Source organism: Providencia sp. PROV141 (assembly GCF_028481645.1).
Lineage (GTDB): Bacteria > Pseudomonadota > Gammaproteobacteria > Enterobacterales > Enterobacteriaceae > Providencia > Providencia rettgeri.
Genome location: NZ_JAMPPR010000004.1, coordinates 115,344 through 173,014 on the forward strand (window position 1 = coordinate 115,344; position 57,671 = coordinate 173,014).

At 39.6% G+C, this 57,671-nt stretch carries 54 protein-coding genes, 3 pseudogenes and 1 riboswitch (2 of these 58 cut by a window edge); of the genes and pseudogenes, 22 read left to right on the forward strand and 35 right to left on the reverse strand.

Translation table 11 applies throughout. From position 1 onward, the window contains the following. Positions 1-139: the beginning of a carbohydrate-binding family 9-like protein gene (locus PSF09_RS03265; protein WP_210836107.1), read on the reverse strand. Its footprint begins 557 nt before the window's first position; 139 of the gene's 696 nt are visible here — the first part of the coding sequence; it begins with the start codon at positions 137-139; its stop codon lies beyond the left edge, outside the window. A gap of 368 nt (positions 140-507) precedes the next feature. Here PSF09_RS03265 and sanA point away from each other — a divergent pair, with 368 nt between their 5' ends. After that, a complete protein-coding gene (gene sanA, locus PSF09_RS03270; RefSeq protein WP_272665383.1) occupies positions 508-1,212 on the forward strand; it encodes an outer membrane permeability protein SanA in 705 nt (234 codons plus the stop codon). Positions 1,213-1,232: 20 nt separating this feature from the next. Here the strand turns inward: sanA and yeiB are convergent, their stop codons facing one another. Next, positions 1,233-2,378 (reverse strand): DUF418 domain-containing protein YeiB, encoded by a 1,146-nt coding sequence (gene yeiB, locus PSF09_RS03275; protein ID WP_272683485.1) that lies wholly within the window; start codon positions 2,376-2,378, stop codon positions 1,233-1,235. Between the two features lie 3 nt (positions 2,379-2,381). Next, on the reverse strand, positions 2,382-3,041 hold the full coding sequence (gene folE, locus PSF09_RS03280) for a GTP cyclohydrolase I FolE (protein WP_004256561.1): 660 nt from the start codon (positions 3,039-3,041) through the stop codon (positions 2,382-2,384). A 446-nt stretch (positions 3,042-3,487) separates the two neighbouring features. Here folE and moeA point away from each other — a divergent pair, with 446 nt between their 5' ends. The 3 genes from moeA to PSF09_RS03295 all read left to right on the forward strand — a co-directional run bounded on the left by moeA (position 3,488) and on the right by PSF09_RS03295 (position 6,032). Continuing rightward, on the forward strand, positions 3,488-4,729 hold the full coding sequence (moeA, locus tag PSF09_RS03285; RefSeq protein WP_272665385.1) for a molybdopterin molybdotransferase MoeA: 1,242 nt from the start codon (positions 3,488-3,490) through the stop codon (positions 4,727-4,729). Positions 4,730-4,734: 5 nt separating this feature from the next. After that, entirely contained in the window at positions 4,735-5,487 is a 753-nt protein-coding gene (gene moeB, locus PSF09_RS03290; protein ID WP_272683486.1) for a molybdopterin-synthase adenylyltransferase MoeB, read from the forward strand. Between the two features lie 209 nt (positions 5,488-5,696). Beyond that, entirely contained in the window at positions 5,697-6,032 is a 336-nt protein-coding gene (locus PSF09_RS03295; RefSeq protein WP_004909208.1) for a zinc ribbon domain-containing protein YjdM, read from the forward strand. Between the two features lie 69 nt (positions 6,033-6,101). Here PSF09_RS03295 and PSF09_RS03300 read toward each other — a convergent pair whose 3' ends face one another. From PSF09_RS03300 to PSF09_RS03310, 3 genes are all read right to left on the reverse strand, one after another. Next, positions 6,102-7,700 carry an ABC-F family ATPase gene (locus PSF09_RS03300; RefSeq protein WP_272665387.1) on the reverse strand — a complete coding sequence of 533 codons (1,599 nt, stop codon included), beginning with the start codon at positions 7,698-7,700 and terminating at the stop codon, positions 6,102-6,104. 235 nt (positions 7,701-7,935) lie between these two features. Then, complete coding sequence (locus PSF09_RS03305; protein WP_272683487.1) at positions 7,936-8,394, reverse strand: GNAT family N-acetyltransferase; 459 nt, start codon at positions 8,392-8,394, stop codon at positions 7,936-7,938. Positions 8,395-8,424: 30 nt separating this feature from the next. Next, the gene (locus PSF09_RS03310; protein WP_210836088.1) at positions 8,425-9,000 is read right to left on the reverse strand and encodes a TIGR00730 family Rossman fold protein; all 576 of its coding nucleotides are present in this window, start codon (positions 8,998-9,000) and stop codon (positions 8,425-8,427) included. A gap of 319 nt (positions 9,001-9,319) precedes the next feature. On the opposite strand from PSF09_RS03310, the gene rhtA reads away from it, so the two are divergent. Together rhtA and dps are read left to right on the forward strand one after the other, a co-directional pair. Then, positions 9,320-10,207, forward strand: a complete 888-nt coding sequence (rhtA, locus tag PSF09_RS03315) for a threonine/homoserine exporter RhtA (RefSeq protein ID WP_210836081.1) — start codon at positions 9,320-9,322, stop codon at positions 10,205-10,207. Positions 10,208-10,533: 326 nt separating this feature from the next. Beyond that, entirely contained in the window at positions 10,534-11,037 is a 504-nt protein-coding gene (dps, locus tag PSF09_RS03320) for a DNA starvation/stationary phase protection protein Dps (RefSeq protein ID WP_210836079.1), read from the forward strand. Between the two features lie 132 nt (positions 11,038-11,169). On the opposite strand, the gene dinG is transcribed toward dps, so the two are convergent. Beyond that, positions 11,170-13,281 (reverse strand): ATP-dependent DNA helicase DinG, encoded by a 2,112-nt coding sequence (dinG, locus tag PSF09_RS03325; protein WP_272665389.1) that lies wholly within the window; start codon positions 13,279-13,281, stop codon positions 11,170-11,172. A gap of 257 nt (positions 13,282-13,538) precedes the next feature. On the opposite strand from dinG, the gene PSF09_RS03330 reads away from it, so the two are divergent. Then, positions 13,539-13,700 (forward strand): hypothetical protein, encoded by a 162-nt coding sequence (locus tag PSF09_RS03330; RefSeq protein ID WP_004256593.1) that lies wholly within the window; start codon positions 13,539-13,541, stop codon positions 13,698-13,700. 38 nt (positions 13,701-13,738) lie between these two features. Next, positions 13,739-14,578: a 3-mercaptopyruvate sulfurtransferase gene (gene sseA / locus PSF09_RS03335; RefSeq protein WP_272665390.1), complete on the forward strand. Its 840-nt coding sequence runs from the start codon at positions 13,739-13,741 to the stop codon at positions 14,576-14,578. A 77-nt stretch (positions 14,579-14,655) separates the two neighbouring features. Here sseA and PSF09_RS03340 read toward each other — a convergent pair whose 3' ends face one another. Further along, the gene (locus PSF09_RS03340; RefSeq protein ID WP_004256598.1) at positions 14,656-14,904 is read right to left on the reverse strand and encodes a GlsB/YeaQ/YmgE family stress response membrane protein; all 249 of its coding nucleotides are present in this window, start codon (positions 14,902-14,904) and stop codon (positions 14,656-14,658) included. A gap of 159 nt (positions 14,905-15,063) precedes the next feature. Next, positions 15,064-15,726: pseudogene (locus tag PSF09_RS03345) on the reverse strand (tRNA-dihydrouridine synthase); the annotation flags it as partial. A 19-nt stretch (positions 15,727-15,745) separates the two neighbouring features. Between PSF09_RS03345 and PSF09_RS20415 the strand changes: the two are divergent. Continuing rightward, positions 15,746-16,156: pseudogene (locus PSF09_RS20415) on the forward strand (DUF3732 domain-containing protein); the annotation flags it as partial. Between the two features lie 591 nt (positions 16,157-16,747). Then, entirely contained in the window at positions 16,748-17,062 is a 315-nt protein-coding gene (locus tag PSF09_RS03350; RefSeq protein WP_272665391.1) for a hypothetical protein, read from the forward strand. Positions 17,063-17,146: 84 nt separating this feature from the next. Here the strand turns inward: PSF09_RS03350 and PSF09_RS03355 are convergent, their stop codons facing one another. From PSF09_RS03355 to rhlE, 6 genes and pseudogenes are all read right to left on the reverse strand, one after another. After that, positions 17,147-18,130 (reverse strand): primase-helicase family protein, encoded by a 984-nt coding sequence (locus tag PSF09_RS03355; RefSeq protein ID WP_272683488.1) that lies wholly within the window; start codon positions 18,128-18,130, stop codon positions 17,147-17,149. A 180-nt stretch (positions 18,131-18,310) separates the two neighbouring features. Next, a complete protein-coding gene (locus tag PSF09_RS03360; RefSeq protein WP_272683489.1) occupies positions 18,311-18,598 on the reverse strand; it encodes a hypothetical protein in 288 nt (95 codons plus the stop codon). 225 nt (positions 18,599-18,823) lie between these two features. Continuing rightward, a complete protein-coding gene (gene dusC, locus PSF09_RS03365; protein ID WP_272665394.1) occupies positions 18,824-19,756 on the reverse strand; it encodes a tRNA dihydrouridine(16) synthase DusC in 933 nt (310 codons plus the stop codon). 543 nt (positions 19,757-20,299) lie between these two features. After that, entirely contained in the window at positions 20,300-21,196 is an 897-nt protein-coding gene (locus PSF09_RS03370) for a T6SS immunity protein Tli4 family protein (RefSeq protein WP_272683490.1), read from the reverse strand. Positions 21,197-21,236: 40 nt separating this feature from the next. Further along, positions 21,237-21,524: pseudogene (locus PSF09_RS03375) on the reverse strand (tRNA-dihydrouridine synthase); the annotation flags it as partial. 168 nt (positions 21,525-21,692) lie between these two features. Next, positions 21,693-23,030 (reverse strand): ATP-dependent RNA helicase RhlE, encoded by a 1,338-nt coding sequence (gene rhlE, locus PSF09_RS03380; RefSeq protein WP_272683491.1) that lies wholly within the window; start codon positions 23,028-23,030, stop codon positions 21,693-21,695. A gap of 285 nt (positions 23,031-23,315) precedes the next feature. On the opposite strand from rhlE, the gene cecR reads away from it, so the two are divergent. The 5 genes from cecR (at position 23,316) to PSF09_RS03405 (ending at position 29,164) form a co-directional block, all read left to right on the forward strand. Continuing rightward, the gene (gene cecR / locus PSF09_RS03385) at positions 23,316-24,014 is read left to right on the forward strand and encodes a transcriptional regulator CecR (RefSeq protein ID WP_272683492.1); all 699 of its coding nucleotides are present in this window, start codon (positions 23,316-23,318) and stop codon (positions 24,012-24,014) included. 153 nt (positions 24,015-24,167) lie between these two features. Continuing rightward, positions 24,168-25,163: a secretion protein HlyD gene (gene hlyD, locus PSF09_RS03390; protein ID WP_272665398.1), complete on the forward strand. Its 996-nt coding sequence runs from the start codon at positions 24,168-24,170 to the stop codon at positions 25,161-25,163. 9 nt (positions 25,164-25,172) lie between these two features. Next, positions 25,173-26,912 carry an ATP-binding cassette domain-containing protein gene (locus PSF09_RS03395; RefSeq protein ID WP_272665399.1) on the forward strand — a complete coding sequence of 580 codons (1,740 nt, stop codon included), beginning with the start codon at positions 25,173-25,175 and terminating at the stop codon, positions 26,910-26,912. Further along, positions 26,909-28,048 (forward strand): ABC transporter permease, encoded by a 1,140-nt coding sequence (locus tag PSF09_RS03400; protein WP_272683493.1) that lies wholly within the window; start codon positions 26,909-26,911, stop codon positions 28,046-28,048. Before PSF09_RS03395 ends, PSF09_RS03400 begins: the two co-directional genes overlap by 4 nt. A 9-nt stretch (positions 28,049-28,057) precedes the next feature. Beyond that, the gene (locus tag PSF09_RS03405) at positions 28,058-29,164 is read left to right on the forward strand and encodes an ABC transporter permease (protein ID WP_272665401.1); all 1,107 of its coding nucleotides are present in this window, start codon (positions 28,058-28,060) and stop codon (positions 29,162-29,164) included. A 212-nt stretch (positions 29,165-29,376) separates the two neighbouring features. On the opposite strand, the gene PSF09_RS03410 is transcribed toward PSF09_RS03405, so the two are convergent. The 8 genes from PSF09_RS03410 to PSF09_RS03445 form a co-directional block, all read right to left on the reverse strand. Beyond that, positions 29,377-30,084 (reverse strand): Bax inhibitor-1/YccA family protein, encoded by a 708-nt coding sequence (locus PSF09_RS03410; protein ID WP_210836063.1) that lies wholly within the window; start codon positions 30,082-30,084, stop codon positions 29,377-29,379. A 133-nt stretch (positions 30,085-30,217) separates the two neighbouring features. Next, the gene (moaE, locus tag PSF09_RS03415) at positions 30,218-30,670 is read right to left on the reverse strand and encodes a molybdopterin synthase catalytic subunit MoaE (RefSeq protein WP_004909169.1); all 453 of its coding nucleotides are present in this window, start codon (positions 30,668-30,670) and stop codon (positions 30,218-30,220) included. A gap of 1 nt (position 30,671) precedes the next feature. Next, complete coding sequence (gene moaD / locus PSF09_RS03420; RefSeq protein ID WP_004909166.1) at positions 30,672-30,917, reverse strand: molybdopterin synthase sulfur carrier subunit; 246 nt, start codon at positions 30,915-30,917, stop codon at positions 30,672-30,674. Continuing rightward, positions 30,917-31,393, reverse strand: coding sequence for a cyclic pyranopterin monophosphate synthase MoaC (moaC, locus tag PSF09_RS03425; protein WP_109910974.1), 477 nt, complete (start codon positions 31,391-31,393; stop codon positions 30,917-30,919). Before moaC ends, moaD begins: the two co-directional genes overlap by 1 nt. A gap of 24 nt (positions 31,394-31,417) precedes the next feature. Beyond that, positions 31,418-32,398, reverse strand: a complete 981-nt coding sequence (moaA, locus tag PSF09_RS03430) for a GTP 3',8-cyclase MoaA (protein ID WP_272665402.1) — start codon at positions 32,396-32,398, stop codon at positions 31,418-31,420. Beyond that, positions 32,388-32,527, reverse strand: a riboswitch (molybdenum cofactor riboswitch). Its footprint overlaps the gene before it by 11 nt. A gap of 430 nt (positions 32,528-32,957) precedes the next feature. Next, positions 32,958-35,624: a TonB-dependent receptor gene (locus PSF09_RS03435; protein ID WP_272683494.1), complete on the reverse strand. Its 2,667-nt coding sequence runs from the start codon at positions 35,622-35,624 to the stop codon at positions 32,958-32,960. A 134-nt stretch (positions 35,625-35,758) separates the two neighbouring features. Next, a complete protein-coding gene (locus PSF09_RS03440) occupies positions 35,759-36,700 on the reverse strand; it encodes a FecR family protein (protein ID WP_272665404.1) in 942 nt (313 codons plus the stop codon). Positions 36,701-36,702: 2 nt separating this feature from the next. Beyond that, complete coding sequence (locus tag PSF09_RS03445; protein WP_210836057.1) at positions 36,703-37,200, reverse strand: RNA polymerase sigma factor; 498 nt, start codon at positions 37,198-37,200, stop codon at positions 36,703-36,705. A gap of 291 nt (positions 37,201-37,491) precedes the next feature. Here PSF09_RS03445 and PSF09_RS03450 point away from each other — a divergent pair, with 291 nt between their 5' ends. Further along, on the forward strand, positions 37,492-38,400 hold the full coding sequence (locus tag PSF09_RS03450; RefSeq protein ID WP_004909155.1) for a gluconeogenesis factor YvcK family protein: 909 nt from the start codon (positions 37,492-37,494) through the stop codon (positions 38,398-38,400). A 212-nt stretch (positions 38,401-38,612) separates the two neighbouring features. Here PSF09_RS03450 and uvrB read toward each other — a convergent pair whose 3' ends face one another. The 5 genes from uvrB to bioB all read right to left on the reverse strand — a co-directional run bounded on the left by uvrB (position 38,613) and on the right by bioB (position 44,886). Then, positions 38,613-40,631 (reverse strand): excinuclease ABC subunit UvrB, encoded by a 2,019-nt coding sequence (gene uvrB / locus PSF09_RS03455; RefSeq protein ID WP_115167709.1) that lies wholly within the window; start codon positions 40,629-40,631, stop codon positions 38,613-38,615. Positions 40,632-41,258: 627 nt separating this feature from the next. Then, positions 41,259-41,936 (reverse strand): dethiobiotin synthase, encoded by a 678-nt coding sequence (gene bioD, locus PSF09_RS03460; RefSeq protein WP_272683495.1) that lies wholly within the window; start codon positions 41,934-41,936, stop codon positions 41,259-41,261. Then, a complete protein-coding gene (gene bioC, locus PSF09_RS03465; RefSeq protein ID WP_272665407.1) occupies positions 41,929-42,714 on the reverse strand; it encodes a malonyl-ACP O-methyltransferase BioC in 786 nt (261 codons plus the stop codon). Before bioC ends, bioD begins: the two co-directional genes overlap by 8 nt. Further along, complete coding sequence (gene bioF / locus PSF09_RS03470; protein ID WP_272665408.1) at positions 42,692-43,849, reverse strand: 8-amino-7-oxononanoate synthase; 1,158 nt, start codon at positions 43,847-43,849, stop codon at positions 42,692-42,694. The genes bioC and bioF overlap by 23 nt, the downstream gene beginning before the upstream one ends. Next, positions 43,849-44,886, reverse strand: a complete 1,038-nt coding sequence (gene bioB / locus PSF09_RS03475) for a biotin synthase BioB (protein WP_248445337.1) — start codon at positions 44,884-44,886, stop codon at positions 43,849-43,851. The genes bioF and bioB overlap by 1 nt, the downstream gene beginning before the upstream one ends. Positions 44,887-44,979: 93 nt before the next feature. Between bioB and bioA the strand changes: the two genes are divergently transcribed. Beyond that, entirely contained in the window at positions 44,980-46,248 is a 1,269-nt protein-coding gene (bioA, locus tag PSF09_RS03480; protein WP_272665409.1) for an adenosylmethionine--8-amino-7-oxononanoate transaminase, read from the forward strand. A 240-nt stretch (positions 46,249-46,488) separates the two neighbouring features. Here the strand turns inward: bioA and pgl are convergent, their stop codons facing one another. Both pgl and PSF09_RS03490 read right to left on the reverse strand, forming a co-directional pair. After that, positions 46,489-47,469: a 6-phosphogluconolactonase gene (gene pgl, locus PSF09_RS03485; RefSeq protein WP_272665410.1), complete on the reverse strand. Its 981-nt coding sequence runs from the start codon at positions 47,467-47,469 to the stop codon at positions 46,489-46,491. Positions 47,470-47,585: 116 nt separating this feature from the next. Further along, a complete protein-coding gene (locus PSF09_RS03490) occupies positions 47,586-48,380 on the reverse strand; it encodes an inositol monophosphatase family protein (protein ID WP_272683496.1) in 795 nt (264 codons plus the stop codon). A 387-nt stretch (positions 48,381-48,767) separates the two neighbouring features. Here PSF09_RS03490 and PSF09_RS03495 point away from each other — a divergent pair, with 387 nt between their 5' ends. Continuing rightward, a complete protein-coding gene (locus PSF09_RS03495; RefSeq protein ID WP_272665411.1) occupies positions 48,768-49,586 on the forward strand; it encodes a pyridoxal phosphatase in 819 nt (272 codons plus the stop codon). 84 nt (positions 49,587-49,670) lie between these two features. Here the strand turns inward: PSF09_RS03495 and modC are convergent, their stop codons facing one another. From modC to modA, 3 genes are read right to left on the reverse strand one after another with little or no spacing between them, the layout of a single operon-like run. Then, positions 49,671-50,738 (reverse strand): molybdenum ABC transporter ATP-binding protein ModC, encoded by a 1,068-nt coding sequence (modC, locus tag PSF09_RS03500; protein ID WP_272665412.1) that lies wholly within the window; start codon positions 50,736-50,738, stop codon positions 49,671-49,673. 1 nt (position 50,739) lies between these two features. Further along, positions 50,740-51,429, reverse strand: coding sequence for a molybdate ABC transporter permease subunit (modB, locus tag PSF09_RS03505; protein ID WP_094962413.1), 690 nt, complete (start codon positions 51,427-51,429; stop codon positions 50,740-50,742). A 25-nt stretch (positions 51,430-51,454) separates the two neighbouring features. Next, positions 51,455-52,231, reverse strand: a complete 777-nt coding sequence (modA, locus tag PSF09_RS03510) for a molybdate ABC transporter substrate-binding protein (RefSeq protein WP_371031488.1) — start codon at positions 52,229-52,231, stop codon at positions 51,455-51,457. Positions 52,232-52,508: 277 nt separating this feature from the next. On the opposite strand from modA, the gene PSF09_RS03515 reads away from it, so the two are divergent. After that, a complete protein-coding gene (locus tag PSF09_RS03515; RefSeq protein WP_272683497.1) occupies positions 52,509-53,558 on the forward strand; it encodes an ElaD/SseL family deubiquitinase in 1,050 nt (349 codons plus the stop codon). Between the two features lie 85 nt (positions 53,559-53,643). Here the strand turns inward: PSF09_RS03515 and PSF09_RS03520 are convergent, their stop codons facing one another. Continuing rightward, positions 53,644-53,796, reverse strand: coding sequence for an AcrZ family multidrug efflux pump-associated protein (locus PSF09_RS03520; protein WP_004909125.1), 153 nt, complete (start codon positions 53,794-53,796; stop codon positions 53,644-53,646). Positions 53,797-54,014: 218 nt separating this feature from the next. On the opposite strand from PSF09_RS03520, the gene modE reads away from it, so the two are divergent. The 3 genes from modE (at position 54,015) to PSF09_RS03535 (ending at position 57,444) form a co-directional block, all read left to right on the forward strand. Next, on the forward strand, positions 54,015-54,803 hold the full coding sequence (modE, locus tag PSF09_RS03525) for a molybdenum-dependent transcriptional regulator (RefSeq protein ID WP_004909124.1): 789 nt from the start codon (positions 54,015-54,017) through the stop codon (positions 54,801-54,803). Positions 54,804-54,942: 139 nt separating this feature from the next. Further along, positions 54,943-56,412, forward strand: a complete 1,470-nt coding sequence (gene modF, locus PSF09_RS03530; RefSeq protein WP_272665415.1) for a molybdate ABC transporter ATP-binding protein ModF — start codon at positions 54,943-54,945, stop codon at positions 56,410-56,412. A 204-nt stretch (positions 56,413-56,616) separates the two neighbouring features. Continuing rightward, positions 56,617-57,444 carry a CPBP family intramembrane glutamic endopeptidase gene (locus PSF09_RS03535; RefSeq protein ID WP_272683498.1) on the forward strand — a complete coding sequence of 276 codons (828 nt, stop codon included), beginning with the start codon at positions 56,617-56,619 and terminating at the stop codon, positions 57,442-57,444. Between the two features lie 120 nt (positions 57,445-57,564). Here PSF09_RS03535 and PSF09_RS03540 read toward each other — a convergent pair whose 3' ends face one another. Next, on the reverse strand, positions 57,565-57,671 hold the end of the coding sequence (locus tag PSF09_RS03540; RefSeq protein WP_272683499.1) for a metallophosphoesterase family protein. 2,011 nt of this gene lie beyond the right edge of the window; only the last 107 of its 2,118 coding nucleotides appear in the window; its start codon lies off the right edge, out of view; its stop codon occupies positions 57,565-57,567.

The window sequence follows — 57,671 nt, forward strand, 5'->3', positions numbered from 1 at the left end:
CTTGTTCCCAGACTTCCGTACTTTTCGTCGCATCATTGAGTGATTTTAACTGATTGGTGTGATTGATTTGGTACTCTTTCGCTGCCACACTCGCTGTAACAAGTACGGCACTTGTGGCTAGTAATGTCGTTAGCTTCATACTTTCCTCACCTATCTGATTAAAAATCTGTTATTCACAAAAAACCATTAAAGAAATAATATTTCACCGCAAATATAAAATATAGAATTAAAATTTCATAATATATAGCTTCATTCTATAAAAACTATCATGATGTGAAGCTGCTCACTCTTTAATAAGAATGTGATTTATCTTTTTCATCCAATTTCTGATTAATTTTGATTCAATTATTAGGCTTAATATTAGTCAACCCCGATTGTAATGTAGACATTGACATGATTTTACGTTACGCGACTTGCGTCACTAATTTAAGTCAAGTAGCCTAGAGACACTGGCCTATTGAGGCCAACAATTTCAAAATTATGACTCTTTATTATCAAGGCTAGGACATGAGGAAACGTCTGTTTTTTGGTCTTATTATTCTTGCAGGGATCGCATTTACGACCATAATGTTGCTTGATCGCTGGATAAGCTGGGATACCGCCCCCTATATCTATGAAGATGTAGAAAAATTGCCTGCGCGCGATGTCGGCATGGTACTTGGCACATCCAAATATTATGCCTCTGGTGTTAATAACCTCTACTATACCTATCGCATTAAAGGCGCAGCTGAGGCATACCACAGTGGAAAAGTTAAATATTTACTTCTCAGTGGTGATAATGGCGCACATAATTACAATGAGCCAATCAACATGCGCAAAGATTTAATTAAAGAAGGGGTTCCAGCCTCTAAAATTGTGCTCGATTTCGCTGGCTTTAGGACATTAGACTCAGTGGTACGTACTAAAAAAGTGTTTGATACCGATAATTTTACGATTATTACCCAGCGTTTTCATTGTGAACGAGCGGTCTTTATCGCCAAACATAAAGGTATTGATGCACAGTGTTTAGCGGTTCCGACACCTTCTGGAATGTATAAAGTGAGAGTACGCGAAGTGTTTGCACGGCTAGGAGCTTTGGCGGATTTATATATTTTAAAACGCGAACCTAAATTTTTAGGTGAGCAAGAATCTATCCCTGCTCCTATTAAAATGCCTGAAGGAATTAAAGGCTATCCAGCGGTTTCACCGGATGAAGTCAATAAATTGAATTAGATCTATAAGTAGATGAACCTTCATCTACTTATTAATTTTCCGGTCAATTTACGCCAACACCATTCAAACGGCCCCTGCCTAAAAAACATTAACCAATAATAAGAAAACAATAAATTTGCCCCCCAAATAATGGGAACCAAAACAAGTAATTCAACCCGTGTAAATTGCCCAAAATAGCCTAAGTGGTAAAACAATGCGGTACAAATTAGCGTTTGCAAAATATAATTACTCAACGCCATACGGCCCACATATTGCAGCCCATGGATTACTTTATTGTTTACCACTATTCCCCAAAAGCCATACACCAGAGCTATGTATCCTATAGATTGAAATGGAATAACTAGCTCATTAATAATATAACCAATGATTGAAGTTGAAAAATAACTCCAATTGAATTGGCTTTGCATGTATAGCGAAACTATTTGAATCAATAAGGATGGCAAGATAAATATGCAGGCTATTTTGCGGTAATGTTGAGCACTAAATTGCCCTCGTAACCAACCATTTTTCATTAACAATGCGCCAATAATCATCAACGCAGATAATTGCCAGCCATATTGGATAACCAGCATTTCAACCATCTTGAGCATCTCTGATGCTCGATAATACACACCATCCATTCCCCCCGAGGTATGTATAGTATATTCAAATGCCAATTGCTTATCCGAGGTTTGCCAAAAACCAGAGGGATCTACACCGCTTCCCAACACGAGCAAGATGACTAGCCCAATCAAATATAGTGACAATGCTATTTTCAATAAAAAACCATCATCATATTGATTAAGCAAATAGGCTACCAACAAGCCCGTTAATGCATAGGCCAAAAGAATATCACCGTCCCAAAAGCCAACCCCATGAATCACCCCGAATAGGGCTAAAACAAATAAACGGCACCGGTTCCAACCAAGAGAACGAGGCTGTAGCAATACAAGTGTTGCCCCAAATAGGATGGAAAAAATAGCGAGAACTTTACCTTGAAAAAGGACATTGAAAACACCCCAGAGGTAAGCCTCTGACTCGGGTGTTGTATTGGTGTAATAAGGGTTTAAATACGCCGCTTGTGGTAAAGCAAAAGCAAAGATATTCATTAAAAGAATACCTAAAATCGCTATACCACGGACGGCGTCAAGTGCGTCAATACGACTTGACGGTGTCGTTGTTGTCATAAATTATAAATGGCGAACTGCACGTAAAAATTCTTGTCGTGTGTTTTGGCTTGATTTAAACAACCCGCCTAATGACGTTGTTGTTGTTGCACTTGTCGCGTCACGAATACCACGTGCTTTCACGCAATAATGCACTGCATCTATGCAAACAGCCACATTCGTTGTTCCCAGTAATGTTTGCAAAGCAACCAAAATTTGCTGTGTTAAACGTTCTTGCACTTGTGGGCGTTGTGAGAAAAATTGCACAATTCGGTTAATTTTCGATAAACCAATGACTTTATCTTTTGGAATATAGGCAACTGTCGCTTTGCCATCGATCGTAACAAAGTGGTGTTCGCAGGTGCTTGTTAGCGTAATATCACGCACAGTGACCATTTCATCCACTTTCATTTTATTTTCAATCAGAGTGATTTTTGGAAAGTTTGCGTAATCTAGCCCTGAAAAAATTTCATCAACATACATTTTTGCGATGCGACGAGGGGTATCAGCTAAACTGTCATCGGTTAAATCCAAATTCAGCAGCGTCATGATCTCTGTCATGTGCCCTTCAATCAGTTTCTTGCGTTCGTCGCCTGATTTTGGCTGGATACGCAAAGGCGTTTCTAAGCCTCTTGCCTCCAGTGCGGCATGAACTAACTCGGCCTCTTTACTCAGAGATGACATGTGATCCTCCACAAATGGTATAACTATTTTTATAAAATGCAGGTGTGCGGTACTCTAAAACAGCAGGTACAGATAATCCAGCATAACATGGATAATTACCGTGAAATATTTGCACTTATTCATGCAATTCATTCACCCTGTTAATCTATCCTTTAAAAGGTTTTACACCTTACATACGGTGATTAATAGCACATTTTTTATTGATACATTAATTTTAAAAGATAAATATAGAGTGCCTAACTATTTAACATGATTATAGCAACAACCGTTTTGTTATTTTGTGCATAATTTTCTCTGTGCTAATGCCAGCTAATTGTCTAAATCTCACTAAAAGCTATCTGTAATCAATTTCTATTCATTCACCCACTAATGGATTTCTGCCATAATATGCATTACGAACACATTTTAAGCCTCAAGGCAGATAACAATAATGAGGGTCATTATTTATGGATCAGTGTCATACTAACGATTTGATTTCTCTAGATGTTGCATTGGAAAAATTACTATCTCAAACGAAAACCGTCACAGATACCGAAATCATTCCACTGACCTCCTCTGCACAGCGCATCATTGCGACAGACCTGATTTCCCCTATCAATGTCCCACCATTCGATAATTCTGCTATGGATGGCTATGGCTTGCGTTTTGCCGATTGGGATGGAAAAACACCAATGCCAGTGGCTGGTAAATCATTTGCCGGCAATCCTATGGAAGGCGAATTAAAAGCAGGTTGCTGCGTGCGTATTATGACCGGTGCCCCAATTCCACAAGGCGTGGATACGGTTGTGATGCAAGAATCTACAGAGCAAACGAGCCAAGGCATTGTATTTACCCAACCTATCAAACAAGGTAGTAACGTTCGTAAAGCAGGGGAAGATATTGCCCAAGGCAATGCTGTGTTCCCTGCAGGAACGTTACTCACAACAGCCCAACTGCCGTTAATTGCTTCACTGGGGATTGCAGATGTCACCGTTTATCGTCGCCTTAAAGTTGCCGTTTTTTCAACAGGTGATGAACTACAAGCCGTCGGCCTTCCTTTAGCAGATGGGCAAATTTATGATACTAACCGTTTCACCGTTCGCCTGATGCTTGAAAAACTTAACTGCGAAGTACTTGATCTAGGTGTGATACCGGACTCGCCAGAAAAACTCAAACAAACCTTTATCGAAGCTAACCAACACGCTGATTTAGTTATCAGTAGTGGCGGTGTTTCCGTGGGTGAAGCTGACTATACCAAACAAATTTTGGATGAATTAGGCACGATTGGTTTTTGGAAGTTGGCCATTAAACCAGGAAAACCCTTTGCATTTGGTAAGTTAAGTGATGCTTGGTTTTGTGGACTACCGGGGAACCCTGTTTCTGCTGCACTCACCTTTTACCAATTAGTTCAACCACTGATTGCGCGCCTTTCAGGGCACAGCCAATGGCGTGCCCCGCTACGCTTCAAAGTTCCAGTTACCACCGCGTTGAAGAAAAGCCCGGGTCGTTTAGATTTTCAGCGAGGAATTCTAAGCACCAATGAACAAGGACAATTACAAGTCTCCACAACGGGTCACCAAGGCTCACACGTGTTTAGTTCATTTAGTTTAGCTAACTGCTTTATTGTCCTTGAAAGAGAACGTGGCCGTGTTGAAGCGGGTGAAATGGTTGAAGTCGAAATGTTTAACTATTTATTAAAAAGTGAATAATAACTGTGCAAGAGCTTAGCGATCCGGAAATGTTGCGGTACAACCGCCAAATTATCCTCCGTGGGTTTGATTTCGATGGGCAAGAAAAGCTTAAAGCTGGCAAAGTGTTGGTTATTGGCCTTGGTGGTTTAGGCTGCGCTGCCACTCAATACCTTGCCGCAGCAGGTGTCGGTCACCTGACATTGGTGGATTTCGACACCGTGTCATTATCTAACTTACAACGGCAAGTGTTGCATCGTGATGCAACCATTGATATGCCAAAAGTTGATTCCGCGAAAACACAGCTTGCAGCCATTAACCCACATATCCAAATTGATACCGTCAATGCACAGCTAGATGATGCACAACTTGATGAATTAATCACACATCATGATGTGATCTTAGATTGCACTGATAACGTCGCCATTCGTGAACAGCTCAACCTGTTGTGTTTACCGCATAAAAAGCCATTGGTTTCAGGTGCAGCTATTCGCATGGAAGGACAATTATCTGTTTTCACTTATGAAGAAAATACCCCTTGCTATCACTGTTTAAGCCGTTTATTTGGTGACAATAACTTAACTTGCGTTGAAGCCGGAGTCATGTCTCCTTTAGTCGGGACCATTGGTACGCTAGAGGCGATGGAAGCAATTAAATTATTAGCTAATTATGGGAAGGTTAATTCAGGAAAAGTATTGCTATTTGATGCAATGACCATGGACTTCCGCCAATTTAAACTTAGCAAAGACCCGCATTGTGAAGTCTGTGCTAAAGGCTAACGGCTAAATTTTCGAGCAAGTTGACTTTTTTCATCATTCAGGCGAGGCTTTTCTCGCCTTTTTCCTATTTCAATCACACCAAAATTAAGAATAATCCGAAAAAATAATTTAATTGCCCTTTCACCTTATACTATCTCTCTTTTGTGGTGCTTGATGGTTTAAATATCACCACTGTTTATTCTTTTGATAAAGTTACTGAGAGTATGAATATGCAATTCCCTCCTTGCCCGAAATGCCAGTCTGAATACACCTATACTGATAACGATATGTATATCTGCCCTGAGTGCGCGCATGAATGGAATGATGCCGAGCCTGTAGCTGATATTGATGAATTAATTGTAAAAGATGCCAATGGTAACCTGCTAGCTGATGGCGATACCATCACCGTGATTAAAGATCTCAAAGTCAAAGGCAGCTCTTCAATGCTAAAAATCGGTACCCGCGTTAAAGGTATCCGTTTGGTCGAGGGCGACCACAATATCGACTGTAAGATTGATGGCTTCGGTCAAATGAAATTGAAATCTGAGTTTGTGAAGAAAAACTAAGTTTACTTCGCCCATTAAAAAGCCCTCAATCAAAATTGAGGGCTTTTTGTTTCTAATCCAAAACGATATTTAAAGCACTACACCTTGGCTTGTCAGGTATTCATCATAACTACCTTTGAAATCAATTACTTTATCTTCTTTGATTTCTAAAATACGGCTCGCTAACGAGCTAACAAACTCACGGTCATGAGAAACGAAAATTAACGTTCCTTTGTATAATTCGAGGGCTAAGTTTAATGACTCGATGGATTCCATATCCAAGTGGTTGGTTGGTTCATCCATAATCAAAATATTTGGCTGTTGCATCATTAACTTACCAAATAACATGCGCCCTTGTTCACCACCAGATAACACTTTAACTTTCTTTTTAATGTCATCTTGAGAAAACAGTAAACGGCCTAAAATACTGCGCACCGCTTGCTCGTCATCTCCTTCATTTTTCCACTGACTCATCCAGTCAAACACGGTTAAATCTGTTTCAAAATCTTCTGCATGGTCTTGAGCATAGTAACCAATGCTACTGTTTTCTGACCATTTAACCATTCCGCTAGTTGCAGGCTGTTCACCCACCAGCGTTTTTAAGAATGTCGTTTTACCGATACCATTAGCACCAATAACGGCCATTTTTTCGCCAACTTCTAGTAATAAATTGACATTTTTGAATAATGGCCCTTGGTCATAACCATTGGTTACTGCTTCTAACTCAAGTGCATTTCGGAACAGTTTTTTCTCTTGTTCAAAACGAATAAATGGGTTTTGACGGCTAGACGCTTTCACCTCATCCAATTGAATTTTATCAATTTGACGTGCACGAGAAGTCGCTTGTTTCGACTTAGAGGCATTCGCGCTGAAGCGGCTAACGAAAGACTGTAACTCAGCAATTTGCGCTTTTTTCTTCGCGTTATCCGATAATAAACGCTCACGTGCTTGGGTTGCCGCAATCATATATTCATCATAGTTACCTGTGAATAAACGCAATTCACCGTAATCTAGGTCAGCCATGTGCGTACATACGGTATTTAAAAAGTGCCTATCATGGGAAATAATGATCATGGTACAACTGCGGTCATTCAAAACTTGCTCTAACCAACGAATGGTATCGATATCCAAGTTGTTCGTCGGTTCATCAAGTAACAAGATATCTGGGTTAGAGAATAGTGCTTGTGCCAGAAGTACACGGAGTTTCCAGCCAGGTGCCACTTCACTCATTGGGCCATAATGCTGTTCGACAGGAATACCTACACCCAACAATAATTCACCGGCACGAGCTTCCGCACTATAGCCGTCCATTTCACCATAAGCGACCTCTAAATCAGCCACACGGTAGCCATCTTCTTCGCTCATTTCAGGTAAAGCGTAGATTCTATCGCGCTCTTGTTTTACATCCCACAGTTCGCTATGGCCCATAATCACGGTATCAAGTACCGTAAATTCTTCAAATGCGAACTGATCTTGGCGAAGTTTACCAATACGCTCATTTGGATCAGTCGTGCTCACATTTCCAGCTGTAGGGGTTAAATCTCCCCCTAAGATCTTCATAAATGTGGATTTACCTGCGCCATTTGCGCCGATCAAACCATAACGGTTGCCTGTGCCAAATTTAACTGAAATGTTTTCAAACAGTGGCTTACTGCCAAACTGCATAGTGATATTGTTCGTTGTTAACACTGCTATGCCTTAAATTAAACGGTGTAAAATAGCCTGCGATGATTAGGGGCCCATGACTGCAGCGTGCAAAATAACCCAAAATAATCATTTGAGCAGTAAAATGCATTCCATGCATGGTCATTAGAGTACGGCAGGTATAAATAGCGGCGCATTATGCCATATTACGCCGCTTAGATCTTGTGCTGTTTTCAGCAAATTGATTAACTCGAAAGGAAAGACCGATTATATTGCTAAACTAAAGAGTGATCCCCATAGTACGGCTGATTTCTGTATGCCCTTCTCGTTCATAAAACTTAATCGCTTGATGATTTTGCGCTAATACTGACAGCTCCAAGTGGCTCAGTTGTCGACTTTTCGCCCATGCTTTCATCGCAGTTAGTAATTTTTGCCCTGCTTTTTCTCCACGGAAATTAGGATCAACCACAAGGTCAAAAATATAACCAAAATTTCGAGGAACAATGCAGCTATAAGGGTCAGCGGCTTGCTGTTGTGCGATACAGAACCCTTTAATCTCACCGTTGAATTCAGCAACTAACACATAAAATTTATCGTCAATAATCGCATTTTCAATAAATTCTTTAGCCTGTTCCGCGGGTTGTAAGCGCTCAGGGTCAAGTAATGCCATTTCCGAAAACAAAATTTGGTAAAGTGATAGAATAGAGTCTATATCTCTTTTGATGGCTTCCCTTATCATGCATTCCTCTCTGTTATTTCAGTATTGATGCTAGTCGTAGGTTTTAATCGATGGGGCGATATAAGATTCAAAACTTTCTAATAACTCAGCAGGTGAATCATTCACAATCGCCATATGACGATATTTTTCATGTAGGAAACCTTCATCTGCCATTTTATTTGTCATATCAATCAATGGTTGCCAATAATTATTAATATTAAACAAGGCACATGGCTTAGCATGCAAACCAATTTGGCTCCAAGTAAATACTTCTGCGTACTCTTCAAGTGTGCCATACCCGCCAGGTAAAGCGACAAAGGCATCAGCAAGTTCGATCATTTTACTTTTACGCTGATGCATCGTTTCAACTTTATATAGTTCGGTTAAATTCTTATGAGAAATTTCACGTTCTTCTAGCAATGATGGGATAACTCCAATCGCTTTTCCCCCTAATGACAAAACGGTATCAGCAATTGTCCCCATAATTCCCACACTAGCACCGCCATAAACTAATGTAATGTCACGCTTAACCATTTCTTTGGCAAATTCAATGGCTTTTTGCTGATAGATCTCATTATTTCCCATACTGGAACCACAATACACTGCAATACTTTTAATCTTTCCCATCTGTTCCTCATTTTCCATTTTTATTGTGACTTTTTAGAGAATTGAATTATACGAGCCTAATACAGAAGCTCAAGCTTCGCCCTCTGTCATAATAAAATGAGACTAATTCATGTTTATAGCACTACAATTCACCTAAACCAACATATTGACAGCCAATAGAGCACATTTACCCCCTTATGAGCGATAGCTAAACCATAAAGAAATATAAAGCCGCGCAGTTTTATGAGATAATCTTTAAGAAATTATTTTTCATCACTAAATACTTATTTTCTAAATATTTATTATCAATTAAGTTACGTTTTCCGAGGTTTACTTATTTATGTCTGCCGACACTAAAAAGAGCGCATTTCCGCTATTACCTATAGGGTTATTATTGCTTGCAATGACCTCTATTCAAAGCGGGGCTTCTTTAGCTAAAACTTTATTTCCTGTTATCGGCGCTCCCGGTGTTACTGGTTTACGTTTATTGCTTGCTACGATTATATTATTTGTTATTTTTAAACCTTGGCGTTTAAAATTCAGAAGAAACTCGCTAGTTCCCCTACTGGCCTATGGTTTATCCCTAGGTACAATGAATTATTTATTTTACCTTTCCCTTGAACGCATTCCATTAGGAATAGCCGTTGCACTTGAGTTTACTGGCCCTTTAGCCGTCGCGATGTTTTCCTCTCGCCGCCCAATTGATTTTCTGTGGATAGCGCTGGTTATTGTTGGGTTATTATTTTTACTTCCTATTGGCGATAATATTGAATCCATTGATACCCTCGGTGCCATCTATGCTCTCGGAGCCGGTGTCTGTTGGGGATTGTATATTATATTCGGCCAACGCGCGGGAGCCGGTTATGGCGCAGCCACCGTGGCTATCGGTTCATTTATTTCTGCGATGATTTTCTTTCCTATCGGTTTAATGCAAACTGGGGTCGAGGTGATGTTTGACCCATCAATCTTACCTCTTGCGCTAGCTGTTGCGATTTTATCAACCGCATTCCCTTATACATTAGAAATGATCGCGCTAACCCGCTTGCCTGCTCGAACTTTTGGTACATTGATGAGCCTTGAACCTTGTATGGGCGCATTTTTGGGGATAGTTTTCCTACATGAACACTTAACAATGACTCAATGGTTAGCATTGTTGTGTATTGTCTGTGCTTCTATTGGTTCAACCTCAACAGCGGTACCAAAGTCAAAAATAGAAAAAGTGTCCTAGCCACAAAATCTAACTGTAAACAAAGACAATTAAGGTTAATAAATTCGATATGTTGATATTTATTAACCTTTTTTCGTGTAAAGATTTATTCATCAATTTGAAATAATCATTTTTTATTTTTATTTTATTATTTAATAAGCGTTATAGCACTTATTGCTAAAAACTATCGGTATTCAAGATCCACAATAAATTAACAGTTAATAAAACCTATCGAATAGGCCTATTAAACTAATCGTTTATTACATTATGACAAAGTCGTTTTATTATTTTATATTTATTGACAGATGAGGTTACTAAACAAATTCATATTTAAGAGAGGATGAATCATGAGTACAGCTAAATTATTTAAAGCATCTTCAAGTGAACTTTTATATACCCGCAATGATATGGAAGACAGCGTAAAATTGGAAACCATTGGAATACTTAATGTTATGGTAGTCCATTTTACCGATCTCTCTCTAATGACTAAACAAGCCCACTGGAATATGCGTGGTCGCAATTTTATCGCCGTACATGAAATGTTAGATGGCTTTAGAACCACGTTAGTTGAACACTTAGATGAATTCGCTGAACGTGCAGTTCAATTGGGAGGCGTTGCTATTGGTACAACCCAAGAGGTTAGCCGCTTCACTTCGTTAGAGGCTTACCCAATTAATATTCACAGTGTACAAGATCATTTGAAAGCATTAGCAGACCGTTATGCGGTTGTCGCGAATGATATTCGAAAAGCGATTGATGAAGTGGAAGACGAAGATACCGCAGATATGTTTACCGCGGCTTCCCGCGATATGGATAAATTCCTCTGGTTTTTAGAAGCTAATATTGAGTAATGTCGTAAATAGAGTCAATTCAAATTGACCAATGGCCACTGCAAAGTGGCCATTTCATTTATTAACAATTAGCTATATAAATCAAACTATTATTGACATTTAAATACCTTAAAACAAAATACGTTAACTTAATTATTTACTGTTTTTAGATATTTCAGGCTGTTCTATCGGAAATACCGGTAATGCATTTAATAACCTTTTGCCATAATTTTTAGTTAATAACCGTTTATCATAAATAATAATTTCACCATAACATTCATGACTGCGAATTAACCTGCCTGCTTGCTGTATCAAATTAAATGAAGCACTCGGTAAACTTTGAACTTCAAATGGGTATCGCTTCAACGACTTCAACCAATCACCTTCCGTGATAATTACAGGGTTTGTTACTGGTGGAAATGCGATTTTATGAATATGGACCTGAGTTAAATATTCCCCTTTTAGGTCTAACCCCTCTGCAAACGATTGTAAGCCAATTAAGGCACTAGATTGCCCTTGGTTAATTCTTTCACAATGTGTTTCGACTAACCGATAACGTGGTTGATCTCCTTGAACTAAAAGCTGCAAACGCAAATCTTTTACGTGCTCAAGAAAACCTTCCATTGCTCTTTGGCTACTAAATAAAACCAACACGCCACGGTGAGTATTTTTAATAAATTGCTCACGGAAAAATACCGCCATTTCCGCTAAGTGTTCCGCTTCATTGTTTATCGTTGGCTCGTATTCCATTTTAGGAATAATAATTTTTCCCTGCTCAACATGGTTAAAAGGGGAGGACAATGTCACAAAGCGATCATCACTTTTTTCAGATAGCCCAGTAAGTTCCATAAAACGTGAATAACTGTTCAACGACCTCAGCGTTGCTGAGGTAATCACAATATGAGGAACATTTCGCCATAACAAATGTTGTAATTGCTCACTCACTCGGATCCCCGCACAATGCATAAAGAAACGAGATTGGTTTTTCTCATAACGCCGACTTAACCATTTTGACACAGGGGCACCTGAACTTTGCTCTAATGCCGCCAGCCGCCAAAGCTTCGACATATTTTCAAAGTAGCCCATAGCCCTACTAGTCACAATAATCGACCGATGTAAGCGAACAATATCTTGCTTCGCAGTTTGTTCCGTCAAATCATTTAAGATAGCTTCCGCTAACCCATGTAGCGCATCTGTCTGCTTAAATAACACCTGACAGCTTAATTGCATTGCTTCAGGCAATACACCTAGAGGAAATAAATATTCAGTTTCTTTTGATGTTTCTGGCAATAAGGCATTTGCTAGTAATGAGAAATCACGAAATGTTTCCCGTAATTTTTCTGCATGTTGCTGTAATCGTTCAGAGTTAGCTAACTTTGGTGGCTTAGCTGGACGAAATTGCCCCATATATTGCCCAACATGCTGAATAAAGCTATCAAGCTGTGCTGTTAATTGAACTAACGTAATTTCGCCTTCAACTTCAAGGGCATCCCTTGCAACGTCTGGAACATGGTGACCTTCATCAAGTACTAATAATAAATTTTTCGGGTCAGGTAATACCGATTCACTCTCCATTGCCGCCATTACCAACGCATGGTTGGCAACCACTACATCTGCATCTTCGATTTCTCGCCTAGCAATAAAAAATGGACACCGCTGATAAAATTGGCAATTACGGCCTAAACAGTTCATTTTATCTGTGCTGACTTTACGCCATAAGCTATCGCTAAATGCCCGTTTGTGGTGATCCCTTAACCCATCCCATGCAAAGCTTTGAAAATCATGCCGCAGTTGCTGACAAATTGCCCGTTCTTCACTATTCGCAATTTCCGTTTTGTCTTCCACCAATAACATTAAATCTATTTGCTCACCTTCTGCTGCACAAATAGCTTCTAAATTACGGGGGCAAACATAACGAGCACGCCCAAATGCACCTGTATATTTTAGATCAGGGATAATTTTGCTTAATAACGGTAAATCCTTACTATAAATTTGGTCTTGTAATGCCACATTCGCCGTACTGACCACTAAGGTTTTTCCTTCTTCCCTACCAACTGCTATCCCCGGTATTAAATAAGACAGTGTCTTCCCTACTCCAGTAGGCGCTTCTATGACCAAATGGCGGCCGTCATCATCCGCTAAATTTTTTGCGACTTGCGCTATCATCTGCCGCTGCGGGGCTCGGGAAACAAACCCATCAATTTGTACGGACAACCCTTTATACCACTGAGTTATTTGTTCTTTAGTTTTATTTGACAGGGACATAAATTATGCAGGTGACCAAAGTTAAAATGAAAGATAACGAAACTGACAACAATACGAAATATGAAAAAAACTCTTTTGCCAACCGCTTCGCAAAACTACTGTATTAATACCCATTATACATAAAAATTGGGAAGCTTTTTGCAAAACGCCCATTATGTAACAGAAAAAATAGCTTTTAACTTGTTTGCAACACTCATCCGGTTATACTTTGAGTTCTTACACTATTTAGATTTTTATCACTAGGCAGGCTATAGAAAATGAAAAAGGTTGTTATCGCACTTTGCGCATTATGTGCTTTTGGTTCTGTAGGCGGTATTGTTTTAGCTGGTATGAACATTTATACGCGTTCAACAACACCACTTGAGCAAGGACAACCGCAATCCCCTTCAGCACTGCCAGCACCAAATCAAATTCAGTAATTTTAAAATAATTTAGCAACCCAGGATGGAGATAGCTTATGTACAACGATTATTTCGTAACCCCACAATGGTTAAATTCACATCTATTTGATGATAACATCATTGTGCTCGATGCTTCTTCTCCACCACCAACCGCACCTTATGATTGCCGCCAGCAATATTTACAAGAACATATTCCTAACGCTCAATTCTTTCACCAAGATGAAATTGCAGACAAAAGCTGTGATTTACCCCATATGCTGCCAAGTGCTGAAGTTTTTAGCCAAGCAGTTAGTACCATGGGTATTGGCAATGACACCCAAGTTATTATTTATTCGCAGAATAACTTATTTTCATCCCCAAGAGCATGGTGGACTTTCACCACGATGGGCTGCAAAAACGTTAAAATTTTAGCCGGTGGCATCGATGCTTGGAAAGCTGCTGGGTTTGATGTTCAGTCAGGGGAAGTCACTCCACCAGCTGCGAAGCAATTCCATGCCACACGTAAAGACAGTAACGCACTGAATCAAGAGCAAGTACTTGAGATTGTAAATCAAGGCAAAATTCAAATTATTGATGCTCGCGCAGAGCCACGCTTTCTTGCCCGAGCGCCAGAACCGCGTCCGGGTTTGCGTATGGGGCATATTCCAGGGAGCAAAAACGTCCCATGGGATCTTCTGGTGGAAAATGGTACATTCAAATCACCAGAGCAACTTAAAGCTATCTTTGCTAAGCAAGGTGTAGATATCCATGCACCCTCTGTGACGACCTGTGGTTCAGGAATGACCGCTGCTGTGGTATTAATGGCATTAACATTATTAGGTAATCAAAACCTGCGTTTGTATGATGGTTCATGGGCCCAATGGGGGCAAGATAACGGCCTGCCAATCGAGTCGTAATCTTCTCCCATAAAAATATAAGCCACTCGATATTTAAGTGGCTTATAGAATGAGCATTTACCAAGTAGAGAAAATGGCTATTTGGCAAATATCCCGGCTAAGAACAGTACGACAATCGCACCGATGACCGCGACAACAAAACTCCCAAAGTTGAAGCCATCAACTTTTCCTTTACCAAAGAAAGTACTGATGTAACCACCCACAACGGCACCAACAATCCCCAGCACGGTGGTCATAATGAACCCCATGTGATAAGTACCTGGCATCAGCCACTTAGCTAAAACACCTGCAATTAGACCAAAAATAATCCAAGCAATTACACCCATCTTACGCCTCCCAGACTCGGTAATTTCACTATAATGTCAAAATTTTCTCATATAATAGTAGAGCTTTAAGTAAATTAAATCGCTCTCCTACCAATTAAGTAAAGACCCTATAAGTTAATTTCGCAACTATAAATTCTTGCTAATTAACATTATTCATAATTAATTGTTCACTATTTCAGTTATCTCTTGTGAAATCTGTTGGGCATTTTTTAACGATCTAACTTGAGAAAATAGTTCATCTGCCTGATGATATTCTTTGCGTAAATAGCCTAGCCATTGTTTAATTCGGGCAGCATGGTAATGGCCTGTATCCCCTTGTTTTTCAAGTTCCGTATACTTTAATAACAACTTGCCAACTTGATCCCAAGGCATTTTAGACTCATTAAATTTGACCACCCGGCTAAGGTTTGGCGTATTGAGTGCTCCACGGCCAATCATCACAGCATCACATCCTGTGATTTCAAGGCAGCGCTGTGCACTTGTATAATCCCAAATCTCACCATTAGCAATCACTGGGATCGACAATTTACGACGGATTTCGCCAATGGCAGACCAATTAATGCACTCTGCTTTATAACCGTCTTCTTTGGTTCTACCATGGACAGTAAGTTCTGTTGCTCCTGCTTGTTGAACTGCATCTGCAATTTCATAAGCAAATCCAGAACTATCCCATCCCAAACGAACCTTAACCGAAATAGGTAACTCTTTTGGAACTGCTTCTCGCATTGCTTTAGCGGCTCGATAGATTAAATCGGGTTGCTTTAATAAAGTCGCACCACCACCATGACCATTGACTGTTTTTGATGGACAGGCAAAGTTTATGTAGGATACATATTTAAGATCTATGGGAAGTGGAGCTAATTGGCTTTATTGCCACCTTTCACTATTCCTATCATTACAAAAACTTTTCTGTTATCTAGATAATTGCAAAATACCTCCTATATTATTTTTAGATCAACCAAGTCAAGTTTATTTTCCTAGTATTGATAACTCTGATGTTAAATTCGAACCTGAAAACTTGTCTTATAAGGATAGTGATTCACTAAACCATGATATTAATGCGGTAGAAAATTTTTTCAATGTAATTATAGATTTTTGCAATACAACATTAGCTGAGACAAAGTGTATTCCTCAGATAATAATATCCGACCATGCCGATAATTTAAAGCTTTCTGATGATAAAATTTTTGAGAAATACGTAGTCGCACGATGGAGAGATAGAGGATTTATTCATCCCAAAATTGACGACTAGAGTTATATAAAATTTGGTATAAAAAGTTCATTTTTTAATTATAAAAATGAACCTTTTTGGTATAAGTTTAAAATTAATGTATTATTTTTATTATAAAATATAGCCTTTTAATATTAGTTAAAATTCAGGATGTAACCATTTTGTATCCTGAATTATTTTTGTAATTCGTCCCTCATAACAAAAATGCGAGCTTGCTCGCCGCACCTCGTGCGTCAATCAAACTCTTGGCGTGGCAATGTTTTTCCCTCGTTAACCGGTTTATTAAAATAACGGCTAACGCCGTTGGGCTGAAGCCCAAATCTATTTTATAACCAGTATAAATATTAGTAACTAATAACTAATAACTAATAACTAATAACTAATAACTAATAACTAATAAGGCTTTTTTATGTTAATTAAAAAAATCCAAGTTCTAATCCTGAAATCAAAATTAATTACAATCTAACTAGTTTTTATGTAGAAGACAGGAATACTGAAACTAGAACTCACCAAAAGAAAATTGAAATAGTATATGCTAAATCCTATAACGAAATACCATCTATTCATAGAAAATCTATAGACTTTAACTCTCAACAAAAAATAATAAGTAAAATGGAAATAATCTCTCCAAAGTTTTGGATAATTATTAAAGATAAATATAAAAATGCCATAATTGCTGTTGGTGAGCATTATGCTACTATCTCTTGGTTGAAAACCACTCGATCAAGACAGTTGATTTTTTCTAAAATTAAACGAGCAAATAAATTTGAATTCACTGTTTCTTTTAAAAATGGAATTTTAAATGCACCTAAAATAGTTTCAGATAAGAATGAAATAATAAATTCTACAATTGAAGATTTAAGTAAAAAATTTGGTTATACAGAGGTATACAGTCAGTTTATGAAGTTTTTTGATAATTACTCATAATGATTTATTTTTAATAACAATCAGACTAAAAAATAGAATCATAATATATTATTGTTTAGTCTGAGTAATATAAAAAATCTCTCACTAAACAATTAAAATTTCCTCCAAATTATTTGGCACCAATTCCAAATGATCATTTAATGGGCACCATTCAATATCAAAGCCCATTACCTCTTCAAATTTTGTTCTTATTGAGTTCATTATATTTTCCTTAAAGGGAATAATGAACTCATATGTACTGCCTTCAGAAGTTCTTCTTCTTTTTTTCTTAAAACCTAATTTAGTTAATAGTTTTCCTAAAGCTATATTATTTATTAGTTCTTTTTTTACGCCATAAATTTGTGCTAAACTCAGGGTTTGTTTATAAATCATACCCCAATCTTTATTTTGAATGAAAACCTCATTAAATGAGTTTTCATCATTTAATATGTGATATAAAATTTGTTCAGAACCACTAAATGAATACATTTTTATACTATTTAACTCATTTGTTTTTGGTGCCACTCTTGGATTAAAATTTTCAATATTTAAATTTTTTAAATAGCCAAATAGCTTTTCTGCACCACCATTTTTTTCCCAAGTATAGTATTTATCAAATTTGTCAATAGATTGCTTATTACTTTCAGGCACATCAATATATAAGTACCTCCGTTTATATTTTTCAAACCGAATAATATTTTCTCTATTTGACGCCATAACAATTCTAATATAATTATCCACAAAATAAGTATCGAAACCTTTTCTTTCTACTCTTAATTTATCTTCAGTGATTAAACCTTTTAAAATATCAGTCGCTTGGTTTGTACCTGCAAATGCCTCATCAAAAAAAACCATCAATTTATTTTCTAATACCGCATTAAAATTACTACTAATATCTTTGCTATTTGTAGAATGCATGTAATGAGCACCAAATATTGATGAAAAAGGCTTCATCAATGATCCTTTTCCATAACCTTGACCAGACCTCATAACTATTGCAACTCCAGGTTTTTCTTCTGGTTTTTGTATTGAATGAGCAAACCAATTAATTAAGTAATCTATTTTAGCTTTGTCGTTATTACAAATCACTGTAACTAGTTCTAGCCATGGTGATATATCACTTTTTTGACTAGGCTCGGGCTTTATTCCGAACCCTTGATAGATACTGAAAACTTGATTATTAATACTTAACGGATCTTTTTTAGGATCAAACTCTATACCATTAAGTGCCGCTCTTTTTCTCTGAGAACCTAACCAAACTTTTGTATATTATTTTAAAAATTCCCCACCATTCTTCATTGTAATAACACAATTTATATGAGAATAAAGCCGCTCAAAATCGCGATGAGGGTGATATTCGATCTCTTTTTGGTTGTTTTTATCGAAAACTCTTAATATTGCGCTTTTTCCACTCAACGATATTGTAACTGATTGATGTATACTTTTAACGTAATATTCTAAAGAATCGATGTTTTGTTCGTTCTTAACCTCAATAAATATAGGATAAATCGAATTATCAATTATTACTCTATTATCTTCCATATCAACCCTACTCATAACATTCTCATTTATTCATACGTGTATGTTAGAACAATAGTGCCACTCAATTATAAGAGTTATTAAACTCAATGTAATCTATGGATCGGTGGAAAATCACAAAAAACAAAAAACAAAAAAAACAAAAAAATCAATTAGTTAAACATCCATAAATGAAAAATAATATATTGAATTCAACTGGAACTTGAAGGTATCTATGGAAATTTGATATCCAAATTGTTTTTCTCATATAGATTGGATGATTTGTGCTATATCTTTTGACGTTTTTAATTGTCTAATTTCTGTAAAAAGGTCCGAAGCCTCACTATACTCTTTGCGTAAATAACCTAACCATTGTTTGATGCGAGCAACATGATACAGCCCAGTATCCCCTTGCTTTTCTAACTGTACGTATTTTTGCAATAACTTAACTACATCAAACCAATTCATTTTAGGCTCATTATATTTCACTACTCGACTAAGGTTTGGAATGTTTAATGCCCCTCTTCCTAACATTACGGCATCACAACCTGTAATTTCTAGACACTTTTGAGAACTTGAGTAATCCCATATTTCGCCATTTGCAATAACAGGAATTGATAACCTTTTACGAATTTCGCATATAGCTTGCCAATTAATACGTTCAGCTTTGTAACCATCTTCTTTTGTTCGCCCATGAATCGTAATTTCCGTTGCACCAGCCTGCTCAACAGCATCTGCTATTTCAAACTTTTGTTCATTAGAATCCCATCCTAAACGTATCTTTACTGTTACAGGGAGATCACTAGGAACAGCCTCACGTATTGCTTTAGTCGCTTTGTATATTAGCTCAGGGTCTTTGAGTAATGTAGCTCCACCACCACTTCCATTCACCACTTTTGACGGACAGCCGCAATTCAAATCGACACCATATGAACCTAGTTCTATAGCTCTAGCCGCATTTTCAGCCAACCATTCAGGAAACTGCCCAAGTAACTGAATACGCACTAACGTTCCTGATAGTGTACAGCTTTTATTATCTAGTTCAGGACAAATCCGATAAAAGGATTTTACTGGAAGTAACTGATCTACAACACGTAAAAATTCAGTAATACATAAGTCATAGTCATTTACTTCACTTAAAATTTCTCTAACTAAAGAATCAAGGACACCTTCCATTGGGGCTAGTAATACACGCATAGATCTCTCATAACACACTACATATTTAAAATTTTAATTATTCGGTAAAATTATATTTTCTTAACATCAAATAGTTCAAATTAGCGCACAAAATTACTGGTTTACTACTTGTTGCAAGCCTTCATAAATACCATCTTTGATGATAATTTCTTAGTCTGAATAATATAATTTACCTGAACGAATTAGCTTATATAACACACCTTTCAAATATTATATGAGCAAAAAAACTTAGTCCACCGCCATTTTTACTTGTTGGCTCGTACGTTGCTAACCAGTAGTAATATGTTCTTCCAGACCTCAGAATTCACTTCATTAAGCCAGCATATGCAAAGCAATCAGGTATTTTTCGCCCCAGAGCTACTCCCTAGTTTTTCTGCAATGTTATAGTCTATTTATACTCAGATACAACTATGAAATGGCTTCAGAATATTTCAATGTTCCGAAAATAGTTGACCGTCTTTTCCGTCTCTGAGTAACAAAATCATACTGAAAATAAAAGCAAATTTCCTAGTTCACATAGCATTCTATATGGGGTTTAGACTATCAAAAAGCATTCGGTTTATAACGTAAAGAACCAACAATTCGATCCCAAATTTCAACCATCTCAGCTTCACTGTATGTTGAAAATTTATTGATGTTATTTATAACAATCTCTACCTTTGGAATGCTTAATGTTCCCTTAGTTTCATTCGCAAAGAACAAAAAATTATAATACGGTAAATGGGGTATTCTTTTGTTTTCCACTTCAGAATAGACCTCTTGTTCACCTTTTACTAACCATTCTTGTGAAGGAAAATTATTAGGCGATAAACTTCCGTTCTTGATCGTTTCTCTATTCTGTTTACGTATAACCGCATTTATCTCAGCACTTCGGCTTAATAAGGTATCATTAGAGCCAGCAAAACGATTATCGGATTCAACGGAAAGCAATAATTCATCATTTTCATAAATAAATGAAATTTGCTGCTTAGGTTTTTCATTATTATCTAAAATAAAACCATTCGGGATACAAGCCCCTTTTTCCGTCGGAATTTCGTGATCTAAACGACCTTGTAATCGAGAGATTAATGATTGCATTGCGATTAATTTTGTTGGTTTTTCATTTGACTGAACCTCTGTAAATCCTCTAGCTAAAAACGCCAATTTCTTTTTTTCGTACTTTTTATCAGAAAAATCCCTGATGTTTGTAGTAATAACAAATGCGATATGATTCACATACACATGAGCTTCTAATATTCGATACGCATCATTTGATGTTGGTTTGTTTCTATCAAAAATAACACCTTTACCATCCGGTAATTGAATAACCTCTTTCAGCATCGGTGCATTGTCTGCGCTAGTTTTCCATTCCCGTAATTCTGCTTCACGTAACGTGATACGTTGCTTAAATGCAGGTGGATAGATAAACTTGCTTTCAATTTTAAAATCATCAATATACACACTATCGCGTAGCCGATTATTGAATGAATCAGGGACATCAACAATTTAAGTCGACTCCCCAAGATCCTAATTCAGCCGCTCGGTTTGCATTTTCTGCCAACCACTGAGGATGCTGCCCTAATAGTTGCACGCGAACTAATGTCCCTGAAGGGGTGCGGCTTCCATACTTTAGTTCAGGGCATAAACGGTAAAATGTTTTTGCAGGTAAAAGGGTATCAACCACGCGAACAAACTCGGTTATGCACAGGTCATAGTCATTAACTTCACTTAATAAACAACGAACTAGAGGGTCTAAAACCCCTTCCATAGGAGCTAACAAAACGCGCATAAATGGCTCACAAAAAACGTAATAATTCCTGCTTATCATACCGTTTATTTAATTGATAAGCAGGAGAAATTCTAAGACAGGAGTGACCAGAGACTGGCTTGAAATGGTTTTTCAAATAGCTCTAGCCAATGCTATTAACATTAAAAAGAGCTACAAGATTATGGGAGGTTAACTGTCACTACGCCCCTGTTTGACTTTTTTCTGTGCGTTTTTCCATGGGGAGCCTGCCCCCTTCCCTGAACTCGGCTTTGACGATGGTGCATTGCTACGACGAGGTGCTTTACTTTGATTCCTATCACCTGAAGCGCCTGAACGACGTTCATTGCGTTGTGGTGTTTTTTGAATAGGCTCCGCTTTGATGGATGGGTCGGGCTCATAACCTTCAATCGCCATCAATGGAATCGATTTTTTCAATAATTTTTCGATATCCTTAAGTAATTTAGCCTCATCAATACATACTAAGGAAACGGCCATTCCAGTTGCTTCTGCACGGCCTGTACGACCAATACGGTGAACATAATCTTCTGCAACATTGGGTAGCTCAAAATTCACTACATAAGGAAGCTGTTCAATATCAAGGCCACGAGCGGCGATATCCGTTGCCACTAACACACGAATATCGCCAGATTTAAAGTCAGCTAATGCACGAGTACGCGCCCCTTGGCTCTTGTTGCCATGAATAGCCGCAGCTTTAACGCCATCTTTATTTAAATGCTCAGCAAGACGATTTGCACCATGTTTTGTACGTGTAAAAACAAGGACTTGTTGCCAGTTTTCACGGCCAATCATAAACGAAAGTAATTCCGTTTTTCGTTTTTTATCAACCAAATGCACATATTGAGTCACTTGCTCAGAAGCTGAGTTTCGCGGAGCAACCTCAATAGTTACCGGGTTATTGAGTAATTTATTTGCCAGTTGTTTGATTTCGTCAGAAAATGTTGCTGAGAACAATAAGTTTTGGCGCTTTTTAGGTAACTTATTAATCACCCTACGAATATCATGAATGAACCCCATATCTAACATGCGGTCAGCTTCATCCAGTACAAAAACTTCGACCTGAGAAAGGTCTACTGCATTTTGATGCGCTAAATCTAATAAACGCCCCGGAGTTGCAATTAAGACATCAACCCCGCCACGTAACTTCATCATTTGCGGGTTAATGCTCACCCCGCCAAAGACCACAAAAGAACGAATACGTAAATGACGGCTATATTCTTTTACATTTTCAGCAACTTGCGCTGCAAGCTCCCTTGTTGGCGTCAAAATTAACGCACGAATAGGCTTGCGATCCTTTCCTGCTCGAGGAGTTGTAATAAGCTTTTGTAAAATTGGTAATGTAAAACCTGCTGTTTTACCTGTACCTGTTTGAGCGCTAGCTAAAAGGTCGTTTCCTGCAAGCACGGCTGGGATAGCTTGTTGTTGAATAGGCGTAGGGCTTTCATAACCTAATTCATTAATGGCAAGCAAAATTTCCTCGTTTAACGCGAGGTCTGAAAAAGTAGTCAAATTAAATTACTCCGGGCTTCACCGCTTCAAATTGAATGTGGCAGTTATGGGGGAAGTGAGTCAGAAGAAAAAGCGCAAACTGCCGTGCGACACTGTGTAAAATTCTAACATTATTTGCAGATGATAAATATATTAATTTAGTTTGCTTAATAAATTAATATAAAATCTCATTCGTATAGTATATATACTTACATGGTACTATGAGATGTCGTTTTTTACTTTTTATTAACATGAAAAGCCATTAAGAGCTAATTAGGTGTTATTTAATTCTGAATTTTTAAAGGAATGGTTATGAATACAAGTTCATCGTCAACATTGCGAGGAGAAAATGCAAAAATGCAATTGCTTCTTACTGCTGCTGATGTATATGGAGAACAAGGGCTTGATGGCGCTACTACACGCAAAATCGCACAGGCATCAGGGCAAAATATTGCCGCAATTTCTTATTATTTTGGATCAAAAGAAGGGCTTTACTTAGCTGTTGCTCAGCTTATCGCAAAAACAATCAGGGATGATTTCCATGATGTTTTTCAAGTAATTGACAATTTTCTAAATCAACCTTTGTCAGTACAGGTAACTGATGATGCACTTGATTTACTACAAAAAACAGTCATTGCTTATAATCATTTTCAGTTGGAAAAGAAAAATTTAAGCTTTTCTCGCATATTAGCACGTGAACAACTCAACCCCACCGAAGCCTATACGATAATCCATGAACAAGCTTTAGGCCCAATACATTCGCGCCTAAACCGCTTGATTGCGATTTATATTGGCGCTGACCCCAATCATTTAACAACGTTAATTCATACACACGCAATCCTTGGCGAAACGCTTTCATTTCGTATTGCTCGAGAAACGTTATTACGCCAAACTGGTTGGAAACATATTAATGAAAATGAATTTAAAATTATTAATCAAGTTCTTATTGAACATACAAATATATTATTAGCAGGCTTACGCCATCGCAAACAATATGAAAAGTGATATGATAAAAATATTAAAGTGATTCATTCACATTGATAATAACTAGAGGCTGATGATTTTATTGCAACTTGAGCCACATTTCTCCATTAAAAACAGCGGCCTCTAACAACATAATTTGTTTTCATATCGTGGATTCTTTAAGTAAGGTTAGCTATGAGCAATAAAAACCGTTCTGTTGTTGTTTTCATTATTCTCATATTAATCGGTGCTGCAATTGGCGGTTATTACTACTATCAATCACAGCAAGACAAAATATTAACTCTCTACGGCAATGTAGATGTCCGGACAGTAAATCTTGGTTTTCGAGTGTCAGGTAAGCTCAAATCCCTAAACGTTGATGAAGGCGCAAAAATTATTGCAGGCGAGCAACTTGGTCAACTGGATGATGCCCCCTACATCAATGCCTTAAATAAAGCCAAAGGGGTACGTGACAGCGCCAAAGCTCAACTTGCTTTGAAAGAAAGTGGTTACCGAACTCAAGAGATTGCACAAGTTGAAGCTGAAGTGGCGCAAAGACAAGCTGCTTGGCAGTATGCCGACAACTTCTATAAACGTCAGCAAGGGCTTGCTGCGTCTCGCGTGATTTCAGCTAATGACTTAGACAACGCGAAGAACAATCGAAACCAAGCATTTGCCGCCCTTCAAGCAGCACAAGATAAACTGAACCAATACCAAAGTGGCTTTCGCCAAGAAGAAATAGCCGCTGCGCGAGGCGAATGGCTACAAGCCGAAGCTGCTGTTGCTCAAGCTGAACTCGACTTACAAGATACCGTTTTAACTGCACCTTCCTCTGGAACTGTTTTAACCCGAGCAATAGAGCCGGGCACGATCATCGGTGCAGGTAATACCGTCTTTAGCGTCACTTTAACTAATCCAGTTTGGGTTCGAGCCTATGTGAGTGAACCGCACCTCGGTGATGCCATCCCCGGTAAAGAAGTCTTACTGTATACAGATAGCCGCCCAAATCAGCCTTACCATGGCACCATCGGTTTTGTTTCCCCTACAGCCGAATTTACTCCTAAAAGCGTACAAACACCGGATTTAAGAACCGACTTAGTCTATCGACTACGTATCGTCGTCAATGATGCTGATGATGCTTTACGTCAAGGAATGCCAGTAACTATTCAATTTGCTGATAATAAACAGTAAGAGTTTGCTATGAGTGATGATTACAGTATCCGCCTATCCAATGTCGAGAAAACATTTGTTGGCTTGGATACTCCAGCCGTTGAAAGCTTAACAATTGATATTCATGGGGGTTCTGTAACTGGCCTTGTCGGTCCTGATGGTGCAGGAAAGACAACCTTAATGCGTATGATTGCAGGACTATTAAAGCCAGATGCAGGGAAAATTAGCGTGATGGGGCTTGACCCTATCGACGACAGCATTGCTATGCGAGCCGACCTTGGCTATATGCCCCAAAAATTTGGTTTATATGAAGACCTGACCGTACAAGAAAATTTAAATTTATACGCAGATTTGCGTGGGGTACTCGGCGAAGAGCGGCAAAAAACCTACCAACAACTGCTTTCTTTCACCAGCCTAGCTCCTTTTACCGATAGGCTAGCTGGTAAGTTATCGGGAGGAATGAAGCAAAAACTCGGATTGGCCTGTACATTATTAGGAAAACCCAAAGTTCTTTTACTCGACGAACCCGGTGTTGGTGTTGACCCCATCGCTCGACGCGAATTATGGCAAATGGTTCATACTCTTGCCGATGATGGAATGCTAATTCTTTGGAGTACTTCTTATTTAGATGAAGCTCAGCAATGTAAAAATGTGCTGCTGTTAAATAAAGGCAAACAGCTTTATGCAGGAAAACCCGAATTATTGACTCAAAAAATGGCCGGACGTTCGTTTTTACTTGATGTACCTGCCTCACAAAAACGCACGGTATTGCAAAATGCACTCGTATTACCTGAAACCACCGATGGCGTGATCCAAGGACGCTATATTCGCTTAATTTTGAAACCTAATGCTTCACAAGCGAATTTATTAACTGCATTAAATATGGCAGATGGAAAACTCATTGAGGCACAGCCACGTTTTGAAGATGCGTTTATTGACTTGTTAGGTGGAGGTCCATCTCATCGTTCAGAATTAGCCGCTATCGTACCGCAAATTCCGCCTAATCCTGAAGAAACCGTCATAGAAGCGCGTAATTTAACCAAAAAATTTGGCCAATTTGCGGCAACTGATACCGTAAATTTTCAAGTTAAACGTGGAGAAATTTTTGGTTTATTGGGACCAAATGGTGCAGGAAAATCGACGACTTTTAAAATGATGTGTGCGTTAATGAAGCCAACAGATGGGCAAGCACTCGTTCTTGGAATGGATTTAAAAACAAGTTCAAACAAAGTCAGACAGCACCTTGGTTATATGGCACAAAAGTTCTCGCTGTACGGCAACCTAAAAGTAGGGCAAAACCTGAAATTTTTTTCAGGTGTTTATGGTTTGCATCATCAACAACAAACCAAAAAAATCCAAGAAATGGTTGAGGCTTTTAATTTCAAACCGATTATCAATCAGGTTACTGAATCCCTCCCTTTGGGTTATAAACAACGTTTAGCCCTCGCCTGCTCATTGATGCATGAGCCTGATATCTTATTTTTAGATGAGCCAACCTCAGGCGTTGATCCACTAACCCGTAGAGAATTTTGGTTACATATCAATGGCATGGTTGATAAAGGCGTTACCGTTATGGTCACGACTCACTTTATGGATGAGGCAGAATATTGTGACCGTATCGGGCTGGTTTACCATGGAAAAATTATTGCGGCGGGAACCCCTGATGAACTGAAACAGCAAGTCGCCAGCACTGAAAACCCTGACCCATCCATGGAAGATGCATTTATTGAGCTTATCATGAATTATGATAAGCAACAGGAGGCTCAATGACTCGCTCCGCTTCCCATTTTTCATGGCGTAGGCTTAAAGCGCTGTGCTGGAAAGAAAGTAAACAAATTGTTCGCGATCCTAGCAGCGCCCTTATCGCTGTAGTTATCCCATTGATGTTGTTATTTATTTTTGGTTACGGTATCAATTTAGATTCAAGTAAATTACGTGTCGGTATTTTACTTGAGCAACAAAGTTCGCCAGCACATGAATTGGTTGATACCTTCACGGGTTCACCATTTATTGATGCCACCATTAGTGATAACCGCCATTTATTAATCGATAAAATGCAAGCAGGGGAAATTCGCGGCATTATCGTCATTCCTGTGAATTTCTCAGCCCAATTACTGCAAAATCAAGGCTATGCCGCAATTCAAGTCATTACTGATGGTAGCGAACCGAATACCGCTAACTTTGTACAAGCTTATACCCAAGGTGTGTGGCAAACGTGGCTAATTCAACAAGGGGAAAATAAAGGCTACTCAACAGAACCCTTAATTGAGCTCAATATGCGCTATTGGTTTAATGAAGCTGCAATTAGTCAGCATTTTATTATTCCAGGGGCAATTAGTATCATTATTACCGTAGTTGGTGCCATTTTGACCTCTTTAGTTATCGCAAGAGAATGGGAACGTGGCACGATGGAAGCATTACTTTCAACTCAGATTACTAAAACTGAATTATTGCTTTCAAAATTATTGCCTTACCAAGTTCTCGGTACTTTTGTGATGGTGTTATGCATGTTTGTCACCACATTTATCTTAGGGGTACCCTATCGCGGTTCTCTATTGGTCTTATTTGTCATTACCAGTCTTTATTTGGCAACCGCACTGGGAATGGGGTTATTGATTTCAACAATTACTCGTAACCAATTTAATGCAGCGATGGTCGCTCTGAATGCCGCCTTCTTACCTGCTATTATGTTATCTGGGTTTATTTTTGAAATTGATAGCATGCCAGCCATTATTCAGGCTGTGACTTATTTTATCCCTGCTCGGTATTTTGTCAGTAGCTTACAAACACTCTTTCTTGCCGGTGATATCTATATCGTTTTATTGATAGATTTTCTGCTATTAATCGCATCTGCAATACTATTTATTGGACTAACGGCGCTAAAAACTCGCCGTCGTTTGGATTGAGGTGACGTTATGTTTTATCGTCTATACACCTTAATTATGAAAGAACTTCAATCATTACTTCAAGAACCGCAAACACGGGTTATCCTCATTTTACCCGTAATATTTCAGATGATTTTATTTCCTCTGGCCGCCACACTTGAGGTGACTAACACAACTATTGCTATCTTTGACCAAGACAATGGTGAGCATTCTATCGAGCTGACGCAACGTCTCGCCAAAGCCAGTGCATTTTCTCACGTTTTATTATTGAAGAATGAATACGATATTCGTGAAACGCTTGATAATCGCAAAGCACTGCTGGTTGTCCGTTTTGGGCAAAATTTTAGTGCTGATATTGCGAGTCGCCATAATGCTAATATGCTGTTACTTCTTGATGGACGTAATTCAAATAGTGCGCAAATTGCAGCAAACTATGTTGCACAAATTGTCACTCAATACCAACATGAGTTAACTCAATCACAGCCTGTACCAAACAACAGTGAATTAATCGTTCGTAATTGGTACAACCCAAATTTAGATTATAAATGGTTTATTGTGCCTTCATTGGTAGCTTTAATAACAACGATTGGGGTATTGATTGTGACATCGCTTTCTATCGCGAGGGAAAGAGAACAAGGCACCCTTGACCAATTACTCGTTTCTCCCCTAACCACTTGGCAAATATTTATTGGTAAGGCGGTACCTGCGTTGATCGTTGCGACTGCACAGGCGAGTTTAGTCCTAGTTATTGGGATATTTTGCTATCAAATTCCTTTTGCTGGCTCCTTGCTCCTCTTTTATGCCACCATGTTATTTTACGGATTGTCATTGGTAGGGTTTGGTTTACTCATTTCAGCACTGTGTTCAACTCAGCAACAAGCATTCATTGGGGTATTTGTCTTTATGATGCCAGCGGTGCTGTTATCAGGTTATATTTCCCCAGTCGAGAACATGCCTGTTTGGCTGCAACAAATTACTTGGATTAACCCAATTCGCCATTTCACTGAAATCACCAAACAGATATACCTAAAAAATGCTGATTTTTCAGTTATCTTCCATAGTTTATGGCCATTATTTATCATTGCGATAATCACCAGTTCAGTGGCTTATTATTTATTTAGGAAGAAAATAGCGTGATCATAAAGAAATAACATTACGCTTTGGAAGTGCAACTAAAAGTGCAGAAACTACCATTAACATCTTGAATTACAAACAAACTAATAATATTCAAATCATATTTTACGATAGTATTTAGATCAAAAAACCCTTGCTACCGAAGTAACAAGGGCTTTCAATTTTAACGACTGCTATCCCCTCATTTCATGGAGTAATGAGGAATGCCAACCAAATTAGCGGCGGTCACCAAAGATACGCAGTAACATTAAGAACAGGTTAATGAAGTCTAAATACAGAGATAATGCACCCATGATAGAGTATTTACGCATTGTTTCTCTGTCGTTTTCATCAATTTGTGAACCCATTTCTTTCAGTTTTTGTGTGTCATACGCGGTTAAAGCAGCAAACAGTAAAACACCACCGTATGTGATCACCCAATACATCATGGTGCTTTGCAGCCAGATGTTAACCAAAGAAGCGACAACAATACCAATCAGCGCCATAAACAAGAAGTTACCCATACCTGTTAAGCTACGTTTAGTGGTATAGCCGTAGAAGCTTAATGCACCAAACATTACTGCTGTAATGACAAATGTGCCCGCAACGGACTCACCGGTATACGCCGCAAGAATAACTGAAATCGTTAAGCCGGTGAGCAATGAATAGAGCATAAACATGCCCGTTGCTGCCATGCCACTAATTCTTTGCAGTAGGAATGAAATCCCCATCACTAAACCGAGCTCAGCAATGATCATTCCAAAAAAGAGAATTTTATTGGTTGCAATGGTGTAGTACAAACCACTGCTAACTGAATACCATGCAACAAAAGCTGTCAGCAGTAGACCGACTGTCATCCAGCCGTATACTTGCGACATAAATGCCTGAACGCCAGTATTGGCACCCTGGACAAGAGAATCATTACGTTGATCAAACTGACCCATGATGGTTACCCTTTCGCTAAAAGAAAAATCGACCCAGTAAAAATACTGCAATCGGAGAAATTAACCAAAGTCTAACACATTCTTTTGACAATACCATTCAGCAAATTCGTATTTTTCAGAGGAAAAAGTGCGATTACCAGCGGTTTGCAGACGCCTCGTCGGTTTCTTTCGCTTCCACCCAACGCTCATTCTCAGGTAGTGTTTCTTTTTTCCAAAATGGTGCTTTGGTTTTTAAGTAATCCATAATAAATTCAGCGGCTTGAAATGCTGCATTTCGATGGGCACTCGTCACCCCAACAAAAACAATTTCTTCGCCAGGTTGTAAGGTACCAATACGGTGGATCACACTGACTCGCTGCAATGGCCAACGCTCTTTTGCTTCTACAACTATATTTGTTAACGCTTTTTCTGTCATTCCCGGGTAGTGTTCGAGTGTTAATGCCGCAACACTGTCACCTAAATTATGGTTACGTACTTTCCCCGTAAAAGTCACAACTGCACCATCACTATCGCATTGAGCAAGCCATTGGTATTGCTCACCAACACTAAAATTTTCTGTTTGTACTGCAATATGGGTGTTTTCCATATCATCCCCCAGTGACTGGTGGGAAAAAGGCCACTTCGTCCCCTTCTGAGAGTGGGTGGTCAAGTGAAACAAATGATTGATTAACAGCGGCAAGTAATTTGCCATCTTCAAGTGCCAACGCCCAGCGATCGCCTTTTTGTGAAAGCGCTTGACGTAAGTCTTCAACTTTTTGATAAGTGTCAGTGAGTTCTAAGCGTTCTGTTCCGACTAGCTCACGTACTTGAGCAAAAAATAATACTGTGATCATTATTCCACCTTAAAATGTCCAGACTTACCGCCTGTTTTTTCTAATAAACGAACAGGGCCAATCACCATATCTTTTTGCACTGCTTTACACATGTCATAAATCGTCAAAGCAGCAACGGATGCAGCAGTTAATGCTTCCATTTCTACCCCTGTTTTCCCTGTTAATCGGCAACAAGTTTCAATACGAACTCGGTTATGCTCAGGTTCCGCTTTGAGTATCACTTCAACTTTGGTTAACAGCAGTGGGTGGCATAATGGGATAAGCTGCCAGGTATTTTTTGCCGCTTGAATACCCGCAATACGCGCCGTGGCAAACACATCTCCTTTATGATGGCTACCGTCAACAATCATCGTTAGAGTTGCTGGGTTCATAGTGACATAAGCTTCTGCGCGAGCTTCACGGACAGTTTCAGCTTTGGCTGAAACATCAACCATATGCGCCTCGCCCGACGCATTGAGGTGAGTCAGTTGGGACATATTTTCTCCTGAAATAAAAAAGAGTTAACCGCCGATTACGGATAAATTTGGTGTAATTCCGCTATCACCCATATGCAGAAAATGGGTTTCTCGTTTATGGTGTAAGCCTCGCTGAATACGGGCTTTTAACGCTTCGTTTTGGTCATCTGCCCCCAATAAATCACGCAGCGGAATACCATTTTCACCAAATAAACATAAATGTAGGTTTCCTAGTGAGGAAACTCGTAAGCGGTTACAACTTTGGCAAAAATCTTTTTCATACGGCATGATAAGCCCGATTTCGCCTTGGTAATCTGGATGACTAAAGACTTGAGCTGGCCCGTCACTACGAGAGCGAGGAAGCATATACCAGCCTTCTTCAATTAAGCGATCGCGAATGGTTTCGCCCGAAATATGAAATCGCTGGAAGATGTCACTGCCGTCGCCGGTTTCCATTAACTCAATAAAGCGTAATTGAATAGGACGATGTTTGATCCAGTTTAGGAATGACTTCAAAGCGATATCGTTGACATTTTTCATTAATACCGCGTTCACTTTGACTTTTTCAAAGCCAGCTTCAAAAGCAGCATCAATACCTTTCATCACCTGAAAGAATTTGTCTTGTCCCGTGATCGCCGCAAATTGGCGTGGATCTAAGCTGTCAACGCTCACATTGATCGCGTTTAACCCTGCGGCTTTCCATTCATGCACATCTCTCGCCATACGGTAGCCATTGGTTGTCACGGCGATTTTTTTGATCGATTCATTTTCATTGATGGTAGCAATAATATCACTGAAATCTTTGCGCATAGTCGGCTCTCCGCCCGTAATACGCACTTTTTCTGTGCCTAATTCTGCGAATGCCGTACTGATACGACGAATTTCATCTAATGTTAAGAATTCATTGCGACCGCTTGGCTTGTAACCATCGGGTAGGCAGTATGTGCAACGAAAGTTGCAAACATCTGTTATAGAAAGCCGGAGATAGTAAAATTTCCGGTCAAATTGATCGACGAGTTGCTGCATAATCACACCTTTCCAAGTACGGGAGATGCAGACATTTCTATCTTGCACCCTGGTGGCTCTAGGCCACGGCCAGTGCATCATATTCAGTCGTTCAAACTTAGACGCAAAGGCTAGGAGTTTTATTTGGAACCGAGTCACTGATTTTAAACTGTAAAATGCGTCACTCTGTTCACTTAATTTATGTAAGGATTCTAGCCGATAGAAATTGAAAAAGCGAATTACAATTCGATATATACTATTACATACAACGACTTACAAAAGATATTATAGAATCACCGAAGCTATTATTATCACTGATAATTTTACATTTTAGATGGCTTTAAAAAGCATAATTTCATGCTAATTGATTAACATCTCTAACTATTTAATTAAACATTTATTGATATAGATCTAAAATGGGGAGCAAGCTCCCCATCTAATTGTTTACGTTATAAATATCAGCACTCAACGCTTATCAAACCGATATTTCAAACTGAATAATTGGCATATCAATTAAAAATAAATAGTAAGGCACAAAATTTATTAACCAAAACGCCACAGCGTAATGTATGACGTGTATTTAGAAACGGTACTCTATCCCGCCCGACACTGTTCGCCCTCTACCTAACGTATTGGCCAAGCTTTCCCCATAACTAACCACGTACGCCCGGTTGGTCAAATTTTCAACATTTCCTCGAATAGTTAAATTATCGGTTAACGCATAACTTGCGTATAAATCAATCAATGTATATTTAGGCCAGTCAGCTAAGTAAGGGTAATTTGATTCCGCTGAGTAGTCTTGAAAACCTGGCGTGAAACGAACGACTACACCACCATCGAGTTTTCTATCAAACGCTCGCCCCCCTAATGTAAAGGAACCACGGTCACCGGGTAGGTTCGCTGCACTACTGAAAATGGCGCTGCTGTCACAATCCACATGGTTGTTTGATGCCTCATTTGGCTCAACATACCAGTTACCGGGACCAACGTCCTCACCATACTTCAATACGCCGCCTAACCATGCGGGATGTGAACAGAATTTATTTTTGCCAATCATATGGGTAAAGGTCAGGTCTGCATACACAAAACCTGCGTCGTAATTTAGTTGATATTCAACCCCTCTAAAACGGGTCGCAACCAAGTTGTTGCTATAAGCCGCATTTCCAATATTAGGGCTAACCATCCCTGGCTTTTTACGGTCAATCGCTAAGTTAATGTAGTTATCTACACGTGTATCAAAATAGGCAATTTTCGCCACAAATCGGTCTTCCTCGATAAACAATTGCGGATAATTGATGTTCATACCCACTTCCCAAGCATTTGAACGCTCAGGTTTTAAATACGGATTGGGGAATTGAGTCGAACTACTGTGAGCACTTCCTGTGGTTAACGTTTCTGTAATCGCTGGTGGGCGCCATGACCGCCCATAACTGGTAAACAATTCCATCCATTCCAGATTAGGACGTACCGCTAAGCGAATATGGGGTGAAAATGCCCCTTCTGAGTTATCAACATCCCAATTTTCCGTCGTCATGACAACCTTGCAATCACGTAATCTTCTTCCTGTACATGGATTGTCTTTGGTATAAGGAAGCACTGCATAACTCATGCTAGTTTGGCCTTTGAGAGAATAATAGTCATAACGCATTCCCCCTTCTAATGTTAACCAATCATCGTATTCATAAGTTAAATTAGTGAAAAGTGAGCTCAATGAACGTTTTCCGTCCGGTGTCACTCCACTCGCCGCTTCACGTGTCGAACTACTACTCGCTTTGTCTTGGAACGTTTCCAAACCATAATGCGCTTTTAATACATTGTTATGGTTAAATTCAATTTCTGAATGATTTTCAAGCTGTATCCCTACCGTTTTGACTCGAGTGTCCATCTGGTAGCCATTATTATAAATTTGGCTAGTGGAATAGGTGTCTGTATTGTCTTTAGTATCAACAAAATACACTTTTCCTTTTAGCTCGGTGCTCCATGGGTTATCGCTAAATTGAGTGTAATCAAGGGAATAATTCTTGGCTGTTACATCACTGAAACCGCTACTTTTCCACCCTAGCTTATAAGGCCACGAGCTACCTAAGTTCGTTAACGTTCCTGCATTTGGTGTTGCCACTTTGGTTTCTAAGTAATTGAATTGCAAACGCTGCTCGTTGCTTATATTCCAGCCGGCCTTTGCCAAATAAGAGGTCATTCGGTAATTACTGTCATTTATACGAGTGTGTTTTAATTGGTGCGCAAGTTCATCATAATGCCCTGCTCCATTATTGACTCGAATATTACCAATATCACCGTGAGTTCCTGGTTTATAATCCCCAAGACGTCGTTCACTTGCCGCAAACAATAAATCCGCGTTGTCATTCCCTAATGCCAGCACACTACTGCCAATAAAGTGAGTATTATTTGACCCCGTACTCGCATGTAATTTTCCACCAAAGGTTTTATCTTTTGATAAAAAATCAGACGCGTTGACAGTATTGAAGGTTGCCACACCACCTAAGGTTCCACCGCTTCCCATTCCACTTGTATTGCCCTTTTGTATCTCCACACCAGAAAGCAGTTCTGAGTCGATATACATCGAACCATTGCGCTGGCCATGACCACTTTTTTGAAAATTTTGCCGCATCCCATCAATATTCATATTCACGCGGCCATAATCCTGTATTCCACGGATATTCACAGATAAAGAAGGGTCTTGTTGGCTAACACTCGAATAGACACCTGTCGTTAGCTCTAACACATCAGCTATGTGCTTTGGTGGGCGGTCATCAATTTGTTTTTTACTAATCACACTGACGGATGATGGACTGTTATATACCCAATCCCCTTGTTGGATCTGGCTTGCTGTGACAGTAATATTATCTAGCTTAATCACCGAATCACCAGTAGTAGGCGCGATACGCTCAATGGTTATTCGGTTATTTTGTAATTGATATTGCACAGGGTTTGAACCAATTAATCGACGTAATCCCTCCTGTAGCGTAAAGCTTCCTTTCAAGCCTTGACTTTGTAAGTCATTAATTTCTCGGCTCTGAATGATAATTTCTACCTTTGCTTGCCAGGCGAATTGCAGCAAAGCATTTTCAAGTGAGCCTGCAGCAACAGAAAATGTGATTTCCTGCTGTGCGGATGCTACCGCTGAGTTAGCCTGTGCTAGATTGAAAAATGAAAATGCAGGTAACGTAAATAATGCAAGGTGAACACAGAGTGTTGCTTTTTTATAGTGGTGCTTTTTTTGAGTCATTTCCCATCCCTAAAATGATAATGGTAATAAAAATCATAATCACTTAGATTAAGACGCAGAAATTAGGAAAACCCGTAAATAAATATTTATAAAATAATTTATTATTATTCGATATCTATATTAATTATTAATAATCAATATATTAAAGTGAAAAATGGAATTTCATAAACGGATAAGCCATACGATGACACCAAATTCGTTAGCCCACTATCAAGTGTATTAATTTGCAGTACACCACTAATGTGCCCTACTCTTTCCTCAGTCAATAAAATAATTTGCTTGTCACGGTATCGATTTATTTCAGCGATAACCTCCGGAAAGGTTTGCTGCTGAAAAATAATTTGTCCTTCTCGCCATACCGCAGAATGTGAGTTGACCATGGAAGTCATAGGCGTTATATCTGATTGATATTGAGTAAAATTGCCTGCTGGAATGACCATTTCCTGCCCTGATAATAGTGACACCTTTACACTGTGTTGATAAACGCTGACCGCCACTTTGCTATTTTCATTATCAACTGAAAACTCAGTGCCAAGTGCCTGAGTTATGCCATTTTTCGCCATAACCTGAAAAGGCCTTGGTTCCGTATCCGTTTTTGGTGCAACAGTAAAATAAGCACGCCCTCGTAATAAATTAACTTGCCGATACTGCGGGCTAAATGCTAATTGCAATTGCGCACCACTGTCGAGGTCAACACGGCTACCATCAGGTAAGGTAATATGCTGTATTTCACCGGTTTTCGCATAGTAATCCGCTGGCTGTGTATATTGAAAATACCAAATTGACATGGATAACACACTCACTAGTACAACCGCCGCTATTGATAAACCAATATAGCGAGGCTGCCTCTTCTTATTCATTCCCTGTTGATTATCTGCTGTTTGTTGTCGCGGTTTATTGGCCGTTAATGCCCATAATTGCCGTGCACGATAGTATGTAGACGTATGTTGCTCTGACGCATTCAGCCAAGACTGAAAGTCTTCATTTTCTTGCGACGTCAGCTCTCGTTGCGTGGTTTTAACAACCCACATTGCGGCTTTGTTTTCAATTTCAGATGGACTATCAGATGGCTTCATGACTAGTCTCTCCATTTATGAATTAGCATTGCCAATGCATTGGCTAAATGTTTTTCGACTGTGCTTAATGAAATATTTAAGCGCTGCGCCACTTCCGTTTGAGCTAATCCTTCTTCTCGATGCAAGCGAAATATCTCCTGAGTCCTGGGCGGCAAAGATTGAATAATATTCTGAATTTGTGCGAGTTGTTGATCATGAATAACAGTGGCTTCAAGGCCTTTTACCCGTGATGGGATCTCTTGCCATTGTTGGTCACTGATCGCCATTAATTGTTGTTTTTTCTGTAGCCGGAAATGGTCAATCATCAGGTTTTTCGCAATTCGATACAAATACGCGTCAAAATCTTGAATAGTTGATGTTTTCATTAACTCTGCCATTCGAGCAAAGCTTTCCTGCGTGATATCCATACTTAAATTATGGTCTTTAAGATACATATTCAGATAACGGCATAACGACGATGAATGGCGAGCAAACAGGCGCTGTAATTCTGAATCAGACATATTGATCCATAAATAAACAATGAAAATGAGAATTATTTACATAATATAGATAATAATTTAAAATGAAAACTCCCTAGTGCATTTTTCCTTCTAAGACTCACATCAATACAGAATCGTCTCTTTTATTGTTTTTTGTCACAGTACTTAAGCTAAGAATGATGTTTTATGGTAGATTAACGCCCAATTTATTTTGGTCGCCACAAAACGGGCTTAGCGTAAAAAAACGCATTTCGTAACTCGCTGGTTTACTTGCTTTTATAAGTACTGAAAATTAACTGATATAGGAACACTATGCCGAATTGCAGTCTGGCGGATCTCAGGCATGTTGTCGCTCTAGGTGGCGGGCATGGACTTGGTCGCGTGATGTCTTCACTTTCTTCTTTAGGTTCTCGTTTAACGGGTATTGTCACCACAACCGATAATGGGGGCTCAACAGGTCGTATTCGTCGCTCTGAAGGCGGGATCGCTTGGGGGGATATGCGTAACTGTTTAAATCAGCTAATTACTGAGCCATCCATTGCTTCTGCGATGTTTGAATATCGTTTCAGCGGTAATGGTGAGCTTTCAGGGCATAATTTAGGTAATTTAATGTTAAAATCATTAGACCACCTAAGTGTACGCCCGCTAGAAGCCATAAATCTTATCCGTAATATGCTAAAAGTTGATGCGCAGTTGATCCCGATGTCAGAATCCCCAGTTGATTTAATGGCTATCGATGAAATGGGCAATGAAGTATACGGTGAGGTGAATGTTGATGCCCTGCATGAAATCCCGCAAGAATTACGCTTATACCCGACAGTAAAGGCAACGAAAGAAGCCTTACAGGCTATCCACCAAGCAGACTTAATTATTATCGGCCCCGGCAGCTTTTTTACCAGTTTAATGCCATTATTGCTTTTGGATGAAATTGCAGCTGCACTGCGCGAATGTAAAGCCCCGATGATTTATATTGGTAATTTAGCGAAAGAAATTAGCTCCCCAGCAGCAAACCTGTCTTTGCCTGACAAACTAAAAATGATGGAACATTATATTGGTTGCCAAAAAATTGATGCGTTAATCCTTGGTCCTCGCACACAAACAAGCAATATCAGCCCTGAACGCAAAATAATTCAACGGGTACTCGAAGCTGACGATATTCCCTATCGCCATGATAGAAAGCTGTTACTGCAAGCCATCGAAGAAACCATCAACTTGTTATAATCCCCAACCGCCATTCCGCTGCTAAATACCCGCAGCGGAAAACCTTCCCTAAAATTAGCCCTTTGTTTCCCGTATTTCCACAAAATCTATTTTCAAAATACTTTGCGTTGTGGGTAGGCGGCAAGTGTTGGCAGCTCGGGGAGCATACATAAATATGTGACCCGAGTGACTAAACGCAGCCAACCCCCCCACAGCGTGAAGTATGAAGAAAATTATGAATTAGCGATAAACTGGGAGCGAATCTCCTGCAATTCATCTCGGACTCGCGCAGCCGCTTCAAATTCAAGATCTTGAGCATGCTTATACATTTGCGCTTCAAGTTGCGAAATCCGTTGCTCCAGCTCTTTTGTCGACATCGATTGGATATCAACCGAATTATTATTTTTACCATTGTCTTTCGTGCGGTTTTTTCCTTTACCACCCACTTTGTGACCAATTTGCAGAATATCACCGATTTTCTTATTCAAACCTTGTGGAACGATGCCATGCTCTTCGTTGAACGCCATTTGTTTAGCACGGCGACGCTCTGTTTCTGCAATCGCTTTTTGCATGGAGTTGGTTATCCTGTCTCCATAGAGGATTGCCTTACCATTTAAGTTACGAGCCGCACGCCCTATGGTTTGAATAAGCGAACGTTCTGAACGCAAGAAACCTTCTTTGTCCGCGTCCAAAATAGCCACTAGAGAGACCTCTGGCATGTCCAAGCCTTCTCTTAATAAGTTGATCCCAACCAGTACATCAAACTCACCAAGTCGCAGGTCACGAATAATTTCCACACGCTCGACTGTATCGATATCTGAGTGAAGATAACGCACTCGCTCACCGTGCTCTTCGAGATATTCCGTTAAATCTTCTGCCATGCGTTTTGTTAAAGTGGTGACTAATACACGCTCATTTTTCTGCACACGGATACGGATTTCAGACAATAAATCATCCACTTGGGTAGTAACTGGGCGGACTTCAATAATCGGGTCAAGTAGGCCAGTAGGCCTAACAACTTGCTCAATCACTTCATTGCCTGATTTATCGAGCTCGTAGTTACCCGGAGTAGCCGACACATAAATAGTTTGAGGGGCTAAGGCTTCAAATTCTTCAAAGCGCATTGGGCGGTTATCTAAAGCAGAAGGGAGACGAAACCCATATTCAACTAAGGTTTCTTTTCTTGAGCGATCCCCTTTGTACATCGCACCGATTTGCGGGATGGTAACGTGAGATTCATCCACCACCAGCAAGCCATCTGCGGGTAAGTAATCGAATAGTGTCGGCGGCGGCTCGCCAGGAGCACGACCCGATAAGTAGCGTGAATAGTTTTCAATACCTGAACAATAACCGAGCTCATTCATCATTTCTAAGTCGAATTGCGTTCGTTGAGTAATACGTTGCTCTTCAAGTAATTTATTGTTTTCTAGTAATACTTTTCGTCTATCCGCTAATTCAACCTTAATTTGTTCCATTGCTTCGAGAATACGCTCCCTCGGTGTGACATAGTGCGTTTTTGGATAAACGGTGAAACGAGGGACACGATGTTGTATTTGCCCTGTCAATGGGTCAAATAATGACAACCGTTCAACTTCGTCATCAAACAACTCAACACGTAAGGCATACTCGTCTGATTCCGCAGGAAAAATATCGATAACCTCACCACGAACTCGGAAAGTCCCTCGCGTAAAAGCTTGGTCATTCCGCGTATATTGCAAGTCTGCTAAACGCCTTAAAATTGAGCGTTGGTCGATAATCATGCCATCCGTCAGGTGCAGCATCATTTTTAAGTAGCTGTCAGGGTCACCCAAACCGTAAATAGCCGAGACAGAAGCCACCACAATCACATCACGGCGTTCGAGTAAGGCCTTGGTCGCAGATAATCGCATTTGCTCAATGTGTTCGTTTACAGACGCATCTTTTTCAATGAAAGTATCTGAGCTTGGGACGTAAGCTTCAGGTTGATAATAGTCATAGTAAGAAACGAAATATTCCACAGCGTTGTCTGGGAAGAAGGCTTTCATTTCGCTATAAAGCTGTGCCGCTAAGGTTTTATTATGCGCCATTAACATGGTAGGCCGGTTCTCTTGCGCAATAACGTTGGCAATAGTGAACGTCTTACCGGACCCCGTTACCCCTAATAGGGTTTGATGAGCAAGTCCATCTTGTAGCCCTTCCCTTAACTTATGGATGGCTTCGGGTTGGTCCCCTCCCGGCTGAAAATCAGAATACAGCTTAAAATCCTTACTCATATTAACGCCCCTTAACTAGTTTCTCCCATTATGATACTGGATAAAAAACCAGCTTCAAGTATTGAAGCTAAATTTTCTGTTATTCTCCGTTCTAATATGTTTATAGAAATGTTATCCCCAAAAAAGTGCTTGACCTTTTTGAAACTTTATATTTTATGCTATTGCATTTTTATGCCGTATCTCAAATACAAATTGAAGGCTTGATTTTATTTAACCACTTGTATTTATTATAAATTAATTTAAAGTCCAGAATCACATCAAATAAAGTCAAAGCCGCTTGTCGCCTAGCGTAGAACTTGTTTTATAACGTTAATACACAAGGTTATCCACAGAAATGGTGGATAACTCTTGAAGCCCTTTAGGCCCATGGATTCACAAGATCCCTAAGATTTGTTCAATAGAGGCTAAATGACAAAAAGATGGCAGTTTAATGAAAAAATTTTTACGTAGTAACTGCGATGAAAAACAGATTTTATATTTTTTATTAAGATCTGAGTGGTATTTTTACTGAAATACTTGACAGTATTTCAGTTGAGAACGTTAAAAAAGATCGGATCTCTATTTAACAATTGATCAGCCCCAAGCACTTGACTTACTTGGGGGGAAATATTTATAAATTTTATATAATCAAAGAGTTAATAAAGAAAGATCCAAATAGCTGCCTAATTCACCGTTAAGTGTGTCTTGATGTGGGATCACACCTAAACAAGGTGCCTTAATCATTCGATTAAGTGTCAACAAATATTGTGCTTGAAAACGACCAGCAGGTTCAACTTCATTGGCGACCCAACCAACCACAGGCAAACCTGAAGCTTCGATAGATTCCATGGTTAACAATGCATGGTTTATACAACCTAACTTAACACCAACCACTAAAATAACGGGTAACTGCTGCTCAATCACCCAATCTGCATACGTTTTTTCTACGGATAACGGGGTATACCAGCCACCAGCACCTTCCACTAATAACCAATCAGCTTGAGATTTCAAATAAGTCAACCCTTGATTGATTATTGAAAATTCAATAGGTTGATTTAGTTCTTTACTAATAATATGTGGCGAAGTAGGTGCTTCAAACACAATCGGGTTAATCGCCTGATAGGGTAATTTTACTCGGCTATTGGCTTGTAATAATAACGCATCGCTATTACGCAACCCATCCACCGTGAGTTCACTTCCAGATGCAACGGGCTTAAAGCCCACCGTATTCAAACCTTGATAACCTGCGGCTTGCAGTAAAGCACAACTTACAACGGTTTTCCCTACTTCTGTATCCGTTCCTGTTACAAAATACACTTTAGTCACGGTAAATCACTCCAAACACCGTATGATAAGTTAAAGGTAAGCCTTGCTCTGTCATTGGATAGAGCAAGGCAAGTTGCTGCAAATGCTGCCGGGTCACTAGCCCTGCTTTACGCCCAGTGCTCAAATGTGTCGCGCCAATTCCTTTCAATGAATGAAGCAGTGCTATTAACTCAGGGAAATAGAGTGTATCCTTCTGAAAAATAAGTTTATGTCTCCATGACTGGCAACTATTTCGTATCTGTTGAACACTGAGAAAGGAATTCACATGCGAATAGCCGTCAAGTGAATGCCAAGCTGAAGATAATTCGGTGAGAGAATGCTCTGCAAGCGTAGTGAACACCACAACTCCACCCGGTTTTGTCACCCGATACAATTCGCTTAATGCTTTACTCAGATCTTGGCACCATTGGACCGATAAATTTGAAAAAACCACATCAAAGGTTTGTGAATCTAATGGAATGGATTCTATATCCGCACATAAATAATGATCGGCCACAGCTTTCGTTTGTGCCATTTCAAGCATTCCCACAGAAAGGTCTAATGCGGTGATGCGATGTCCTTGATTTTTCAATTTATGGCTAAAATAGCCCGTACCGCACCCTGCATCTAAAATATGCAATGGCGCCGTTGATTGTGAGCAATTTAAGACTGAAGTCAGTTGATCAAGGAGTTGTGTTCCTGTTGATCGTTGATAACTTGCCACTGCATCATAACTCTTAGCTGCACGGCCAAATGCCGCTGCAATTTTATGCTTTTCACGACTGAGCGATAAAGTCATGTAAAGCCTCCAATAATTGATCGATATCTTGACGTTGGTGTGCAGCACTTAATGTGATCCGTAACCTAGCACTACCAGGCGGAACCGTTGGCGGCCTGATAGCTTGCACCCAAATATTTTTTTTGCGTAAAAAATTGGCTAACTGTTGGCTAGCTTGGTTTTCGCCAACAATTAATGGCTGAATAGCCGTCGTTGAATGGGTCAGTTGCATGCCATGAAAATCAGCATTATGTCTAAAATATTCAATATGTTGCTTAAGGTCTTCTCGTGCCTGATCTGCGAACTGAATTTGCTCAACGGCCGCCAGAAGAGCAACGGCCTGAGCCGGAGGCATCGAAGTGCTATAAATTAAATGGCGTGCAGATTGGATAAAAAATTCAGCCGTTGGCTCATCACACAGCACCGCTGCGCCACTTAAACCAAATGCTTTACCAAATGTCACGACTAAAATTTCAGGTTTAACCCCACTCGCAAAGCAGCTACCACGGCCTTGTTCTCCGATAACGCCAATACCGTGTGCATCATCAACCATCAGCCAAGCATGCTGATTTCTTGTTATTTCTTGTAATTGTTGAAGAGGAGCGCTATCACCATCCATACTAAAAACGCCTTCTGTAACAACAAGCGTTTTACCCGAAATAGGCTTGCGGATTAAGTTTTCGAGTGATAACGGGTTATTATGATGAAAGCGCCTTAATTGAGCCCCCGAATGAATTGAGGCTTCCATGATCGATGCATGGCTGAGCTTATCCGCTAAGATACGATCATTTTCCGTCATTAATGCCGTGATCACCGCATGGTTCGCAGCAAAGCCAGAAATAAACAATAAGGCTTTTGGGTAGCCTAGCCAACCCGCGAGCGCTTGTTCTAATTTATCATGTGCTTTGGTGAACCCTGTGATATGTCCCGATCCCCCACTCCCCACGCCATATTCATCGGCACCACGTTGCCAAGCGGCAACCACTTGGGGATGGTGAGATAACCCTAAATAGTCATTGGATGAAAAGTTGAGATATTCTTTTCCGGAAAAATAAAGAGACCGACCATTCGCATGATCAATGCACTGACGTTGACGCCAGATAGACGCCTGCTTACGCTGCGCTATCTGGTTTTGTATAAATGATTGCCAAGTCATTATACTGCAGCGTTATAAAATTGAGCGTTATCAGCAGTTAACAACGTTTCGGCTAACTTAGCAGCTTGATGGTTATCCCCTTCGTCGGTTTCAATACGCTCAGGGTTAATATTCAGTTTTCTAAATAGTGCCAAGTCTTTGTTTTCATCCGGGTTTGGCGTCGTTAATAATTTACACCCGTAGAATACGGAGTTTGCGCCGGCCATAAAACATAATGCCTGAGTTTGCTCATTCATGTATTCACGGCCAGCTGACAGCCTAACGTATGACGTTGGCATCATGATGCGTGCAACGGCAATAGTACGAATAAAATCAAATGCATCGACATCTTCGTTATCTGCCATTGGAGTGCCTTCAACTTTCATCAACATGTTGATCGGCACACTTTCTGGCGGTTTCGGTAAATTGGCTAATTGGACTAATAAGGCCGCTCGGTCACTAACTTTTTCACCTAAGCCTAAAATCCCACCCGAGCAGACTTTGATCCCTGCATCTCGTACATTTTCGAGTGTATTTAAGCGGTCTTGATAACTGCGAGTCGTAATAATATTGCCGTAGTATTCCGGAGAAGTATCAAGGTTATGGTTATAATAATCTAACCCTGCTTCTGCTAAGCGTTGAGCTTGGGCGTTATCAATCATTCCCAGAGTCATACAGGTTTCCATCCCGAGTGACTTAACTTCTTTCACCATCATTTCCAAATAGGGCATGTCACGTTCTTTTGGGTTACGCCATGCTGCGCCCATACAAAAACGAGTTGAACCTGCTTGTTTCGCTTTTTTCGCCGATTCCAAAACTTGCTGAACTTCCATTAATTTTTCAGTTTCTAGCCCTGTTTTATAGCGGGCGCTTTGCGCGCAATACTTACAATCTTCAGGGCAAGCCCCAGTTTTAATCGATAACAAAGTACTGACTTGCACTTGCTGAGGGTCGAAATGTTGGCGATGAATTTGCTGTGCCTGAAATAATAATTCAAAAAAAGGCATTGAAAATAGTTCATTAGCTTGTTTTATTGTCCACTGTTTTAATTGGCTCACGGAAACGCTCCAGTTGAAAAAGTTGTTGCCAGTTTAAATATTGCGATTATCATGTCAACTAAAATGATCTAAAAAAGTTGACGATGATAGCAAATGGATAACGTAGATATTCAATTTGATGCCAAACATATTTGGCACCCTTATACCTCGATGAGCCAGCCAATTCCGGCTTATCCGATTGTTGAAGCCCATGGAGCCGAGCTAATCATGGCCGATGGGGAAAAATTAATTGATGGGATGTCTTCATGGTGGGCAGCCATTCATGGTTACAATCACCCTGTATTAAACCAAGCGGTCACAACGCAATTAGCGAAAATGTCCCATGTGATGTTTGGCGGAATTACACACCCACCCGCAGTGAATCTATGCAAACAGTTGGTAGCAATCACGCCAGAGCCACTCGAATGTGTCTTTCTTGCCGATTCAGGCTCCGTGGCGGTTGAAGTTGCACTGAAAATGGCATTGCAATATTGGCAAGCCAAAGGGGAAAAGCGTCAACGGATCCTCACATTACGTCACGGATATCATGGTGATACCTTCGGTGCAATGGCCGTATGCGACCCTGATAATTCAATGCATGGCCTGTATAAGGGGTATTTACCTCCGCATATTTTTGTGGAAGCCCCACTATGCGGTTTTTACGATGAATGGGACAGTGCAGATTTGCACCCTCTTGAGGTACAACTTGCCGAAAATAGCCATGAAATTGCAGCGATCATCCTTGAACCGATTGTTCAAGGCGCTGGCGGAATGCGCATCTATCACCCTGAATATTTAAAGGGAGTTCGCCATTTATGTGATCAATATGGTCTATTATTAATTGCCGATGAAATCGCTACGGGGTTTGGTCGTACCGGCAAATTGTTTGCTTGCCAGCATGCAAATATATCGCCCGATATTATGTGTTTAGGAAAGGCATTAACCGGTGGTTATATGACCCTTTCTGCAACAATCACAACCCGCCACGTTGCAGAAACTATTAGCAATGGGGAAGCGGGTTGTTTTATGCATGGCCCAACCTTTATGGGTAACCCACTTGCCTGTGCCGTTGCGGATGCTAGCCTGACCTTATTGCTCAACAGCCCTTGGCAGAAAACAATTGCCACTATTGAACAACAACTTAAAGCTGAGCTAACACCATTAGCAGCCCATCCTAGCGTAGCAGATGTGAGAGTTCTTGGTGCAATTGGCGTGATTGAAATGAAGCAGCCAGTCAATACTGCTGTTTTACAGAAAGCATTTGTGGAAAATGGTGTTTGGGTTCGCCCATTCGGCAAACTGATTTATGTAATGCCACCGTACATCATCACCCCAGAGCAACTGAGCAAAGTGACGAATACGATGGCAAAAGTGTTGGGATAACTCAATAAATTCAATCTTAATCTAAGTCGATTTTTAACTAGATTTTTAACTAGATTTTTAACTAGATTTTTAACTAGATTTTTAACTAGATTTTTAACTAGATTTTTAACTAGAGAATCTTCTAAATAATTCGAGTTATAGCAAGGCGGCAATCGAGGATATCTTGAGGAGCATACACCAGTATGTGACCCAAGTAGCCGAGTGAAGCCAACACCGCTATAGCTCGAAGTATGACGAAGATTAAAGGATGGTGACCCACATAGGTCCTTTCCCTACCCCATAGCGTGCTAATAAACGCAATTTTCCCGTAATCGGGTCAATTTCAGAAACTGAAATGTGATCTGATTTTTGCCCACTGGAAATTAAGAAACGACCTGCCGTATCAATATTAAAGCCCCTTGGGTGCGTCTCTGTTGGGTAACGTGCTTCTAATGTTAGCTCGCAACCGTCATCAGAAACCAGATAGTGGCTGAGGTAGCTTTCAGAACGTTCACTAACATACAAATGGCGGCCATCTGGCGTAATATGGATATCGGCAGCCCAGCGCTGGCTTTCGTTACCTAATGGGTAATTTGCCAAGGTTTGCATGTTACGATAGCGAGTGAATTTACGATATACGCCTACCGTTGAATCTAACTCATTCACACAATAAATGACCTTTTCAGTCGGATGGAAGGCCAGATGGCGAGGACCAGATTTTTCAGCCGTAGTAATTTGGTCTGCAGTTGCTTCGGTTAAATAACCATTTTCATGTAAATCGAATAAACGGATATGGTCTTCACCTAAGCAAGGCACCCAAAGCTGTTGATTATCAACATCAACATGAGACGAATGTGGATTTTGCAATCCTTCAATCACTTGAACGACTTGGTTTGGTACACCTTCATCATTGATAGTCAGAACTGATAGATTATGTTGATGATATGAAGGAACAAATAAATATTTGCCCGTGTTATCCAATGATAAGTGAACTGGCGTTCCCGGAACGAATGTTTCTGCTTTTAAACGCAGTGTCCCTTTGCCTTCAATTTCATAGGTTACGACACGAAAATTCGGGCGCACACCAATATAAAGGTATTTTTTATCATGGCTTAATACCATAGGTTGCACTTGGCCCGGTGTTTTTACTGTTTGTAAAAGAGTAAGTTCCCCAACCTCATTCATCGACCATACGTGAATTTGCTGACTTTCGGGACTCGCAATATAAACAACCTGATTCATCCTGACTCCTTAATTCATGATAAAAATACAAAACCGCATCTATAGTCCACTACATTGGCTTCACTATACCCTATATTATGCAAATCACAGTGAGTAAATAGCGCCAAAGTTCAGCGTCATGAATTTAAAGCTACAATTAATTCATCCAATAACTCAGAGGAGGATGCTGACACCAAACTTCCCCCATTGATCACGTTTGTTTTATTACCATTAATATTTGCATAATAAACTCCAGCTTCAGTAAGGCAAGGTAAAATAGCAGCGATATCCCATGGTTTCATTAACGTATCAATAGCACAATCGATCCTTCCTGCTGCTACCATTAAATGCTGATAACAATCATTTATAAAAACCATATCTTGAGCAGAATTAACGACATTTGATAGATTGTAAGCTTTGTTACCTTCTCTGTTATCAAAATTGGTACTGTGTATACCTGATATCGAAACAACAGCTTTGCCTAATTTTTTCGTTTTTTTTATCTGAGTGCATATCCGTTTTGGTGCAAGATCACCTTTTTTAGACCAACACCCGTTCCCTAACGATGCATAATATATAGAATCAATAGCGGAAAATGATATAACTCCGACAAGGGGAATGCCACTTTCAACATAAGCAATTAACGTACTAAATAATGGAACGCCATACAAAAATGCTCGTGTTCCATCAATAGGATCTATTATCCATCCGGTAGAAAATTCACCTTCAATATTTGTTCCGAACTCCTCCCCTAAAATAGGAATATGTGGAGTTCTCGCCTGAAGTACTTCTCTTATCACATTTTCTACTTTAAGATCTGTAGCAGTAACAATAGTGTTATCTATTTTTCTGGTAAATGTACCAGCTTCGTAAAAACCTTTTAGTAAATATTTACTAGCAGTATTAGCGGCTTCTAAAGCAATATTTAACACTGTAGAACTCCTTAACTAGCTTTTTGGTAACTTTTTGAGCGTTCGAAATTTCAACTCTGCAATTTACTAAAAAAACTCCTCATTATCTTAAAATTTTAAAATCATAGTCGATATTGAGCTTTTCACATCAAAAGTATCTACCTAAACAATATGGAATATCTGTCTCTGACAGACAACCTCAACACCACTATATATATCGTGCCAAGAACAAATAATAGTGATACTAAAACGGTTCAGTTCGTTACTATTATCCGCTATGATGATAAAACAACCTTAGCTTACTAACATGAATATGGTAGTTTATAGCTGTGCTCAATATATCCTCATCTCCTATACTGATGCTGCCAATCATCGTATAGATAACTCTAAAATCACGTGGAGCCGTTTATGTCATACCGCGTTATTGCGCTCGATCTTGATGGAACACTGCTTGATCACCAAAAGAAAATTCTACCGGAATCTCTAGCTGTCTTACAGGAAGCCCGTCGCCAAGGCGTTAAGGTCATCATTGTGACAGGTCGTCATCATGTCGCTATTCATCCGTTTTACCAAACCTTAGACCTTGATACCCCCGCGATCTGCTGCAACGGAACTTATCTATACGATTATTTAGGCAAAAAAGTCCTAAAATCTAATCCAATGACTCTTGATTCAGTCACACAAATGATCGACAAACTGCGGGGTACTGATATTCAGCATTTAATGTATGTTGATAATGCGATGCTCTATAACGCACAAACAGAAGGTATTAAACGTACATTAAATTGGGCTGAATCCTTACCTGTTGCACAGCGTCCAACCATTGAATTTGTTGAAGATTACGCTAATGTGATGCATAACTATGATTCTATTTGGAAATTTGCTGTTAGCTCACCAAATACAGATCAACTTCACCAAGTCGTTAGTGAAATTGAAAATGACTTTGGTTTAGATTGTGAATGGTCTTGGATGGATCAAGTGGATGTCGGTCGTAAAGGTAATAGTAAAGGCCAACGCTTAAAGGAATGGGTTGAGTCCCAAGGGATGACAATGAATGACGTCGTCGCTTTTGGCGATAATTTCAATGACTTAAGCATGTTAACAACAGCTGGCTTAGGTGTCGCAATGGGCAATGCAGTTGATGAAATCAAACAGCAAGCCAAGCTAGTAACCCGCATCAATACTGAGCCAGGTATTGCGGAAGTGATCCGTAAATACGTTCTGTAACGTCCAATTATTTTATCAATTCAAGGAAAGCTCAGCTTTCCTTTTTCTGTTTTCTATTGCCACAGCGCCAAGGACGACGAGTAATTATAGATGACGTGATAGTGATACAGCCTTCACTTGCGCATACACTTTTCGCCCCTTGCGAATAGACAGCTCATCCCTTGCCCAGCGGGTAATACGCGCCCATAAATAATGTTCTTCGCCTAAATCTAATTTCACATCCACTTGTTCGCCGTTTTCAATCCATTCAACCACTTCTGCGGCTAAAATATTTCGAATACTGCTCACTTGTGGTTTTTCAAGCACCAAAGATACATCCGATGCATCAATACGTATCCGAACGTTAGTGCCTGGTTGTGCCTCAACACGTGGGATCCACAGCTTTTGGTTACCCACAACCACCGCTGTCATCTCATAATCAGGGTGCTGACTATGTACAGTTGCACTTACCACACTGCTTAACGTTTCTTGCTGTAACCAAGGGCGCAATGCACTACTAGCCCAAACCTCTTCAAGGGGCCCAAATGCCTTAACCTTGCCCTGCGCCATCACAATGACTTTATCTGCAAGGCGTAAAATTTCATCAAGACTATGACTGACGTACAAAATGGGAATTTTCACGTCTTGAGAGAGTTTCTCTAAATACGGCAATAATTCCCGTTTTCGAGGTAAGTCTAAAGAGGCTAATGGCTCATCCATTAGCAAAATTTCAGGCGCGGTAAGCAATGCACGTCCAATCGCGACTCGTTGTTTTTCACCACCAGAAAGGGTTATCGGGTAGCGATTGAGTAATTTTTCAATACCAAGCAGCCCGACGATATCGTCGAAGCGGGCTTTCATTTCAGGCGCCATGCCATAACGCAAATTGCTTTTCACCCGATAATGAGGAAATAACCGTGCATCTTGAAATACATAACCGATATGGCGTTGTTCCGGCGGTAAACAAATTTTCTTTTCAATATCCACTAACGTACGGCCATTGAGTACAATGCGCCCTTTATTCGGTTTAGTTAGCCCACCGATTACATTGATAAGCGAGGTTTTACCTGCACCAGAAAGCCCAAAAACTGCGGTAATACTTTCCGTTGGCAATTGCGTTTTAACTTCTAACTGTAAGTCGCCTAATTTTTGCGAAAAATCGAGTTCTAACATATTAGGCCACTCCCAAACGCTTTTTACCCCAGCGGGTTAGCCACTCGGAGATCAATAATGAAATCAAGGCTAAAATAATCGCAATGACACATAACCGTGCAGCGTCTACTTCCGCCCCTGGTGTTTCAATTAAGGTGTACATCGCTAATGGGATGGTTTGTGTTTCACCTGGTATATTCGAAACAAAAGTAATTGTGGCGCCAAATTCACCAAGTGAACGTGCAAATGCTAACACTGTTCCGACAATAATACCGGGAAGAGAAAGCGGGATGGTTATCGTGAAAAATACCCGTAATGGTGTCGCACCTAGTGTCCTCGCGGCTAATTCCAATTTTTGGTCAACCGCTTCAAGCGCTAAACGAATAGCACGCACCATTAGTGGAAATGCAACCACGGCAGACGCAAGCGCAGCACCCCGCCAACTAAAGGTAAAGCTAAAGCCAAACCAGTTATATAGCCATTCACCGATAAAACCGCGTTTACCCATACTGATCAATAATAAATACCCCACTACCACTGGTGGCAATACCAGTGGTAGATGGATAATACTATCAAGCAGTGTTTTTCCAGGAAAATTACAGCGAACCAATACCCACGCCATTAAAATACCTAATGGTAAACTGAAAATTACAGCTACACTGGATACTTTTAGACTTAGGTAAATCGCTTCCCATTCATAAGGACTTAACATCTGCAAAAAAATGCTCTCTTAACGTTTATTTAGTACGAGGTTCAAAACCGTAACGTTTGAATACTTCTGAAGCCGCAGGGGTTTTTAAGTATTCATAGTAATCACGCGTTGCTTGGTTATCTTGATCTTTAACAATTGCCATTGGGTATTCAACAGGTTTATGGGTATCTGCTGGGAATACACCAACAACTTTAACTTTTTGGCTAGCGACAGCATCCGAGCCATATACAATTCCTAAAGGGGCTTCTTGGCGCTCAACCAATGCCATACCACTACGTACGTTATTAGTACGTGCTAATAGTGGGTCAACCGTTTCCCATGCACCTAAGTTGCTTAACGCTTCTTTTGCATAAATACCAACAGGCACGTGATCAGGGTCACCGACTGCTAACCGACCACCATCTAACAGTTTTTTCCAATCAGTTTGTTTATTAATTTCGACTTTATCAATTTTTGCATCTTTCGGTGCGATTAACACCAATTCATTACCTAATAATGTATAGCGTGTATCTTCGACCATCAACTTTTTATCGATAGCATAATCCATCCATTGCTGGTCAGCCGAAATGAATAAATTAGCGGGGGCACCTTGCTCAATTTGGCGTGCCAACGTTGAGGACGATGCATAAGAAGCAACAACCTCAACCTGGGTGTCTTTCTTATATTGTTCTGAAATTTCATTCAATGCATTCGTCAAAGAAGCCGCTGCAAAAACCGTAATTTTATCTGCTGCAAAGCTATGGCTAGCTATAGATAACGTCAATGTTGCGCCCGCGAGAAGTGATACCAAACCTTTTTTCATTTTTATCTACCCTAGTATTAATCGACACGTTATATATAACAGGACACAGCGATAACTTAAAGTCAAACTCGCGATAAAAGTGTGCTGGCGCAAGAAATGATGCAATTTTGTTGCATGTTTTCCCTAAAAGATAAATTAACTGTTCAAAAAACACACAAACATTCAAATCGTTTTTCTATAGAAAACTTTCTATTCCCCTTATAACTTTATCGGCACAAGTTGTGCATATTTCAGTATTCCATTCCACTTTTACAAACCACATAGCAAAGGTAATTATATGGTGTCCTTTCCGACAAAGCTTAGTACGCACTTTATTGCAGAATTAACAGTCGAACAGTTTAATGGACTGTTTGATAAAGAAATAGCATCTGAAACCTTAGCTTCTTTAGCAAAATCGGCTAGTGATGGGAACTTAGAGAGTATCGATTTATTACACAATATCGCTCTACGACAAGACAGCGAAGGAAGAAAAGCAGAAAATATTCTGTTTGATTTATTTAGCGGAAAGCTGCCTGCAAAGAAAGGTGTAGATAAAGAAATACAAGAAACTAGCAAAAAATTATATCAATTACACCTTAATACAAAAATAAAAAAACACCTAAAAGACTCGAAACTAACGACCCCTTCTAAGCTGCTTTATATTGTCGGATCTGCAATAGAAAAAGTTATTGATAGACTTGGTTTAACAAAACTATTGATGAAAAATGAACCCACGGAGTCCACTCTTTGGGATAATAACAGGATGATAACAAGTGATGAGATTGACGCAAGCAATAAAAATAACCCAACTTTGCCATCAAATATGACAGTCAATGCCTCAATAGGCCTCATCCAAAGCGGATACAATTTATTAGCCGAAATAATTGAACAAAAAGTCTTAAATAGCAATACATTAAACCAATTCGAATTATTCCCTATCAATGTTAATGATAACCATTGGATCTTGTTTGTGCTCTATCAGGCAGATCCAACACATCAATCAGCGAATAATAAAAGAAAATGCACTCTATTTAATTCATACGATAACGTGAGTACCGATATTCGAAAAGAAATAACAGTGGCAGCCAAAAAGGCCGGTGTTACTGAAGAAGATATCACTTACATAGAAGGAAACATCCAACAGAACGTACCTAATGGCTGTGGATTATTTGTTCTTGCCGCAATGAAACAATTAACTGAAAATATTCAGCAAGATCCGGAGAAAACGCTCAAACAATTCCACCAAGATTTCTTAGATAAAACAATTCATGAACAAGAGCAATTTAATCTTCATGAACGTCGGCAATTATTTTCTACTTACTACGATAACGAATACCGACCATCATGAAATTCCTCTCCAATATGAAAAACCCCCTGACTGCATTTACAGTCAGGGGGTCTATAATCAGTCAAACAATAAATTTTGTTAAAAATTACTTGTTTTCAGTGTTGTGATGATGAGGTACATGTGCTTTAGACAGTAAGTTAAAGAACGCGCCCAAACCGTAGATCAACCCCATGATCAAAAACATAACGACTGGAACCATCATCAGGGCAAAACCCAAACTTTTAATTAGTTCAAACATAGGAAAAAGCCTCTTCAGTGATACTGTGCCCACCAGCCTACAAGATACGCCGACGAGGGAAAACTTGACTCTCAGTACATTGAGTATAAATCAAATCAAAATAATAACGTACAATTACGTTATAATGGAGACTATTTTAGACAAAATATTATACTAACGACATACTAAACGTGCTTTTTACGTCTGTCATCACCAGCCACGCCGGAAGGGAGAAATTTATGCAGGCCGAAATTTTACTCACACTAAAACTACAGGGCAGTTTATTTGCGGATCCTCGCCGTATCGCGCTACTAAAACAAATTAAAGCGACAGGGTCAATCAGCCAAGGCGCTAAACTCGCAGGGATCAGCTATAAAAGTGCTTGGGATGCCATCAATGAAATGAATCAACTCACTGATGATATCCTTGTTGATAGAGCGACAGGTGGCAAAGGCGGTGGCGGCACCACACTCACTCACTATGGTGAAAGATTACTCCAACTATATGATTTACTTGCACAAATTCAACAAAAAGCCTTTGATGTACTTAAAGAAGATAATCTCCCTTTAGACAGCTTATTAGCTGCTATTTCACGGTTTTCATTACAAACCAGTGCCCGTAACCAATTTTTTGGTACCTTAATTTCCCGTGATCATATGCAAGTTCAACAACATGTACAAATTCGCTTAGCCGATAACAGCACTGTGATTAATGCCGCACTAACAGAGCAAAGCGCTAACCGTTTAGGGTTAACGGAAGGGAAAGAAGTTCTCGCATTGATTAAAGCACCTTGGGTAAAAATTACTAAACAACCCAACCCAACAGGCTTTGATAACTACCTTGCAGGGAAAATTACCACTTTAGAGAGAGGTGATGAGAACAGCGAAGTAATAGTGACACTCACAGGCGGTGAAACTTTATGCTCAACCATGCCAAACAGTGAAATTGATAGCCAATCTTTGAAAATTAATAATAGCGTTACTGCACTATTCAATGCTGACCAAGTGATTATTGCCACCTTGTGTTAATTTGTCCTGCTTACTTACTATAAAAGTAAGTAAGCATTCACCTTTTTTTTCCTGCTATGCCGTTCAGTTGTTGACTTTATCTTCAATCCTGATTATTTGTGATAGATGACAAGGTAAATAATCATGATAAGGAAGCTTGATGAGCGCAATAACAATACAACATGGCAACTTTAAGCTCAGCGAAATACAGACTTTAGACATTCAGCAACTTAACATCGAAAAAGGAGAAAGTTGGGCTTTTATTGGTGCCAATGGCAGCGGTAAATCTTCACTCGCTCGAGTGCTTTCCAATGAGCTCCCTCCACTTTCTGGTGTTGTAAAAAATACATTCACCTCTCCAGTTCGTCTATCATTTGAGCAATTACAAAAAATCATCAATGAAGAATGGCAGCGCAACAATACAGATATGCTCAGTGATGATGAAGATGACACGGGGTATACCGCTGCTGAAATCATTCAATTTAACCATAAAGACAATGAATATTGTCTCGAACTGGCCGCTCGCTTTGGTATCAGTGACTTACTTTCGCGTCGCTTTAAATACCTTTCCACCGGTGAAACTCGTAAGGTTTTATTATGCCAAACATTAATGGGCAATCCTGACTTGCTAATCCTTGATGAGCCATTCGATGGTTTAGATGTCTATTCAAGAAATCATCTTAGTGAGCTACTCTCTAGTTTGTCTGAAAAAGGCCTCACCTTGGTGTTAGTGCTAAATCGCTTTGATGAACTCCCTGACTTTATTGAAAATATGGGTGTCGTCGCAGACTGCAAGCTGACGATGGCGGGAAATAGAGAGTCAGTACTCGCTAACACGCTAATCACACAATTACAGCACAGCGAGAAAATTAAACAGCTTTCCATTCCTGAAACCGAAGACCCAACCACAGACGAAAAATTGGATGATACGACGCCTCGTATTATTTTGAGAAATGGGACCGTTAGCTACAATGACAAACCGATACTGCACGGTTTAAATTGGCAGGTAAATCCAAACGAACACTGGCAAATTATCGGGGAAAATGGCGCAGGAAAATCAACGTTACTGAGCTTGATTACAGGAGATCACCCTCAAGGGTACAGTAATGACTTAACCTTATTTGGCCTCCGTCGTGGGTCAGGAGAAACCATATGGGATATTAAGCGCCATATTGGGTATGTCAGCAATAGCATTCACCAAGAATACCGAGTCGCAACCAGTGTACTCAATGTCATTATTTCCGGTTTTCATGATTCTATTGGCTTGTACCAAACACCTTCTGACCGCCAAATACAATTAGCGTATGAATGGTTAGCTTTATTAGGTTTTTCAACGCAAACAGCTCAGCAACCTTTCCATAGTCTTTCGTGGGGGCAGCAGCGCTTAGTTTTGATTGCTCGAGCGCTAGTTAAACACCCTGCCATGCTGATTTTAGATGAGCCATTACAAGGCTTAGATGGTCTTAACAGATTATTAGTACTGCGGTTTATTGATGTAATGCTAAGCCAAGGTAACACACAACTCCTGTTCGTTACCCATCATCATGAAGATGCCCCTGCTTGTATTACGCATCGGCTCACTTTTGTTCCTGATAATGGAAAATACCGTTACGATATTGAAGCGATCTAATTTTTGACTTATTTGCCAATAGATACAGTGAAACTATTGGCAAATTTAATCTAATGTTTAATAGATGATAACTAAATTATATAATTACAACCATTTGATTTTGTTTAATTTATTATTATTCGGTTATTTTCAATTAGAAAAATCACACAAAATCATTACACTGCGCCTCTTCTAATAATTTAGACATTATAATGGATATTCTTTATGGCTTGGTTAATGTTAGCCTCTTCACTTGCTACACTTGCAACACATCGTTTAATTGCTCTTTTTTTACTCATCTGCACAATCATTACTGCAGCATTCACACGCATTATTGATTGGCAAGCGATTCTACTCTTAGCCTGTATTACGTTAATTGCTATTATTCGTTTGCGTTTCCAACACTACCTACTCATAAAAATCATCAGTGAAATCACCTTACTAATTTGTGCGATCGGGTTATTTATTCACTTATTTCCTGGCTTTAACAACCTGAAATATCTAGATAAAGTCACAGTAGGAACACATAGTGTTCCCTTCACTATGTATTTTAACTTTGATAAGGCTCTCGTTCCTTTTATTTTACTTGCCTGCTTACCAACATTATTTATTTGCCGTCCAGCCAAACATGCAACTAAAGTTCAATGGGCACTATTAGTTATTTTTGTTCCACTTTTATTGCTGATTGCGACTGCTGCTGGTGGGTTAGCCTTTGAATGGCATTTTCCTAGTTGGTTACCTGCTTTTATACTCTGTAATCTATTTTTTGTTTCATTAGCAGAAGAAGCGCTATTTCGTGGCTATTTACAGCAACGCCTAACTCTTTGGTTAAAATCACCTTACCTCGCATTAGTTATTACTTCACTGTTATTTGGTGTTGTACATTTTGCAGGTGGGCCGTTGTTAATCCTCTTCGCTACATTGGCAGGTTTGGTTTATGGTCTAGCTTGGATGTGGAGTGGCAAATTATGGCTTGCTGTATTGATTCATTTTGGGTTGAATTTAGGGCATCTGTTATTTTTTACTTATCCATTTAAGTTGGTTGCTAGTTAATATTAGCGAATTGAAAATTCATAATCCCCCATAAACTGGATAATTTTTACCATAAAAAATCACTAACACGAATAATGTTAGTGATTTTTCATTATTATAGCCGAGTTATCTATCGTTAATCTAATTACTAGTTTGATTAACATTCATTGGTTTAATTTCCCCGGACTCAATATTAAGATAAAAATCTCGACTCGGATTTCCTTGTAGATATTTATCAATTACAGTGA

Excerpts from the sequence above, each read along its gene's own strand:
- sanA (WP_272665383.1), top strand. The coding sequence starts at position 508 with ATGAGGAAACGTCTGTTTTTTGGTCTTATTATTCTTGCAGGGATCGCA.
- yeiB (WP_272683485.1), bottom strand. The coding sequence starts at position 2,378 with ATGACAACAACGACACCGTCAAGTCGTATTGACGCACTTGACGCCGTC.
- folE (WP_004256561.1), bottom strand. The coding sequence starts at position 3,041 with ATGTCATCTCTGAGTAAAGAGGCCGAGTTAGTTCATGCCGCACTGGAG.
- moeA (WP_272665385.1), top strand. The coding sequence starts at position 3,488 with ATGGATCAGTGTCATACTAACGATTTGATTTCTCTAGATGTTGCATTG.
- PSF09_RS03295 (WP_004909208.1), top strand. The coding sequence starts at position 5,697 with ATGCAATTCCCTCCTTGCCCGAAATGCCAGTCTGAATACACCTATACT.
- PSF09_RS03305 (WP_272683487.1), bottom strand. The coding sequence starts at position 8,394 with ATGATAAGGGAAGCCATCAAAAGAGATATAGACTCTATTCTATCACTT.
- PSF09_RS03310 (WP_210836088.1), bottom strand. The coding sequence starts at position 9,000 with ATGGGAAAGATTAAAAGTATTGCAGTGTATTGTGGTTCCAGTATGGGA.
- rhtA (WP_210836081.1), top strand. The coding sequence starts at position 9,320 with ATGTCTGCCGACACTAAAAAGAGCGCATTTCCGCTATTACCTATAGGG.
- dps (WP_210836079.1), top strand. The coding sequence starts at position 10,534 with ATGAGTACAGCTAAATTATTTAAAGCATCTTCAAGTGAACTTTTATAT.
- dinG (WP_272665389.1), bottom strand. The coding sequence starts at position 13,281 with ATGTCCCTGTCAAATAAAACTAAAGAACAAATAACTCAGTGGTATAAA.
- PSF09_RS03330 (WP_004256593.1), top strand. The coding sequence starts at position 13,539 with ATGAAAAAGGTTGTTATCGCACTTTGCGCATTATGTGCTTTTGGTTCT.
- sseA (WP_272665390.1), top strand. The coding sequence starts at position 13,739 with ATGTACAACGATTATTTCGTAACCCCACAATGGTTAAATTCACATCTA.
- PSF09_RS03340 (WP_004256598.1), bottom strand. The coding sequence starts at position 14,904 with ATGGGTGTAATTGCTTGGATTATTTTTGGTCTAATTGCAGGTGTTTTA.
- PSF09_RS03350 (WP_272665391.1), top strand. The coding sequence starts at position 16,748 with ATGGAAATAATCTCTCCAAAGTTTTGGATAATTATTAAAGATAAATAT.
- PSF09_RS03360 (WP_272683489.1), bottom strand. The coding sequence starts at position 18,598 with ATGAGTAGGGTTGATATGGAAGATAATAGAGTAATAATTGATAATTCG.
- dusC (WP_272665394.1), bottom strand. The coding sequence starts at position 19,756 with ATGCGTGTATTACTAGCCCCAATGGAAGGTGTCCTTGATTCTTTAGTT.
- cecR (WP_272683492.1), top strand. The coding sequence starts at position 23,316 with ATGGTTATGAATACAAGTTCATCGTCAACATTGCGAGGAGAAAATGCA.
- hlyD (WP_272665398.1), top strand. The coding sequence starts at position 24,168 with ATGAGCAATAAAAACCGTTCTGTTGTTGTTTTCATTATTCTCATATTA.
- PSF09_RS03395 (WP_272665399.1), top strand. The coding sequence starts at position 25,173 with ATGAGTGATGATTACAGTATCCGCCTATCCAATGTCGAGAAAACATTT.
- PSF09_RS03400 (WP_272683493.1), top strand. The coding sequence starts at position 26,909 with ATGACTCGCTCCGCTTCCCATTTTTCATGGCGTAGGCTTAAAGCGCTG.
- PSF09_RS03405 (WP_272665401.1), top strand. The coding sequence starts at position 28,058 with ATGTTTTATCGTCTATACACCTTAATTATGAAAGAACTTCAATCATTA.
- PSF09_RS03410 (WP_210836063.1), bottom strand. The coding sequence starts at position 30,084 with ATGGGTCAGTTTGATCAACGTAATGATTCTCTTGTCCAGGGTGCCAAT.
- moaE (WP_004909169.1), bottom strand. The coding sequence starts at position 30,670 with ATGGAAAACACCCATATTGCAGTACAAACAGAAAATTTTAGTGTTGGT.
- moaD (WP_004909166.1), bottom strand. The coding sequence starts at position 30,917 with ATGATCACAGTATTATTTTTTGCTCAAGTACGTGAGCTAGTCGGAACA.
- moaC (WP_109910974.1), bottom strand. The coding sequence starts at position 31,393 with ATGTCCCAACTGACTCACCTCAATGCGTCGGGCGAGGCGCATATGGTT.
- moaA (WP_272665402.1), bottom strand. The coding sequence starts at position 32,398 with ATGCAGCAACTCGTCGATCAATTTGACCGGAAATTTTACTATCTCCGG.
- PSF09_RS03435 (WP_272683494.1), bottom strand. The coding sequence starts at position 35,624 with ATGACTCAAAAAAAGCACCACTATAAAAAAGCAACACTCTGTGTTCAC.
- PSF09_RS03440 (WP_272665404.1), bottom strand. The coding sequence starts at position 36,700 with ATGAAGCCATCTGATAGTCCATCTGAAATTGAAAACAAAGCCGCAATG.
- PSF09_RS03445 (WP_210836057.1), bottom strand. The coding sequence starts at position 37,200 with ATGTCTGATTCAGAATTACAGCGCCTGTTTGCTCGCCATTCATCGTCG.
- PSF09_RS03450 (WP_004909155.1), top strand. The coding sequence starts at position 37,492 with ATGCCGAATTGCAGTCTGGCGGATCTCAGGCATGTTGTCGCTCTAGGT.
- uvrB (WP_115167709.1), bottom strand. The coding sequence starts at position 40,631 with ATGAGTAAGGATTTTAAGCTGTATTCTGATTTTCAGCCGGGAGGGGAC.
- bioC (WP_272665407.1), bottom strand. The coding sequence starts at position 42,714 with ATGACTTTATCGCTCAGTCGTGAAAAGCATAAAATTGCAGCGGCATTT.
- bioF (WP_272665408.1), bottom strand. The coding sequence starts at position 43,849 with ATGACTTGGCAATCATTTATACAAAACCAGATAGCGCAGCGTAAGCAG.
- bioA (WP_272665409.1), top strand. The coding sequence starts at position 44,980 with ATGGATAACGTAGATATTCAATTTGATGCCAAACATATTTGGCACCCT.
- pgl (WP_272665410.1), bottom strand. The coding sequence starts at position 47,469 with ATGAATCAGGTTGTTTATATTGCGAGTCCCGAAAGTCAGCAAATTCAC.
- PSF09_RS03495 (WP_272665411.1), top strand. The coding sequence starts at position 48,768 with ATGTCATACCGCGTTATTGCGCTCGATCTTGATGGAACACTGCTTGAT.
- modC (WP_272665412.1), bottom strand. The coding sequence starts at position 50,738 with ATGTTAGAACTCGATTTTTCGCAAAAATTAGGCGACTTACAGTTAGAA.
- modB (WP_094962413.1), bottom strand. The coding sequence starts at position 51,429 with ATGTTAAGTCCTTATGAATGGGAAGCGATTTACCTAAGTCTAAAAGTA.
- modA (WP_371031488.1), bottom strand. The coding sequence starts at position 52,231 with ATGAAAAAAGGTTTGGTATCACTTCTCGCGGGCGCAACATTGACGTTA.
- PSF09_RS03515 (WP_272683497.1), top strand. The coding sequence starts at position 52,509 with ATGGTGTCCTTTCCGACAAAGCTTAGTACGCACTTTATTGCAGAATTA.
- PSF09_RS03520 (WP_004909125.1), bottom strand. The coding sequence starts at position 53,796 with ATGTTTGAACTAATTAAAAGTTTGGGTTTTGCCCTGATGATGGTTCCA.
- modE (WP_004909124.1), top strand. The coding sequence starts at position 54,015 with ATGCAGGCCGAAATTTTACTCACACTAAAACTACAGGGCAGTTTATTT.
- modF (WP_272665415.1), top strand. The coding sequence starts at position 54,943 with ATGAGCGCAATAACAATACAACATGGCAACTTTAAGCTCAGCGAAATA.
- PSF09_RS03535 (WP_272683498.1), top strand. The coding sequence starts at position 56,617 with ATGGCTTGGTTAATGTTAGCCTCTTCACTTGCTACACTTGCAACACAT.